General features: G+C 73.0%; 47 protein-coding genes, 1 tRNA gene and 1 other RNA gene (1 of these 49 only partly in view). 14 read left to right on the top strand and 35 right to left on the bottom strand.

Annotated elements, in window-relative coordinates; translation table 11 throughout:
• A partial coding sequence (locus tag AB0B40_RS20745; protein WP_362264874.1) for a DUF2510 domain-containing protein occupies window positions 1–876 on the bottom strand: 876 nt, incomplete at its 3' end.
• 233 nt (window positions 877–1,109) lie between these two features.
• Between AB0B40_RS20745 and AB0B40_RS20740 the strand changes: the two genes are divergently transcribed.
• On the top strand, window positions 1,110–1,523 hold the full coding sequence (locus AB0B40_RS20740) for an SsgA family sporulation/cell division regulator (RefSeq protein WP_345050110.1): 414 nt from the start codon (window positions 1,110–1,112) through the stop codon (window positions 1,521–1,523).
• Window positions 1,524–1,552: 29 nt separating this feature from the next.
• On the opposite strand, the gene AB0B40_RS20735 is transcribed toward AB0B40_RS20740, so the two are convergent.
• Window positions 1,553–2,959 (bottom strand): FAD-linked oxidase C-terminal domain-containing protein, encoded by a 1,407-nt coding sequence (locus AB0B40_RS20735; RefSeq protein WP_345050113.1) that lies wholly within the window; start codon window positions 2,957–2,959, stop codon window positions 1,553–1,555.
• Between the two features lie 92 nt (window positions 2,960–3,051).
• On the opposite strand from AB0B40_RS20735, the gene AB0B40_RS20730 reads away from it, so the two are divergent.
• A complete protein-coding gene (locus AB0B40_RS20730) occupies window positions 3,052–4,524 on the top strand; it encodes a tetratricopeptide repeat protein (protein WP_362264873.1) in 1,473 nt (490 codons plus the stop codon).
• Between the two features lie 9 nt (window positions 4,525–4,533).
• Here the strand turns inward: AB0B40_RS20730 and hppD are convergent, their stop codons facing one another.
• Window positions 4,534–5,682, bottom strand: a complete 1,149-nt coding sequence (gene hppD / locus AB0B40_RS20725) for a 4-hydroxyphenylpyruvate dioxygenase (RefSeq protein WP_345050119.1) — start codon at window positions 5,680–5,682, stop codon at window positions 4,534–4,536.
• Window positions 5,683–5,804: 122 nt separating this feature from the next.
• Between hppD and AB0B40_RS20720 the strand changes: the two genes are divergently transcribed.
• From AB0B40_RS20720 to AB0B40_RS20700, 5 genes are read left to right on the top strand one after another with little or no spacing between them, the layout of a single operon-like run.
• Window positions 5,805–6,284 carry an Lrp/AsnC family transcriptional regulator gene (locus AB0B40_RS20720; protein ID WP_345050122.1) on the top strand — a complete coding sequence of 160 codons (480 nt, stop codon included), beginning with the start codon at window positions 5,805–5,807 and terminating at the stop codon, window positions 6,282–6,284.
• Between the two features lie 20 nt (window positions 6,285–6,304).
• Window positions 6,305–6,952, top strand: a complete 648-nt coding sequence (locus AB0B40_RS20715; protein WP_345050125.1) for an ABC transporter permease — start codon at window positions 6,305–6,307, stop codon at window positions 6,950–6,952.
• Window positions 6,945–8,192: a betaine/proline/choline family ABC transporter ATP-binding protein gene (locus tag AB0B40_RS20710; protein ID WP_362264870.1), complete on the top strand. Its 1,248-nt coding sequence runs from the start codon at window positions 6,945–6,947 to the stop codon at window positions 8,190–8,192. The genes AB0B40_RS20715 and AB0B40_RS20710 overlap by 8 nt, the downstream gene beginning before the upstream one ends.
• Window positions 8,189–9,037, top strand: coding sequence for an ABC transporter permease (locus AB0B40_RS20705; protein ID WP_362264867.1), 849 nt, complete (start codon window positions 8,189–8,191; stop codon window positions 9,035–9,037). Before AB0B40_RS20710 ends, AB0B40_RS20705 begins: the two co-directional genes overlap by 4 nt.
• A complete protein-coding gene (locus AB0B40_RS20700) occupies window positions 9,034–9,993 on the top strand; it encodes a glycine betaine ABC transporter substrate-binding protein (protein ID WP_345050134.1) in 960 nt (319 codons plus the stop codon). The genes AB0B40_RS20705 and AB0B40_RS20700 overlap by 4 nt, the downstream gene beginning before the upstream one ends.
• 13 nt (window positions 9,994–10,006) lie before the next feature.
• Here AB0B40_RS20700 and AB0B40_RS20695 read toward each other — a convergent pair whose 3' ends face one another.
• The 6 genes from AB0B40_RS20695 to AB0B40_RS20670 all read right to left on the bottom strand — a co-directional run bounded on the left by AB0B40_RS20695 (window position 10,007) and on the right by AB0B40_RS20670 (window position 16,615).
• Window positions 10,007–10,798 carry a S16 family serine protease gene (locus AB0B40_RS20695; RefSeq protein ID WP_345050139.1) on the bottom strand — a complete coding sequence of 264 codons (792 nt, stop codon included), beginning with the start codon at window positions 10,796–10,798 and terminating at the stop codon, window positions 10,007–10,009.
• A gap of 877 nt (window positions 10,799–11,675) precedes the next feature.
• The gene (locus AB0B40_RS20690) at window positions 11,676–12,317 is read right to left on the bottom strand and encodes a helix-turn-helix domain-containing protein (protein ID WP_345050143.1); all 642 of its coding nucleotides are present in this window, start codon (window positions 12,315–12,317) and stop codon (window positions 11,676–11,678) included.
• A gap of 329 nt (window positions 12,318–12,646) precedes the next feature.
• Window positions 12,647–14,449 carry a DEAD/DEAH box helicase gene (locus AB0B40_RS20685; protein ID WP_345050146.1) on the bottom strand — a complete coding sequence of 601 codons (1,803 nt, stop codon included), beginning with the start codon at window positions 14,447–14,449 and terminating at the stop codon, window positions 12,647–12,649.
• Between the two features lie 113 nt (window positions 14,450–14,562).
• Window positions 14,563–14,937: a type II toxin-antitoxin system death-on-curing family toxin gene (locus AB0B40_RS20680; RefSeq protein ID WP_362264864.1), complete on the bottom strand. Its 375-nt coding sequence runs from the start codon at window positions 14,935–14,937 to the stop codon at window positions 14,563–14,565.
• A complete protein-coding gene (locus tag AB0B40_RS20675; protein WP_345050151.1) occupies window positions 14,934–15,128 on the bottom strand; it encodes a hypothetical protein in 195 nt (64 codons plus the stop codon). The genes AB0B40_RS20680 and AB0B40_RS20675 overlap by 4 nt, the downstream gene beginning before the upstream one ends.
• 50 nt (window positions 15,129–15,178) lie before the next feature.
• Entirely contained in the window at window positions 15,179–16,615 is a 1,437-nt protein-coding gene (locus AB0B40_RS20670; RefSeq protein ID WP_345050153.1) for an MFS transporter, read from the bottom strand.
• 177 nt (window positions 16,616–16,792) lie between these two features.
• Between AB0B40_RS20670 and AB0B40_RS20665 the strand changes: the two genes are divergently transcribed.
• Window positions 16,793–16,867, top strand: a tRNA-Cys gene (locus AB0B40_RS20665).
• Window positions 16,868–17,007: 140 nt separating this feature from the next.
• Here AB0B40_RS20665 and AB0B40_RS20660 read toward each other — a convergent pair.
• The 8 genes from AB0B40_RS20660 to AB0B40_RS20625 form a co-directional block, all read right to left on the bottom strand.
• The gene (locus AB0B40_RS20660) at window positions 17,008–18,165 is read right to left on the bottom strand and encodes an SUKH-4 family immunity protein (RefSeq protein WP_362264862.1); all 1,158 of its coding nucleotides are present in this window, start codon (window positions 18,163–18,165) and stop codon (window positions 17,008–17,010) included.
• A gap of 188 nt (window positions 18,166–18,353) precedes the next feature.
• Window positions 18,354–18,479 carry a hypothetical protein gene (locus AB0B40_RS20655; protein ID WP_345050159.1) on the bottom strand — a complete coding sequence of 42 codons (126 nt, stop codon included), beginning with the start codon at window positions 18,477–18,479 and terminating at the stop codon, window positions 18,354–18,356.
• A complete protein-coding gene (locus tag AB0B40_RS20650) occupies window positions 18,476–20,785 on the bottom strand; it encodes a molybdopterin cofactor-binding domain-containing protein (protein ID WP_345050161.1) in 2,310 nt (769 codons plus the stop codon). Before AB0B40_RS20650 ends, AB0B40_RS20655 begins: the two co-directional genes overlap by 4 nt.
• Window positions 20,782–23,250, bottom strand: a complete 2,469-nt coding sequence (locus tag AB0B40_RS20645) for a 2Fe-2S iron-sulfur cluster-binding protein (RefSeq protein WP_362264860.1) — start codon at window positions 23,248–23,250, stop codon at window positions 20,782–20,784. Before AB0B40_RS20645 ends, AB0B40_RS20650 begins: the two co-directional genes overlap by 4 nt.
• Window positions 23,247–24,140 carry an FAD binding domain-containing protein gene (locus AB0B40_RS20640; protein WP_345060856.1) on the bottom strand — a complete coding sequence of 298 codons (894 nt, stop codon included), beginning with the start codon at window positions 24,138–24,140 and terminating at the stop codon, window positions 23,247–23,249. The genes AB0B40_RS20645 and AB0B40_RS20640 overlap by 4 nt, the downstream gene beginning before the upstream one ends.
• 250 nt (window positions 24,141–24,390) lie before the next feature.
• A complete protein-coding gene (locus tag AB0B40_RS20635; RefSeq protein ID WP_345060854.1) occupies window positions 24,391–26,028 on the bottom strand; it encodes a beta-N-acetylhexosaminidase in 1,638 nt (545 codons plus the stop codon).
• Between the two features lie 210 nt (window positions 26,029–26,238).
• Window positions 26,239–26,520: a DUF3039 domain-containing protein gene (locus tag AB0B40_RS20630; RefSeq protein ID WP_018549697.1), complete on the bottom strand. Its 282-nt coding sequence runs from the start codon at window positions 26,518–26,520 to the stop codon at window positions 26,239–26,241.
• Window positions 26,521–26,549: 29 nt separating this feature from the next.
• On the bottom strand, window positions 26,550–27,122 hold the full coding sequence (locus tag AB0B40_RS20625; protein WP_345060850.1) for a YqgE/AlgH family protein: 573 nt from the start codon (window positions 27,120–27,122) through the stop codon (window positions 26,550–26,552).
• Between the two features lie 279 nt (window positions 27,123–27,401).
• Here AB0B40_RS20625 and murA point away from each other — a divergent pair, with 279 nt between their 5' ends.
• Entirely contained in the window at window positions 27,402–28,742 is a 1,341-nt protein-coding gene (murA, locus tag AB0B40_RS20620; RefSeq protein WP_345060848.1) for a UDP-N-acetylglucosamine 1-carboxyvinyltransferase, read from the top strand.
• Between the two features lie 172 nt (window positions 28,743–28,914).
• Here murA and AB0B40_RS20615 read toward each other — a convergent pair whose 3' ends face one another.
• The 9 genes from AB0B40_RS20615 to AB0B40_RS20575 all read right to left on the bottom strand — a co-directional run bounded on the left by AB0B40_RS20615 (window position 28,915) and on the right by AB0B40_RS20575 (window position 40,253).
• Complete coding sequence (locus tag AB0B40_RS20615) at window positions 28,915–29,196, bottom strand: HU family DNA-binding protein (RefSeq protein WP_014673024.1); 282 nt, start codon at window positions 29,194–29,196, stop codon at window positions 28,915–28,917.
• A 322-nt stretch (window positions 29,197–29,518) separates the two neighbouring features.
• A complete protein-coding gene (locus AB0B40_RS20610) occupies window positions 29,519–30,934 on the bottom strand; it encodes an NAD-dependent malic enzyme (RefSeq protein WP_345060846.1) in 1,416 nt (471 codons plus the stop codon).
• A gap of 338 nt (window positions 30,935–31,272) precedes the next feature.
• A complete protein-coding gene (locus AB0B40_RS20605; protein WP_362264857.1) occupies window positions 31,273–33,723 on the bottom strand; it encodes a UvrD-helicase domain-containing protein in 2,451 nt (816 codons plus the stop codon).
• Between the two features lie 163 nt (window positions 33,724–33,886).
• Window positions 33,887–34,654: a zf-HC2 domain-containing protein gene (locus AB0B40_RS20600; RefSeq protein ID WP_345060842.1), complete on the bottom strand. Its 768-nt coding sequence runs from the start codon at window positions 34,652–34,654 to the stop codon at window positions 33,887–33,889.
• Window positions 34,655–34,716: 62 nt separating this feature from the next.
• Entirely contained in the window at window positions 34,717–35,301 is a 585-nt protein-coding gene (locus AB0B40_RS20595; RefSeq protein ID WP_184958216.1) for a sigma-70 family RNA polymerase sigma factor, read from the bottom strand.
• Window positions 35,302–35,546: 245 nt separating this feature from the next.
• A complete protein-coding gene (locus AB0B40_RS20590) occupies window positions 35,547–36,140 on the bottom strand; it encodes an ABATE domain-containing protein (RefSeq protein WP_345060838.1) in 594 nt (197 codons plus the stop codon).
• 169 nt (window positions 36,141–36,309) lie between these two features.
• On the bottom strand, window positions 36,310–37,461 hold the full coding sequence (locus tag AB0B40_RS20585) for a uroporphyrinogen-III synthase (protein ID WP_362264855.1): 1,152 nt from the start codon (window positions 37,459–37,461) through the stop codon (window positions 36,310–36,312).
• A gap of 167 nt (window positions 37,462–37,628) precedes the next feature.
• A complete protein-coding gene (locus tag AB0B40_RS20580; RefSeq protein ID WP_345060858.1) occupies window positions 37,629–39,002 on the bottom strand; it encodes a nitrate/nitrite transporter in 1,374 nt (457 codons plus the stop codon).
• A gap of 273 nt (window positions 39,003–39,275) precedes the next feature.
• The gene (locus AB0B40_RS20575; protein ID WP_362264853.1) at window positions 39,276–40,253 is read right to left on the bottom strand and encodes a LysR family transcriptional regulator; all 978 of its coding nucleotides are present in this window, start codon (window positions 40,251–40,253) and stop codon (window positions 39,276–39,278) included.
• An 84-nt stretch (window positions 40,254–40,337) separates the two neighbouring features.
• On the opposite strand from AB0B40_RS20575, the gene AB0B40_RS20570 reads away from it, so the two are divergent.
• The 3 genes from AB0B40_RS20570 to AB0B40_RS20560 all read left to right on the top strand — a co-directional run bounded on the left by AB0B40_RS20570 (window position 40,338) and on the right by AB0B40_RS20560 (window position 43,827).
• Window positions 40,338–41,666 carry an MFS transporter gene (locus AB0B40_RS20570; protein ID WP_362264851.1) on the top strand — a complete coding sequence of 443 codons (1,329 nt, stop codon included), beginning with the start codon at window positions 40,338–40,340 and terminating at the stop codon, window positions 41,664–41,666.
• Window positions 41,667–42,061: 395 nt separating this feature from the next.
• Complete coding sequence (locus tag AB0B40_RS20565) at window positions 42,062–42,184, top strand: hypothetical protein (protein ID WP_345055279.1); 123 nt, start codon at window positions 42,062–42,064, stop codon at window positions 42,182–42,184.
• Between the two features lie 314 nt (window positions 42,185–42,498).
• On the top strand, window positions 42,499–43,827 hold the full coding sequence (locus tag AB0B40_RS20560) for a helix-turn-helix transcriptional regulator (RefSeq protein ID WP_345055281.1): 1,329 nt from the start codon (window positions 42,499–42,501) through the stop codon (window positions 43,825–43,827).
• A gap of 61 nt (window positions 43,828–43,888) precedes the next feature.
• On the opposite strand, the gene ssrA is transcribed toward AB0B40_RS20560, so the two are convergent.
• The 5 genes from ssrA to ftsE form a co-directional block, all read right to left on the bottom strand.
• Window positions 43,889–44,257, bottom strand: a transfer-messenger RNA (tmRNA) gene (ssrA, locus tag AB0B40_RS20555).
• Between the two features lie 111 nt (window positions 44,258–44,368).
• Complete coding sequence (gene smpB / locus AB0B40_RS20550; RefSeq protein ID WP_345055306.1) at window positions 44,369–44,902, bottom strand: SsrA-binding protein SmpB; 534 nt, start codon at window positions 44,900–44,902, stop codon at window positions 44,369–44,371.
• Window positions 44,903–44,970: 68 nt separating this feature from the next.
• Window positions 44,971–46,140, bottom strand: coding sequence for a S41 family peptidase (locus tag AB0B40_RS20545; protein ID WP_345055283.1), 1,170 nt, complete (start codon window positions 46,138–46,140; stop codon window positions 44,971–44,973).
• A 67-nt stretch (window positions 46,141–46,207) separates the two neighbouring features.
• Window positions 46,208–47,125 carry a permease-like cell division protein FtsX gene (gene ftsX / locus AB0B40_RS20540; protein ID WP_345055286.1) on the bottom strand — a complete coding sequence of 306 codons (918 nt, stop codon included), beginning with the start codon at window positions 47,123–47,125 and terminating at the stop codon, window positions 46,208–46,210.
• Window positions 47,126–47,161: 36 nt separating this feature from the next.
• Window positions 47,162–47,851 carry a cell division ATP-binding protein FtsE gene (ftsE, locus tag AB0B40_RS20535; protein ID WP_020940379.1) on the bottom strand — a complete coding sequence of 230 codons (690 nt, stop codon included), beginning with the start codon at window positions 47,849–47,851 and terminating at the stop codon, window positions 47,162–47,164.
• 245 nt (window positions 47,852–48,096) lie between these two features.
• Between ftsE and AB0B40_RS20530 the strand changes: the two genes are divergently transcribed.
• Window positions 48,097–48,297 (top strand): hypothetical protein, encoded by a 201-nt coding sequence (locus AB0B40_RS20530; protein ID WP_345055290.1) that lies wholly within the window; start codon window positions 48,097–48,099, stop codon window positions 48,295–48,297.
• A 94-nt stretch (window positions 48,298–48,391) separates the two neighbouring features.
• Here AB0B40_RS20530 and AB0B40_RS20525 read toward each other — a convergent pair whose 3' ends face one another.
• The 4 genes from AB0B40_RS20525 to AB0B40_RS20510 form a co-directional block, all read right to left on the bottom strand.
• A complete protein-coding gene (locus tag AB0B40_RS20525; RefSeq protein ID WP_345055293.1) occupies window positions 48,392–49,324 on the bottom strand; it encodes a hypothetical protein in 933 nt (310 codons plus the stop codon).
• A gap of 293 nt (window positions 49,325–49,617) precedes the next feature.
• The gene (gene prfB / locus AB0B40_RS20520) at window positions 49,618–50,724 is read right to left on the bottom strand and encodes a peptide chain release factor 2 (protein ID WP_345055295.1); all 1,107 of its coding nucleotides are present in this window, start codon (window positions 50,722–50,724) and stop codon (window positions 49,618–49,620) included.
• A gap of 51 nt (window positions 50,725–50,775) precedes the next feature.
• A complete protein-coding gene (locus AB0B40_RS20515) occupies window positions 50,776–52,002 on the bottom strand; it encodes a serine/threonine-protein kinase (RefSeq protein ID WP_345055298.1) in 1,227 nt (408 codons plus the stop codon).
• A 111-nt stretch (window positions 52,003–52,113) separates the two neighbouring features.
• Window positions 52,114–53,820, bottom strand: a complete 1,707-nt coding sequence (locus tag AB0B40_RS20510) for a serine/threonine-protein kinase (RefSeq protein WP_345055301.1) — start codon at window positions 53,818–53,820, stop codon at window positions 52,114–52,116.
• A gap of 396 nt (window positions 53,821–54,216) precedes the next feature.
• On the opposite strand from AB0B40_RS20510, the gene AB0B40_RS20505 reads away from it, so the two are divergent.
• A protein-coding gene (locus AB0B40_RS20505; protein ID WP_362264847.1) for an FtsK/SpoIIIE domain-containing protein crosses the window boundary here: on the top strand, window positions 54,217–57,278 show its 5' portion. The gene runs 1,006 nt beyond the window's last position; 3,062 of the gene's 4,068 nt are visible here — the first part of the coding sequence; it begins with the start codon at window positions 54,217–54,219; the stop codon falls past the right edge of the window.

The raw sequence follows: 57,278 nt of genomic DNA, 5'->3' as shown, positions 1-57,278 counted from the left end.
CCCTCCCCGAGGCTGTTCCGAGCTCGGGGCGGCGCCGGCCCGGGCCGCCGCGGCCTTACCGGCACCGAAGCCGGAGTTCGCGGGCGCGCCGGCCGGCCCCTGCGCACCGAAACCGGCCGGACCGGCCGGACCGCCGGTGCCGGACGCGCCTGCTGTCCCTGGTGTCCCTGCTGCGCCTGCTACCCCTGATGCCCCTGACGCGGCGCCTTCGGAGCCGGCCGGGCCGGAGGGCACCGGACGGAACGTCATCGTCCCGTCGTCGGTGCGGGCCGCCGCCGGGCCGGGGATCGGGCGGCGGAAGATGAAGGTGCCGGGGTCCGGGGCGCCGCCGTCCTCCGCCGGGGGGACCGTGGCCGAGCCGTCGGCCCGGCTGGTTCCCCGGCCGGCCGCGGGGTCCGGGGAGTCCGCCGGCACCCGCGGGTCGACGCCCCAGGCGCCGCCCCGGCCGGTGTCCCCGCCGGACCCGGCCTCCCGCGCCCGCTGCCCGGCCCCGTCGGGCAGGCCCCACCGCGCGCCCTGCCCGGCCTGCCCGGGCCCGCCCGCCTGAGCCCACTGGCCGGCCTGGGCCGCCTGACCGGCCTGGTGGCCCACAGGGCCCTGAAGTCCCATGTGGCCCTGCTGGTCGGCGCCGTCCCGCGGGCCGGTGTCCGCCGGGTCCTCGTCGAAGAAGTGGGGGCCCGTCTCCTCCACGGACGGGGCGGCCGGCCGGACGCCGGGCGGCGGGGTGAGCGGTTCGCCGTCCTTCGGCGCCGGGCGGCTGGTGCCGGGCACCCAGGAGGCGCCGTTCCAGTACCGGACGTAGCCGGGGATGGACGGGTCCGGGTAGTAGCCCTCGCGGGGCCTGTCGTCACCGGGTGCCGGGGTTGGGGCGCTCATGTCCGTCGTCCCGTATCTGCTCGGGGGTGGTATGGGGGCCTCCACATCTATCAGACCCGGGCACCCCCCACCGCCAGTCCCGCAGGACCGACCCCTTTCCGGGCAACGGTGCACCAGGCTCACCCGGGCCCGCGGAAAAACTTCCCCGGACCCGCGTAATGGCTCCGCCCCTCCCCCCTCTCCATCCGTACGGGCCCGGTCCGAGCGGCCCCGACCAGAGAGGAACGCAGGTCATGCAGCACACCGTGGTGGAACGGGAGCTGGAGCTTGAGCTGATCCTGGCGCCGGAGCGCAGCGTCCCGGTCCCGGCCCGGCTCAGCTACCGCTCCGACGACCCCTATGCCGTCCACATCGCCTTCCACATCAACTCCGAACAGCCCGTCACCTGGACGTTCGCCCGCGATCTGCTGGTGGAGGGGGTCTTCCGGCCGTGCGGGCACGGGGATGTGCGGGTGTGGCCGACGAAGGTGAACGGGCACGGCGTCATCCTGATGGCGCTGAGTTCACCGGACGGCGACGCGCTGCTCCAGGCGCCGGTGCCGCAGGTGTCGGCCTGGCTGGAGCGGGCGCTGCGGGCGGTGCCCCCGGGGGCGGAGGGCGGGCAGCTGGGCATCGACGACGCGCTCGACCAGCTGCTCGCCCGGTGAGCCCGGTGAGCCCGGGTCCCGTCACGGGCTCAGAGGACCTTGCCCGGGTTGAGGATGCCCAGCGGGTCGAAGACCTGCTTCACCGCCCGCTGCATCTCCACGCCGACCGGGCCGATCTCCCGGGCCAGCCACTCCTTCTTCAGCACACCGACCCCGTGTTCGCCGGTGATGGTGCCGCCCAGCTCCAGGCCGAGGGCCATGATCTCGTCGAAGGACTCGCGGGCCCGGCGGGACTCCTCGGGGTCCTGCGCGTCGAAGCAGACGGTGGGGTGCGTGTTGCCGTCGCCGGCGTGCGCGCAGACGCCGATCGTGAGGCCGTACTTGACGGCGATCCGGTCCACGCCGTCCAGCATGGCGCCGAGCCGCGAGCGGGGCACGCACACGTCGTCGATCATCGTCGTGCCCTTGACCGCCTCCAGAGCGGTCAGCGACAGCCGCCGGGCCTGCAGCAGGAGTTCCGACTCGGCGGCGTCCTCCGCCGGGACGACCTGCGTGGCACCGGCGGCCTCGCACAGGGCGCCGACGGCGGCGAGGTCGACGGCCGGGTCGGGGGTGTCGAACGCGGCCAGCAGCAGCGCCTCGGTGGTCTCGGGCAGCCCCATGTGGGCGAGGGCGTTGACCGCCTTGACGGTCGTACGGTCCATCAGTTCGAGGAGGGACGGCACGTGGCCGCCCGCCATGATGCGGCAGACGGCGTCGCAGGCGGCGGTCGCGGAGGGGAACTCGGCGGCCAGGACCAGCTGCTGGGGCGGCTTGGGCTTCAGCGCCAGGACCGCCCGGACGACGATGCCGAGGGAGCCCTCGGAGCCGACGAAGAGGCGGGTGAGGTCGTAGCCCGCGACGCCCTTCGCGGTACGGCGGCCGGTGGACAGCAGCCGGCCGTCGGCGAGCACGACGTCCAGGCCGAGGACGTACTCGGCGGTCACCCCGTACTTGACGCAGCACAGGCCGCCGGAGGCGGTGCCGATGTTGCCGCCGATGGTGCACATCTCCCAGCTGGAGGGGTCCGGCGGGTAGTACAGGCCGTGTTCCTCGACGGCGCGGGAGAGGGCCGCGTTGATCACACCGGGTTCGACCACGGCGATCCGGTCGACGGGGCTGATCTCGAGGATGCGGTCCATCTTGGTGAGGGACAGCGCGATGCAGCCGTCGGTGGTGTTGGCGCCGCCGGACAGGCCGGTGCGGGCGCCCTGCGGAACGACCGGGACCCGTAGTTCGGCCGCCGTGCGCATGACGTGCTGGACCTGTTCGACGGTGCGCGGGAGGACGACGACGGCGGGGCTGCCCGCCGGGCAGAAGCTCGCCATGTCGTTGGCGTAGGAGGCCGTGATGTCGGGGTCCGTCAGGACGGCCTCGGGCGGCAGGCCGGCCAGGAGCCGGTCGGTCAGGTTCCCCGTGTGTTCGTCGCGCGGTGCTTCGATACGGCTCATGATCACAGCGTGACACTCGCGGCCATCGGTGTGAACCCCAACCGTGCCTCCCTTGGGCCACCCGGATGTGCTCGTCGTACTGGCGCACAGTGAGCGCCATGGACAACCGACCGAGCATGCCGGGTACGTCCCTGCTCACCGACCCTCCGCCGCGCCGTTCCCGGCGGGTGCTGCGGCGGGTGCTGGTGGCCTCGCTGGCGGGCGGGGCCGTCGCGGGCGCGGTGCTGACGCTGCTGCCCGGGGAACGGCAGCAGCGGGTGCCCGGACCGCCCGCCGCGGGTCCGCAGGCGCGGGCCGGGACGCGGGCGCAGACGCTGACCACGGTGACCTACGGCGTGCCGGCCGCGCTGCCCGGACTGACCGCGCTCATCGGGCGGCAGGAGGCGCGGGTGCGGGCGCAGCCGCAGGACGCCCGGGCCTGGGCGGTGCTGGGGTCGGCGTACGTGGAGCGGGGGCGCCAGGCGGCCGACGCCACCGACTACCCGCGGGCCGAACGGGCGCTGCGCACCTCGCTGGAGGTGCGCGGCACGAAGAACCCGCAGGCGCTGGACGGCCTGGCCGCGCTGGCCCTCGCGCGCCGGGACTTCCCGGCGGCGAAGCAGTACGGCGAGCAGGCGCTGAAGGCGGCGCCCAGGCAGTGGACGGCGTATCCGCCGCTGATCGACGCGTACACCGGGCTCGGTGACTACAAGAAGGCCCGGTCCACCCTGGACAAGCTGCTGGCGCTGCGCCCGGACGCGACGGCGCGGCCGGCCGTGATGGCGCGGACCGCGGCGGTGTACCGGGACCGGGGCTGGCGCGAGGACGCGGTGGCGCAGCTGACCGACGCGGCGGCCGGCGCCCGCACGCCCGCCGAGCAGGCGGCCTGGCTGGCCGGCGTGGGACAGCTGGCCTGGGAGCGCGGGGACCTGCCGGACGCGCTGCGGCACTTCGAGGCCGCGCTGCGGCTCGATCCCGACCAGCACGCGGCACTGACCGGGCGGGCGCGGACGCTGGCCGGGCAGGGGCGCACGGCCGAGGCGCTCGCCGGGTACCGGGCCGCCGTCGCGAAGCGGCCGGACCCCGGGGACCTGCTGGAGCTGGGTGAGCTGTACGAGTCGCTGGGGCAGTCCCGGCTCGCCGAGGAGCAGTACGCCCGGCTGCGGACGGCGGTACGGCAGTCGGTGGCGGGCGGGGTCGACGAGGAGCTGCTCATCGGGCGGTTCGAGGCGGACCACGGGGACCCGTGGGAGGCCGTGGACCGGTTGCGGGAGGAGTGGGAGCGCCAGCCGGGGACCGAGGTGGCCGACGCGCTGGGCTGGGCGCTGCACCGGTCCGGTGAGGACGAGGAGGCGCTGACCTACGCGTCCGTCGCGACGGACAAGACGAAGGGCGGCGGGGTGCGCAGCGCGCTGTACGCGTTCCACCTGGGCATGATCGAGGGCGAGCTGGAGCGGTACGGCCCCGCGCGGCGGCACCTTCAGGAGGCGCTGCGGATCAACCCGTACTTCTCCGTGCTGCGGGTGCCGGAGGCGCGGGAGGCGCTGCAGGAGCTGGGCGACGTCCCCGACGAGCCGCCGCCCGGGGAATAGGGGCCGCCGTTACAGGTTGCCCCGCTTGGCCTGCTCGCGTTCGATAGCCTCGAACAGGGCCTTGAAGTTGCCCTTGCCGAAGCCCATGGACCCGTGCCGCTCGATGAGCTCGAAGAACACGGTCGGCCGGTCCTGGACCGGCTTGGTGAAGATCTGCAGCAGGTAGCCGTCCTCGTCGCGGTCGGCGAGGATCCTCAGCTCACGCAGCGTCTCGACCGGCACGCGGGTGTCGCCGACCCACTCCCCGAGGGTGTCGTAGTAGGAGTCGGGGGTGTTGAGGAACTCGACGCCGGCCGCGCGCATCGTGCGGACGGTCTCCACGATGTCGTTGGTGTTGAGCGCGATGTGCTGGACGCCGGGGCCGCCGTAGAACTCCAGGTACTCGTCGATCTGGGACTTCTTCTTGGCGATGGCGGGCTCGTTGAGCGGGAACTTGACCTTGAGGGTGCCGTCCGCGACGACCTTCGACATCAGCGCGCTGTACTCGGTGGCGATGTCGTCGCCCACGAACTCCTTCATGTTCGTGAAGCCCATGACGTTGTTGTAGAACTCGACCCACTCGTTCATCTTGCCGAGCTCGACGTTGCCGACGCAGTGGTCGACGGCCTGGAAGGTGCGCCGGGCGGGCTGCTCGACGAGCGGTTCGGCGGTGACGTAGCCGGGCAGGTAGGGGCCGTCGTAGGCGGAGCGGTCGACCAGGGTGTGGCGGGTCTCGCCGTAGGTGGCGATCGCGGCGAGGACGACGGTGCCGTGCTCGTCCTTCACCTCGTACGGCTCGGCGAGCGAGCGGGCACCGTGCTCGACGGCGTACGTGTACGCGGCACGGGCGTCCGGGACCTCGATGGCCAGGTCGATGACGCCGTCGCCGTGCTCGGCGACGTGCCGGGCGAGGAAGTGGCCCCAGGTGCTGCTCGGCTTGATCACCGAGGTGAACACGAAGCGGGCGGAGCCGTTCTCCAGGACGTAGCTCGCGGTCTCGCGGCTGCCGTTCTCCGGTCCGCAGTAGGCGACCAGCCGCATGCCGAAGGCGGTGGAGTAGTAGTGCGCCGCCTGCTTGGCGTTGCCCACGGCGAAGACGACCGCGTCCATTCCCTTGACCGGGAAGGGGTCGGCCTGCCGGGCGGTCGTCTCGGGAGTGTGCTGTGTGGTCTGCGTCATGGCGGAAGAGTGGCGCCGCTCTGCAAGGTGCGCAATAGTTCGCGGATTAACTGGGCAATGTGTTCAGTGGTACGACCGTACATGCGGTCTTTCTGTACAGGATGACCATCTCAGGGGGTCGCGTGGCGATCGATCATCTGGACGGGCGGATCATCGTGCTGCTGGCCGAGGAGCCGCGCATCGGGGTGCTGGAGATGTCCCGGCGGCTGGGCGTGGCGCGGGGCACCGTGCAGGCGCGGCTCGACCGGCTTCAGTCGAACGGAGTCATCCGCGGGTTCGGCCCCCAGGTGGATCCGGCGGCCCTGGGCTACCCGGTCACCGCGTTCGCCACGCTGCAGATCCGGCAGGGCCAAGGTCCCGACGTCCGGGCGCACTTGGCGACCGTGCCGGAGGTGCTGGAGCTGCTGACCACCACCGGCACCGGGGACATGCTGTGCCGGCTGGTGGCCCGCTCGAACGCCGATCTCCAGCGGGTGATCGACCGGGTTGTCGGATTTGATGGCATCGTCCGGGCCTCCACGGCGATCGTGATGGAGAACCCCGTTCCGCTGCGGATCATCCCGCTGGTGGAGCAGGCGGCCCGGGACCGGGAAGAGACCTGACCGACCTGGGGTGAGCACGGGTGAACTTCTGGGAGTACCTGGGCAGTCGCCACCAGCAGCTGCTCACGGACGCCTTTCAGCATGCCAGCGCGGTCTTCCAGTGCATGGTCCTGGCCACCCTCATCGGGGTGCTCGTCGGCGTCGTCACCTACCGCACCGAGTGGGCCGGCGACCTCGCCACCACGGCCACCTCCACCATCCTCACCATCCCCTCGCTCGCCATGATCGGTCTGCTGGTCCCGGTCGTGGGCCTGGGCGTGCCGCCCACGGTGATCTCGCTGACCCTGTACGGGCTGCTGCCCGTCGTGCGGAACGCGATCGTGGGACTGCGCGGGGTGGACCCGGCGCTGGTGGACGCGGCCCGCGGCATCGGGATGTCCGGGCCGATGCGGCTGGCGCGGGTGGAGCTGCCACTGGCCTGGCCGCCGATCCTCACCGGCATCCGGGTCTCCACCCAGATGCTGATGGGCATCGCCGCGATCGCCGCGTACGCCTCCGGCCCCGGCCTCGGAAACGAGATCTTCCGCGGGCTCGCCTCCCTGGGCAGCAGGAACGCCCTGAACCAGGTGCTCGCGGGGACCCTCGGCATCATCGTCCTCGCCCTGCTGTTCGACGCCGCCTACGTCCTGATCGGGCGGCTGACCATTCCCCGGGGGATCCGTGTCTGAACCGGCCTCCGCCACCGCGCACGGCGCCACCATCGAGCTGGAGAACCTGACCAAGCGCTACCCGGGCAGCCCGCGGCCGGCCGTGGACAACGTGAGCATGGAGATCAAGGCGGGCGAGACGGTCGTCTTCGTCGGCCCGTCCGGCTGCGGGAAGTCCACGACCCTCAAGATGATCAACCGGCTGATCGAGCCGACCGGCGGGCGCATCCGCATCGACGGTGAGGACGTCACCGACATCGACCCGGTGCGGCTGCGCCGCAAGGTCGGCTACGCGATCCAGTCCTCCGGGCTGTTCCCGCACATGACCGTGGCCCAGAACATCGCGCTGGTCCCGAGGATGACCGGCTGGCCGAAGAAGCGGATCCGGGAGCGGGTCGAGGAGATGCTGGACCTCGTCGGCCTGGAGCCGGGCGAGTTCCACGGCCGCTACCCGCGGCAGCTCTCCGGCGGCCAGCAGCAGCGCGTCGGCGTGGCCCGGGCGCTCGCCGCCGACCCGCCGGTGCTGCTGATGGACGAGCCGTTCGGCGCGGTCGACCCGATCACCCGCGACCACCTCCAGGACGAGCTGATCCGGCTCCAGCACGAGCTGCACAAGACGATCGTGTTCGTCACCCACGACTTCGACGAGGCGATCAAGCTGGGCGACCGGATCGCGGTGCTGCGCGAACGCTCGCACATCGCCCAGTTCGACACCCCGGAGGCGATCCTCACCAACCCCGCCGACGACTTCGTCTCCGGTTTCGTCGGCGCCGGGGCGGCCCTGAAGCGGCTCAACCTGACCCGGGTCCGGGACGTGGAGATCCGGGACTACCCGACGGTGACCGTGGACACCCCGCTCCAGCAGATCTTCGGGATCCTGCGGGGCAGCGGCACCAACGAGCTCCTGCTCCTGGACAGGCGCCGCCGGCCCTACAAGTGGCTGCGGCGCGGGGACCTGATGCGGGCCCGCGGCTCGCTCGCCCGCGCGGGCACCCTGGTGCACGACACGGTGACCCGGGACGGCACCCTGCGGGACGCGCTGGAGGCCGTGCTGACCGACAACGCGGGCCGGGTGGCGGTGACCGGGCGGCGCGGCGAGTACATCGGCGTGGTCGACATGGAGACCCTCATGAACTCCGTGCACGAGCTGCTGGAGGCCGACCGGCTCGACGCCATGGAGCACCAGCACGAACTGGAGGAGGCCCGGTCCCAGCAGACCCATTCCGAGCAGGAGGGCGACGCCGCGGAGAAGAAGGCGTGAGCGCCGCCGGGCGCCCCGAGGGCGAGCACGAGGTGAAGGGCCTCGCCTTCCGCGACGAGGGCGAGGCGGAGCAGGAGGCGCCGCCTCCGCCCCAGCGTCCGCCCGCCCGCCGGCTGACCTGGCCGCGGCTGACCGTGCTGCCCGCGTTCCTGGTCGCCTTGCTGCTGGCGACCTGGCTGTGGTTCCGGCAGGCCGACCTGGACACGATCTCCCGCAACGCGCTGGCGGGCGGCCAGGTCTCCAAGGCGCTGTGGCAGCACGTGGAACTGACGGTGATCTCCACCTTCTTCGTGCTGGTCATCGCCATCCCGCTGGGCATCCTGCTGACCCGGCGCGCGTTCCGCAAGGCCACCCCGCCGGCCATGGCACTGGCCAACATGGGCCAGGCGACCCCGGCGATCGGCCTGCTGGCCCTGCTCGTCATCTGGCTCGGCACCGGCACGGAGGCGGCCCTGATCGGCATCATCGTCTACGCCGTCCTGCCCGTGCTCTCCAACACGATCGCCGGTCTGCAGGCCAACGACCCGACCCTGCTGGAGGCCGCCCGCGGCATCGGCATGTCCCCGCTCGGTGTGCTCGGCCGGGTCGAACTCCCCCTCGCCGTGCCGCTGATCCTCGCCGGCGTACGCACCGCGCTGGTCCTCAACGTCGGTACGGCGACCCTGGCGACCTTCGGCGGGGGCGGCGGCCTCGGCACACTGATCACCACCGGCATCACCACCCAGCGGATGCCGGTGCTGGTGCTGGGCTCGGTGCTGACCGTGGCACTGGCCCTGCTGGTGGACTGGCTGGCCTCGCTCGCGGAAGTGCTGCTGCGCCCACGGGGGCTGGAGGCGGGCACATGAGACGCCGTACCCGCCTGGCGCTGGCCGCGCTGCTCGTCGTACCGTCCGGCTGCGGGCTGACCAGCGGCTCCCCCATGACGGACGACGTCGGGCCCGGCACGATCGGACGGGGCCGGCCGCTGGCGGGCGCCCGTCTCACCGTCACCTCCAAGGAGTTCACCGAGCAGCTGATCCTCGGCGCGGTCATGGGGATCGCCTTCCAGGCCGCCGGCGCGGACGTCCTCGACCGGACCGGGATCCAGGGGTCCATCGGGTCCCGGGAGGCGGTCCGGAACGGGGACGCGGACGCCCAGTTCGAGTACACGGGCACCGGCTGGATCACCTACCTGGGCAACAGCAGGCCGATCCCCGATCCGGACAAGCAGTGGCAGGCCGTTCGGGACGCCGACCTCAGGAACGGGCTGACCTGGCTGCCGCCCTCGAAGCTGGACAACACCTACGCGCTCGCCATGAACCGGGCCGGCTTCGAGAAGTACCGCACGAAGACGCTGTCCGAGGTGGCCGCGCTGTCGAGGAAGGACCCGCGCGCGGTCACCCTGTGCGTGGAGGGCGAGTTCGCCAACCGGGCCGACGGGCTGCCCGGCATGGAGAAGGCGTACGGCATGAGCGTGCCGGCGAGGAACGTCACGCAGATGGACACCGGGATCATCTACACCCAGGTCGCCAAGGGGGCGTGCACCTACGGCGAGGTGTTCACCACCGACGGCCGCATCAAGTCGATGAACCTGGTGGTGATGGCCGACGACAAGAAGTTCTTCCCCGACTACAACGCCACCCCCGTGGTCAACACGAAGGTCCTGAAGAAGTGGCCCGCCATCGCGAGCGTCATCGAACCCGTCACCCGGCGGCTGGACAACACGGTCGCCCGGACCCTGAACGCCAAGGTGGACGTCGACGGCGAGGACCCGCACCAGGTGGCGCTGGACTGGATGAGGCAGGAGGGCTTCGTGACGTAGGCCCCGCCGTGCTCTAGCAGCTCGGGACCGGGCCCTTGCCCTTCTCCAGGGACACCAGGGAGTCGACCGCGCCCTTCAGTGTGGTCACCGGAACCAGCCGCAGCCCCTTGGGCAGCTCGGCCCTCGCGTCGGCGCACTCCGCCTTCGGGACCAGGAAGACCGTGGCCCCGTCCCGGCGCGCCGCCTTCGTCTTCAGGGCCACCCCGCCGACCGCGCCGACCTCGCCGGCGGCGTCGATCGTGCCCGTACCGGCGATGGTGCGGCCCCCCGTGAGATCGCCGCCGCTGCCGTCGCCGTCCAGCTTGTCGATGATGCCCAGGGTGAACAGCAGGCCTGCGCTGGGCCCGCCCACGTCGGCGAGCCTCAGCGTGACCTTGACCTTGCCGGCGCTCAGCCCCAGGTACTTCAGCGCCGCCTGGGTCGCCGCGTCCTGGGACTGCTGCATCTGCGCCGCGTTGTGCTTCTCGATCTCCTTGACGGTGTTCCCGCTCGGGTAGACCGAGTCGCGCGGCATGACCGCCCGGTCGGTGCGGAACCAGTTGCCGAGCACGTCGCCGAGGGAGATGCGGGCGTCCGGACCGGTCGCCTCGATCGTGGTCATGCGCAGCTGCCCGCTGGTCTTCCGGGCCGCCGCGCCGGTGACCGTGATCACCGGGGTGCCCTGGTTCTCGCCCAGCACGTTCGCCGTCATGCCGGGCTGCGCCACCGAGAACGGCAGCGGCGCGAACACCGCCGTGGCGAGCAGGCCCACCACGGGCAGCGCGCAGACGGCGAGGGCCTGGGGACGTGTGAGACGCGAGAGCACGAAGTCAATCTAACGTGCCACCCCTCACCACTTCCGCCGCGGACGGGTGCCGCACTGCCCCGGGACCGGATCCCGCACTGCGGCGCGGGCAGATGCCGCGTCGCGCCGGGGACGGCTCTTGTGCCGGGGAGGGCCCCGCCTTGTGCCAGGGACGGGGCACGCGTCGCGCCGGGGACGGGGCACGCGTCGCGCCGGGGACGGGGCACGCGTCGCGGCGTGGACGGGGCACGCGTCGTGGCGTGGACGGGGCACGCGTCGTGGCGTGGACGGGGCACGCGTCGTGGCGCGGAGGGATGCCGCCTTGTGCCGGGGACGGGTTGCGCGTCGCGCCGGGGCCGGGTCCCGCGTCGTGGCGCGGGCAGGTGCCGCGTTGTGCGGTAGCCAGGTGCCGCGCTGGGTCGCGCTGTGCGGCGGGAAAGGTCCCGCGCGCCGGGGACGGGTCACGCGTTACGCCATGGACGCGTCCCGGGCTGTGCCGGGGCCAGGTTCCGGGCTGTACCGGGGACGGGTCACGCGTCGCGCCGTGGACGGGTCCCGGGCGGTGCCGGGGCCGGGTTCCGGGCTGTGCCGGGGCCGGGTTCCGGGCTTTGCCGGGGTCGGTCCCGCCTTGTGCCGGGGCCGGATCCCGCGTCGCGGCGCGGGCAGATGCCGCGTTGCGCCGCAGCCAGGTGCCGCGCCGTGTCGCCCTGGGGCGGGAGGGCCCGCGCGCCGGGGCCGGGTCACGCGTCACGCCATGGACGCGTGACCCGGGCTGTGCCGGGGCCGAGTCCCGGGCTGTGCTGGGGACGGGTCGCGCGTCGCGCCGGGGACGGGTCCCGGGCCGTGGCAGGACAGGGCGCGGGCTGTGCCGGGGCCGGGCCGGTGCCCGGCGGGTGGTTCAGCGCAGCGCCTCCGCGACCTCCCGGGCCGCTTCCACCACCCTCGGCCCCACCCGCTCCGGCACGGCGTCCGCCAGCATCACCACGCCCACGCTGCCCTCGACCCCCGTGACCCCGACCAGCGGCGCCGCGGCCCCACTCGCCCCGGCCTCCAGCTCCCCGTGCGTGAGGGTGTACCCGGGCTCCGCGGACGGCGACTGCCGCGCGGTCAGGATCGCCCGGCCCGCGGCCCCCCGGTCCAGGGGATGCCGGAAACCGGCCCGGTAGGCCACGTGGTAGTCGGTCCACGTCGGCTCGACCACGGCGACGGCCAGCGCCTCCGTCCCGTCCACCAGCGTCAGATGCGCCGTCGCGCCGATGTCCTCGGCGAGCGACCGGAGCGCGGGCAGCGCGGCCTCCCGTACCAGCGGATGCACCTGCCGGCCGAGCCGCAGCACACCGAGCCCGACCCGGGCTCGCCCGCCCAGGTCACGACGTACGAGGGCGTGCTGTTCGAGCGTGGCGAGCAACCGGTACACCACGGTCCGGTTCACGCCCAGCTTGCTGGACAGTTCGGTGACGGTCAGCCCGTGGTCCGTGTCGGCCAGCAGTTTGAGGACGCGCAGTCCCCGGTCGAGCGTCTGAGAGGTCTCCGCGGTCACGACGCCCACTCCTTAGGCGGTGAGGTCGGCAACCCCTGAGCGGCGGATGCGTCACCGAGTCCCGTCGGCGACGCGCTCCAGAGGCCGCCGGTCGGCAGGACGGTTCGGCGGCTCCGAGCCATGTCGCTTCACGGCTGCGCTCCGCGGCGGCGCTGCCACGGGGCGTATGCGTAGCGGGACAGTAGCGAAGCCGGTTCGCTGAGCGGAAGTGTTCGTCCAGAATCCGGGCAAGACCAGATCCGGCCTGCCTGCATTCGTCCGGATACGCACACAGTCGGACCACGGGCGGGCGGGTGGGCAAGGATCCGCCCGGCCCAGCGCAGCGCATGTCACCGCATACGCGTGGCCCACTCCTGCACCTTCTCGATCCGCTGCCGCAACTGCCCCGCCGTGGCCTCCGCGCTCGGCGGCCCCCCGCACACCCGCCGCAGCTCGGTGTGGATGACCCCGTGCGGCTTGCCGCTCTGGTGGACGTACGCGCTGACCAGGGTGTTGAGCCGCTTGCGCAGCTCCATCATCTCCTTGTGCGAGACGACCGGCCGCCGCTCGGCCGGCAGCTCCAGCAGGTCCGCCTCCTCGTCCGGCTTCTTCCGGCTGTGCGCGATCTGCCGGGCCTGCCGCTTCTGCAGCAGCAGCTGGACCTGATCGGGCTCCAGCAGCCCCGGGATCCCCAGGTAGTCCTGCTCCTCCTCGCTCCCGGGGTGGGCCTGCATGCCGAACTCGGCGCCGTCGTAGAGCACCCGGTCGAAGACGGCCTCGGACTCCAGCGCCTCGAAGGCGAACTGCTCCTGCTCCCCGGTGTCCTCGTCCTGCTCCTTGTTCGCCTCGTCCATCTCCTTCTCGGACTCGGCGTACGGGTCCTCCTCGCCCTCCTTCTTCGGCTTGTCGAGGGCGTGGTCCCGCTCCTTCTCCATCTCGTTGGCGAAGGTCAGCAGGTCGGGCACGGTCGGCAGGAACACGGACGCGGTCTCGCCGCGCCGCCGGGACCGTACGAAACGCCCTACGGCCTGCGCGAAGAACAGCGGGGTGGAGATGGTCGTGGCGTAGACACCCACCGCGAGCCGGGGCACGTCGACGCCCTCGGACACCATGCGCACGGCGACCATCCACCGGTCGTCGCTGTCGCTGAACTCGTCGATCCGCTTGGAGGCGCCGACGTCGTCGGACAGGACGAGCGTCGCCTTCGTCCCCGTGATCTCCCGGATCAGCTTGGCGTAGGCACGCGCGGACTCCTGGTCGGAGGCGATGACGAGCGCCCCCGCGTCCGGGATGGCCTTCCGCACCTCGGTCAGCCGCTGGTCGGCGGCGCGCAGCACGCTCGGCATCCATTCCCCGCGCGCGTCGAGCGCCGTACGCCAGGCCTGGCTGACCGCGTCCTTGGTCATCGGCTCGCCGAGCCGGGCGGCGATCTCGTCACCGGCCTTCGTACGCCAGCGCATGTTGCCGCTGTAGGAGAGGAAGATGACCGGCCGGACCACGTGGTCGGCGAGCGCGTTGCCGTAGCCGTAGGTGTAGTCGGCGGCGGACCGCCGGATTCCGTCCGTTCCCTCCTCGTACGTCACGAAGGGGATGGGGTTGGTGTCGGACCGGAACGGCGTACCGGTCAGCGCGAGCCGCCGCGTGGCCGGTTCGAACGCCTCCAGACACGCCTCGCCCCAGGACTTGGAGTCACCGGCGTGGTGGATCTCGTCCAGGATCACCAGGGTCTTGCGCTGCTCCACCCGGTTGCGGTGCAGCATGGGCCGTACACCGACACCGGCGTACGTCACGGCGACCCCGTCGTACTCCCTGCCGAGCGGCCCCGCGCTGTACTCGGGGTCGAGCTTGATCCCTATCCGGGCGGCGGCCTCGGCCCACTGCTTCTTCAGGTGCTCGGTGGGTGCGACCACGGTCACCTGCTGCACGACATGGTGGTGCAGCAGCCAGGAGGCCAGGGTCAGTGCGAAGGTCGTCTTGCCGGCGCCGGGCGTGGCGACCGCGAGAAAGTCACGCGGCTGCTCCTGGAGGTACTTCTCCATCGCCCCCTGCTGCCAGGCGCGCAGCTTGCTGGCGGTACCCCAGGGGGCCCGGCCCGGGAAGGCGGGCGAGAGGTGGTGGGAGTGAGCGGAGGAGGAGGCGGCGGTAGTAGTCACGGTCTCCGTGCATCAGGGTCGGGCGGCTGCGTATGACAACCGGGCCACCCTACCGGCGCCGCCCCGTGGTCGACGCGCGAACAAGCCCGGGGCGGCCGTGGGTGGGAGCCACGTCACAACTGCCGCAGCCGTTCCGCGATCACCGGCACCTCGCTCTCCTTCCCGGAGGCCACATCGACGACCAGGTCGTACGCCGTGTCCTGGTCGACGCCGGCGAGATCGACCCCGCCGAGGGCGAGGAAGGTGGCCGTGGCCAGCCACGCGGTGCGCTTGTTGCCGTCCACGAGGGGGTGGTTCGTGGCGAGGCCGTGCAGCAGGGCCGCCGCCTGTTCGTACCGGTCCTCGTAGGCGGCCGTGCCGAACATACGGGCGCGGGGCCGGAGCACGGCGGAGGCGAGCAGCCCGGGCTCGCGCACCTCGGGCGGCCGGCCGCCGAAGGCGATCGCGGCCAGGGCGGTGACCTCGGCGACCGTGAGATGGCGGCTCATTCGCCCAGCCTCCGCAGCAGGTCGGCGTGGGCGTGGGCGAGCCGCTCGGCCGCCTCGCACACGCTCCGCTCCTCCTGCCGGAGATACCGGCGTACGGCGTCGGCGACCACGTCGTCCACCGGCCTGCCCTGGGCGTCGGCCAGGTCGGACAGCGCGTGGCGGGTCGCGGGATCGAGCGGGAGATCGTTCACGCGGACCACGGTAGGGCGCCGGGACCGCTCGTGAACAGGTCCGCCGGCTATCACCGCGACCGCAGGCGGCGGGTCACCCAGGCTCCCGCCAGCGCCACGCCCGCCATCGGCAGGAAGACGGCGGCGAAGGCGGCGGGATGGCCGGGGCCGGCGGCCGTGGCGTTGGTGGCCGCCGTGCTGCCGCCGCCGAGGGCCGCGAACGCCGCGCCGGCCGCCGCCAGGAGGACGACGTTGGACAGGGCGTCGGAGATCTGCAGGGCGGCGGAGTTGGTGCCGGCCTCCTCCGGGGCGGAGAGCTGGAGGAGCAGCACGCTGGTGGAGGAGATCACCAGGCCCATGCCGAAGCAGCCGACGCCCCAGGCGACGGCGACGGACCACACGGGCACGGAGTGCGCGAGCACGCTCGGCGCGGTCACGATCGCGGCGGCGACCAGCACCATGCCCACGGTCATCAGCCGGTCGCGGTAGGGCGCCACGCGGGGCCGGGACTGGACGAACGAGCCGAGTGCCCAGGTCCCGCCGCCGGCCGCCAGCGAGAACCCGGCGAGCGTCGGCGACAGTCCGCGCTGCGTGACCAGCATCAGCGGCACGAAGGACTCGGCGGCGATGAAGGACCCCGCGGCCAGCCCGCGCAGCAGCACGACGGAGGGCAGGCCGCGGGCCGCCCGGTAGGTGCCGCGCGGGAGCAGCCCGAGGACGGCGGGCACCAGCAGCGCGGCACCGGCCAGCCCCGGGAGCAGGGAGAGGGGGCGCAGGTCCTGGGCGGCGTACTGGAGGAGCCCGGCGCCGAGGGAGATGCCGAGCGCGAGCCGGATCCGCCGCCGGTCGAAGGAGCCGGCGCCGGTCTCCTCGTCCACCGGGCCGGACGCCCTGCGCCGTATCTGCGGCAGGGCGAGGGCGAGGGGGAACACGACGAGGACCGGGATGCCGAGGAAGACCCAGCGCCAGCCGAGGTGCTCGGTGACGGCACCGGAGGCGAGGGGGCCGACTATGGACGGTACGACCCAGCCGGCCGCGAAGGACGCCATGATCGCGGGCCGCAGCCGCTCGGGGTACGCACGCCCGACGACGACGTACAGGGCCACGATGACGAGGCCGCCCCCGAGCCCCTGCACGGCCCGCCCGAGGATGAACACCCACATGACCTGCGCGGTCCCGGCGACGACGAGCCCCGCGGCGAAGGCGCCGATCCCCGTGGTCAGCGCGCCGAGCGGGCCCCGCCGGTCGGACCACTGCCCCGCGAGCACCATCCCGAACAGACTGGTCGTGAAGTACCCGGAGAAGGCGAACGCGTAGAGCGCCACCCCGTCCAGCTCCCGCGCGGCGACCGGCATGGCGGTCCCGACGGCGGTCGCCTCGAACGCGATGAGCACCACGACGGACACGATCCCGACGCTGAGCGCCCGGTACGACCGTCCCAGCACACCGTCCTCCCGGTCTGCGGGCGGACGGACGACGGCGGGGTCACGGGATTCGAGGGCGCTCATGCTCGCCAGAGTAAGGCCCGCAACCGAGTTTGACCCCTGTCAGAAGACCGGCCTCCCCTCGGCCCTTGGTCGTACGCCCCGCACCCCTTCGTGAACGGCGTATGGCAGTCCCGTTGCAACCCGCGGTTCCCCCTTGAGCCCCGTTCCCCCGCCCCCGTACGTTCCTCTCACGAACACGGCCGTGTGCCCGAGTGGTTCAGGGACTCGCCTGCAAAGCGAGTTACGCGGGTTCGATTCCCGCCACGGCCTCCAGTCCTGTCTCCGACCTCACCTCTGGCTGAAGCGCCGGCGGCCTTGCGTCCGCAGGGCTCCACGCACCCGTGCGCGTACGCGGCGGTCCCTGGCCGCCCAGCAGGAGGAGAAGCCCGCCAGCTGGCCCGGCGGGGAGGCGGTCAGAAGGCTCCGCCCGGGTCGTCCTGGAAGAGGGTCGTCCAGTAGTGCCACGTCTTGGTCGGCAGGGTGGCGGTGGGGTCCAGGGTGTTCAGGGTGTGGGACATCGCCGTGACCAGGTGGTCGTAGGCGAGTGTCGTCAGCTCGTGGCGCAGGTGGGCGTCGATCGTGCGCTCGTGGTGGATGAGCCACAGGGTGAAGGCCAGGGTGGAGACGTCGGTGTTGAGGGAGTGGAGCGTGGCGTCCGACTCACTGAAGGTGAGGACTGAGCCCGTTCTCCCGTCGATCACCAGGCTGGTCTCGCCCGGCAGGCAGCCGAGGCGGATCAAGTGGTCGCAGTGGGCCGGGAGTTCCGGGACGGCGCCGTCGGGGCACTCCTCGGTGAAGTACTCCCGCAGCGTCGGCAGGGGGACGTCCGTGTCGGCGTGGAAGAGCACCGCCTCCTCCGGCAGGCCCGTCTCGCGCAGGAAGCGGCGGGTCGGCTCGTGGGTGAGCGTGGGCGGGAAGTCCACCTCCTCGAAGCGGGCCACCCTGCCGTGCCCGAACTCCTGGTCCAGGAGGCGCGCGGGGACGTCCAGCGTCAGGCCGGACGCCGTACCGGGGCCGGCGATGAGGGAGAGCGGGCGGATCAGGGCCGCCGCCTTCCAGTACGGCGGGATCCGGCCGTCCGTGCCCTCCTCGAAGAGGGTGAGCAGGCGGCGGGACGCCTCGGTCACCGTCCTCGGACCGTACTGGCCCGCCAGGGAGGCGAACCGGCCGCGCAGGCCCGCCAGTTCCTCGGTGACCGCGGCGAAGCGCAGCAGCGTGTGCAGGGAGGGCACGAAGGGGCGGGGGACGCAGGGGTCGCGGAGGTAGGCCGTCGTCAGCTCGCCCGTGGCACCGTCGAGCAGGATCGACTCGCGCTCCGCCCCGGCCGGGTTGAGGAGTTCGCCTATGACCAGCCGGCCGCGCAGGTCCTCCGCCAGGCGGAAGGGGCCGTCGGCGGCGTCGGCGAGCGTGCGCAGGCCGTGGGTGCGCAGCGGGGAGAACGTCAGCAGGTCGGTTTCCGCGGGCAGACCGGCGCCCGTGAGCAGGCCGCGCGTCGGCGCGTGCGTGACGTAGCGGTCCAGCTCCGCCTCGGTCAGCGTGATCGCCGCAACTTCGGCGTCGGTCGTGCCCATCGCTCCCCCGCGGTCTTCCCCGTGCGTGACAGGCCTTCGCACACCGTCGTACGCGGCCCTCGGGCAGATGCCCCCACTGCTCGGCACACTACGCCGCCCCACTGACAACGGCCCTCGGAGGAAGGGACGCCGGGCGGCCCGGGCCCGTTGCGTGTCCGCCGAGGCCCTAGGAGAGGTGGATCCCGGCCCTAGGTGAGATAGATCCCGCCCAGTACCACCGCCAGGGCCGCCAGGGCGAACAGCCCGGCCCACAGGAGCAGCCTGCCCACGGCGGGCGCGGGCTCGTAGCGCGGTTCGCCGGGCGGTGGGCTCATCGGTCCGTGACCACGGCCGCCTGCGGGCGGATCGGGAGGCGGTTGACCGGACGTCCCGTGGCGGCGCGGACGGCGGAGGCGATCGCCGCCGGGGCCGTCACCACCGGGACCGCGCTGACGGACTTGGCGCCGAAGGGCGCGACCACGTCCCGTTCCTCGACCAGTTTCACGATCCGGATGTCGGGGGCGTCCAGAGCGGTCGGGAGGGCGTAGCCCGTCAGGTCGGGGTGGCGGATCAGGCCGCGGGGCGTGCGGAGGTTCTCGGTGAGGGCGATGCCCAGTCCCTGGGTGACGCCCGCTTCGATCCGGGCGGCCAGCTGGACCGGGTTGAGGACCCGGCCGACGTCCTGGGCGACCGCCAGCTCCACCACCCGGACGGAGCCCAGCTCGACGTCGACGTCCACCACCGCGCGGATCGCGCAGAACGCGAGGCCCACGTAGGCGTCGCCCTGGCCGGAGGCGTTCAGCGGCTCGGTGGGGTGCGGGCGGCACTGTGCCGTGGCCCACAGTTCCTTGCCCTCCAGCGCCTCCGTCACGGTGGTCGACAGCACGCCGTCGTAGGACGTGATCTTGCCGTCCGTGATCTGGAGCAGCTCCGTCGACATGCCGAACTTGTGGGCGAGCGGCTGCAGCAGCTGGGTGCGGACCATCTTCGCCGCCCGTTCCACCGCGCCGCCCGACACCCATGTGTGGCGGCCACGGCAGCCGGCGCCGGCCGGCGGCTGGTCGGTGTCGACGGGCGCGACGTGGACCTCCTCGATACCGAGGGTCTCCTGGACGATCTGCCGGGCCAGCGTGGTGAAGCCCTGGCCCGTCTCCACGGCCGCGCACAGCACGGTGGCGACGCCGTCGTGGACCTTGACCGTCGCCGTCGACACCTCGTCGGCGCCCTCCGCGCCGAGCATGTGGACCATGCCCAGGCCGTAGCCGACGCCCCGGCGCACCGCGCCCGGTTCGCCCGCGCCCTCGGGGCCGCCGGGCAGCAGCCACTCCTCTTCGGGCGTGTCCTTCGGCAGAGCGGGCAGCGGGAAGTCCCGGACCGTCTGGAGGAGTTCGGCCACCGGTGCCGGGCAGGTCACCGTCTGGCCGATCGGCAGGACGTCTCCGGTCGCCAGGGCGTTGCGCAGACGCGCCTCGGCGGGGTCCAGGCCCAGCTTCTTCGCCAGCTTGTCCATCTGCGCCTCGTAGGCGGCGCACACCTGCATCGCGCCCTCGCCGCGCACATGCCCGGAGGGCGGGTTGTTGGTGCGCACGGCCCAGCCCTCGATGAACGCGTTCGGGACGACGTACGGGCCGCAGGCGAAGGAGACGGCGGCGGCCAGGGCCTCGGCGGAGGTGTCGGCGTACGCGCCCGCGTCCAGCAGGATCTGCGCCTCCACCTTCACCAGCCGGCCCTCGGCGTCGGCGTGGTGGCGGTAGCGCAGCAGCGTCGGATGCCGGTGGGCGTGGCCGAGGAAGGACTCCTCGCGCGTGGCGGTGAGTTTCACCGGGCAGCCGGTCCTGAGGGCGAGCAGGCCGAGCGGGAGCTGGAAGCCCTGGTCCTCCCGGTCCGCCGTGGCGCCGGGCACCCCGGTGACGACGATCTTCACTCGATCGGGGGGCAGGCCGTAGCAGGCGGCGGCCGTGTTGCGGTCGCTGTGCGGGTCGGTGGAGGCCAGGTACAGCTCCACCCCGCCGTCGGGGCGCGGCACGGCGAGGCCGGCCTCGGCGCCGATCGGGGCGGGGTCCTGGCGGCCGATGCGGTACAGGCCCTCGACGACGACCTCGCCGGTCGCCTCCGGGTCACCGTGGTGCAGCGGGATGTGCCGGATCAGGTTGCCGTCGGGGTGCAACGGCTCGGCCTCGAAGGCGTGCTCCGGGTCGGTGACGGGGTCGAGCACCTCGTACTCGACGATGACGGCCGCGGCGGCCATCCGCGCGGTGTCCGGGTGGTCGGCGGCGACGGCGGCGATGGGCTCGCCGTGGTGCCGGACGACCTCGGAGGCGAACACCGGCCGGTCGGGCGTGCCCCGGCCGTGGCGGGGCGTGCCGGGCACGTCCTCGTGGGTGATGACGGCGCGGACACCGGGCATCTCGCGCGCGTGGGTGGTGTCGATGGACACGATGCGCGCGTGCGCGTGCGGGGAGCGCAGTACGGCCGCCCACAGCAGGCCCTCGGCCCACAGGTCGGCCGCGTACGGGAAGGTGCCCTCGGTCTTGGCGCGGGCGTCGGCGTGCGGCAGGGAGGCGCCGAGGCCGTGCGGCGACGGCTCGGCCGCGGGGGCGGTTTCCGCGGCGGTGGTCGCGATGCCGGCTTCGTTGCTCACGCCTGGCCTCCGTCCTGGCCGTAGTGCTGGTCGTGCTGCCCCGGCGGGGTGCCGTAGGGGTCGGGTGCGTCGGCGCCGTACGGGTCCGGGGTGTCGCCGTAGGCGGCGCCCTGGGCGTCCGGGTGGCCGTCGGGCGTGGCGTGCGGGGTGTCGAACACGCCCGGCACGTCGAAGGCCGAGGTGTGGACGCCGCCGGAGCCGGGGCCCGCCTGGTGCGGAATACGTGCCTCGTTCGCGTCCGTCTCCGGGCCCGCGTGGGTGCCCTCGCGCTCGGCGACGACTTCCTTGACGGCCTCCAGGACGCCACGGTAGCCCGAGCAGCGGCACAGGTTGCCGCACAGGGCCTGCCGGGACTCCAGTTCCGTCGGCGCCGGGTTGCCCTCCAGGAGGTCGTGCACGGTCATCGCCATGCCGGGCACGCAGAATCCGCACTGCACGGCGCCGCACCGGGCGAGCGCGCGCTGTACGTCGGAGGGCTGCCCGTCCTGGGCCAGCCCCTCGACCGTACGCACCTCGCTGCCGGCCGCGGTGACCGCCGGGACCAGGCAGGAGGCGACCAGGCGGCCGTCGACCTGCACGTTGCAGGCCCCGCACTCGCCCTGCGAGCAGCCGTCCTTGGCGCCCGCGAGGCCGAGCCGCTCGCGCAGCACGTACAGCAGGGACTCGCCGATCCATGCGTCGGTGACCGGGCGGTCGGTGCCGTTGACCCGCAGCACGTAGGAGGCGAGGGGGTGGTCGTCGTGCGGCGGCAGCGGTACGGCGGCCGGATCCTCGGCACCCTCGGAGGCACCCTCGGAGACGGCCTCCCGGCCCGGCTCGGGTGCCTCGGACTCCTCGGGGTCACGGTCGCCCTCGCCGGAGGCCGCCTCGGGGGACTCGGGTACGGCGGTTCCGTCCTCGGTCGCTGCTTCCGCCGGGTCGGCGGCCGGTGCGGGACCGGGCGTGCCGGCGGAGGCCGCGGCGCGGTCGGTGGCCTCCGGGCCGGCCGGGGTCTGCGGGTGAGCCGTCGTCACCGGCGCCTCGGGGGCTGCGGGATCGGCCGTGACGGCCGCTGTGGCGGCCGCGGGGGCGTCGGCCGGGCTCACGTGCTGTTCGTGGCCCGCGGGGGCGTCTGCGGGGCGCTCAGGGGCTTCGGCGAGGCCGTGGGCATCCGCTTGCGGCACCGCACGGGGTTCGGCCTGCGGCCGGGTGGCCGGGGCGGCGTCCGCGGGCGCGCTCGTACCGCCGGGGCCGACCGCGTCGCCGGGCGTGGCCGTACCGCCGGGCGTCCCGCCGTCACCGGCATCGGCGTGACCGGGCTGGGCCTGACGGGCGTCCACGTGGCCCGTCCCGGCGGGACCGGCGTCCACGTGGCCACTGTCGGCAGGACCGGCGTCCCGGTAACCGCCCTCGGCGGTACGGGTGTCCGGGTGCCCCGTCCCTGCATGACCGGCGTCCGGGTGGCCGCTGTCGGCAGGACCGGCGTCCGGATAACCGCCCTCGGCAATACGGGTGTCCGGGTGCCCCGTCCCTGCATGACCGGCGTCCACGTGGCCACTGTCGGCAGGACCGGCGTCCCGGTAACCGCCCTCGGCGGTACGGGTGTCCGGGTGCCCCGTCCCTGCATGACCGGCGTCCGGGTGGCCGCTGTCGGCAGGACCGGCGTCCCGGTGACCGCCCTCGGCGCTGCCGGTGTCCGGGTAACCGCCCTCGGCGAGGTCGGCGTCCGGAAAGCCCTTCTGCGCGCCGGCGTCCGCGTGTCCGCCCTCGGCGGGGCCGGCGTCCGCGTATCCGGTCCCGTGGCCGTAACCGGGCCCGTGGCCGTACCCGGTCTCCGGGGCGTACGCCTGCGGGGCCGCGGTGCTGCCCGCCGGGTGCGCGCCGGTGTGGTCGGGCAGGGCGGTGCGGTCGGCCTCCGGCGCGGCCGGCTGGGCCGGGGGGCGGCCCCACGGGCGGCCTGCGGCGTCCGTCGCCCAGGGTGCGGCCGCGCCACCGGGCAGCGTGGCCGGCGGCGTGCCGCCGCCCCACTGCTCGACCAGCGAGGACGCGGTGAACTCGCCGGACTCGTCCGGAAGGTCGCCTCCGGCGACGGGGATGGACCACTGTCCGGTGACGTCGTGTCCCGGCGCGGCCGGTGCCGCGGGCTCGTCGAAGACCCACTGCTGGGTGGCGGCGGGCTGGTAGGTGAACCGGTCGTCCGTGCCCTGCGGCTGGGCGGGCGCGGTGTTCGCGTCGGGCCACCGGCCGCCGCTGCCGGGCGCGGGCCAGGTCCCCGTGGCGCCGTCGGTCTGCGTGGCCGTTATCCGCGGCGGGACGTAGCCGTGTCCGGGCGCGGCCAGCGGACTGTCGCCGGACAGCAGGGCGTCGATGCCGCCCTCGGGGAGTTCGACGAAGGCGGTGGCTCCGTCGTCGTAGTCGCCCTGGGGCAGCGGGTTCCAGCGTCCGCCGCCCTGGGGCGTGCCCTCTCCGTGCTGGTCGTCGGTCACGACAGCGCCCTCCCCAGTGCTCGTCGGGCCAGCGCGGCGACAGTGCGCCGCAGGTGCAGTACGGCGGGCGGAAGCGGGGTCACCGAGCCGTCGGGCTCGGGGACCGGGTCGGGGATGCAGGCCGCGGCGACGTACTCGCCGAAGGCGTGCAGGGCCTCCGGGACGAGGGCGCGGTCGTTGTCCCAGTCGATGAGTCCCGCGACCCACTGCTCGGCCTCCAGGGGCCTGAGCGGCATCGGCGCTATGGCACCGACGGCGCAGCGCACGCCGCGCCGGGCGGGGTCGAGGACGAGGGCCACGGAACCCAGCGCGCGACCGGGGCCGGTGCGTCCGGTGGCCTTGAGGAAGACCTGCGGGGCGTGCAGCAGCGGTACGCGCACGTAGCCGATGAGTTCGCCGCCGCGCAGCATCTCCACGCCGGCCAGCAGGTGCGACACCGGGATCTCCCGGCGGGCTCCGCCCGGGCCCGCGATGATCAGCGTCGCCTCCAGGGCGGCCAGCACCGGCAGCGCGTCCCCGGTGGGGGCGGCCGTGGCGATGTTGCCGCCCAGGGTGCCCGCGTTGCGGATGTGCGGCGGGCCCGCGGCGCGCGCCGCGGCGGCGAGCGCCGGGATCAGGGCCGCGAAGTCGGGGCGGCCCATGCGCGCGTGCGTGAGTCCGGCGCCGAGCAGCGCGTGGCCGTCCTGGTACTGCCAGCCGCGGATCTCGCTGATCCGGCCGAGTCCCACCAGCGCGGCGGGCCTGAGCTGACCGGAGTTGACGGCGGCCATCAGATCGGTGCCGCCCGCGACGGGGACGGCGGCGGGCGTGGCGGCGAGGGCTGCCACGGCCTCGTCCAGCGTCGTGGGCAGCGTGACGGCCTGCGCCGCCTGCGGTGCGTGCGTGGTCAAACCGGCTGCCCCTTCCCGCTGCCCCACCTGGTCCCGCCTGTGCTGCCGTACGGTACGTGCTGACAGGGCGGACGACGCAACTCTGGCACATCTTCGCAAGGCCCGAACGCGGGGGTCCGCTAGGAGACATTCGCCCACCTCAGCGGGGAGATGGTCCGTTTTCGTACGGCATCACCGGGACACGCGGATTGCCACTCTTCGGTGATCCTGCCGGGGTTTTTCCGTTACCTGTTCGGGGCCGCCGGGCCGGCTACCGGTTCGGGGGGAGCCCCTCGATCGGGCGGCCGAGCACGCCGGGGCGCCGCTGCCAGGGGCGCGGACCGGTGGGCGGACGGTAGGCGACACCGAGGGCGTCAAGACGCCGGTAGTGGGCGGTCATCCGGCGTTCGAAGTCGGCGAAGTCCCGTTCCGCCGGGGCGGGCAGCGGGCTCCAGGCCACCTCGGCGAAGGCGGCGAGGCGGGGGAAGGTCTGGTAGTCCACGCGCGCGGCGTCCTCCATCACCTCGGTCCACACGTTGGCCTGGGTGCCCAGCACCCGCCGCGCCTCCTCCCCGGTGAGCCCGTCCGGCACCGGCTCGAACCGGTAGACGTCCTCCAGGGTGCGGACGAAGCCGATCGGCACGGGCTCGTCCTCGCCGGGGGCCTGACGGTGGTCCAGGTACACGTACTGCTCCGGGCACATGACCACGTCGTGACCGGCCCGCGCGGCGGCGATGCCGCCCCCGTAGCCGCGCCAGGAGGAGACGGCGGCACCCGGGGCGAGGCCGCCCTCCAGGATCTCGTCCCAGCCGATGAGGCGGCGCCCGCGCGCGGAGAGCCAGGCGTCGAAGTGCCCGATGAACCAGGACTGCAGCCCGTTCTCGTCGGTGAGGCCGAGGTCCGCGATCCGCGTCTTGGCGGTCACGGACTCCGTCCACTGCTCCTTGCGGCACTCGTCGCCGCCGACGTGCACGAACCGCGAGAACTCGGCGGCGTCCGCGGGGAACAGCTCCAGGACCTCCTCGAACACCCCCTCGTAGAACCGCAGGGTGGTGTCGGTGGGGGCGAGTACGTTGGCCGAGACGCCCCAGGTGTCCCAGACGGAGAGGGCGGTGGTGTCGACGACGTCGGTGTTGCCGAGTTCCGGGTACGCGGCGATGGCGGCCTGCGAATGGCCCGGTACGTCGATCTCGGGGACGACGCTGATGTGCCGCTCGGCGGCGTAGGCGACGATCTCCCGGATGTCGTCCTGGGTGTAGTAGCCGCCGTGCGGTTTCTCGTCCCACAGCGGTGAGGCCCGGTGGCCGAACTTGGTGCGCGCGCGCCAGGAGGCGGTCTCGGTCAGTTTCGGGAACCGCTCGATCTCGATCCGCCAGCCCTGGTCGTCCGTCAGATGGAAGTGCAGGACGTTGAGTTTGTGCGCGGCCATCAGGTCGAGATAGCGCAGCACGCCCTCCTTGGGCATGAAGTGCCGGGCGACGTCGAGGAGGAGTCCGCGCCAGCGGAACCGCGGGGCGTCCTCGATGACCTGGTGCGGGACGCCGAGGCCGACGTCCGGCCGTACGGGGGCGCGCCGGAAGGCGTCGGGGCCGAGCAGCTGGCGCAGGGTCTGCGCGCCCCAGAACACGCCGGCCGGGCCGCCGCCGCGGATCTCCACGCCCCGGCCGGCGACGGCGTGCAGGCGGTACGCCTCCGGCCCCAGGGTGTCGTCCAGGAGCAGCCGCACGGCGTTGCCGGCGTCCCGCGGCCCGGGCGGCAGCGGCAGGCCCAGGGCCGCGCCGAGCGTGGCGCGCAGCCAGCGTTCGGTGCGCTCCGTCCCCGGGGCGGCCCACAGTGTGGTGTCGCGGTCGAGCGGCACACCGCCCCGCGTCGGCCCCTCGACGGCGCGCGGCGCCGGAATCAGTTCCACGACATCAGCCCCTCACCCCGCGCGACGCGTTGCGTGTCGCGCAACGACCTTTGCCTCCTGCACAACGCAGGGAGGACGCCTCGAAGGCTAGGGACTGCGCCGGACGCCCACAAGAGGTCTGGACCAGTTGGCCGGCGGAGAACGCAAAGATCCCCGGGCCGCGCCTGACGCGCGCCCCAGGGATCTCACCGCCGCCGGGCAGCCGGGGACCTACTTCTTGTCGCCGCCCTTGTCGTCGCCGCCGCTGCTCATGGACTCGTAGATCTCCTTGCACATGGGGCACACGGGGTACTTCTTCGGGTCACGGCCCGGCACCCAGACCTTGCCGCACAGCGCCACGACGGGAGTGCCGTCGAGGGCGCTCGCCATGATCTTGTCCTTCTGGACGTAGTGGGCGAAGCGCTCGTGGTCGCCGTCGCCGTGGGACACCTGCGGCGTCGGCTCTACGAGGGTCCCCGTACCAGTCCCGCGCTCGGGCTCGAGAGTGCTCATAAAAGCCAGGGTACTGAAGCGCCCAGGCATCAGTTGAGCGAAGGGTCGTCCGGATACGTGGCGACCATCGCCAGTTCGTTGCGCTGGCGGCGCAGCACCTCGCGCCAGAGTCTCTCCGGGGCCGGCGAGGACACGTCACCCGGCTCGGACTCGACCACGTACCAGGCCCCTTCGACCAGCTCGTCCTCCAGCTGGCCGGGCCCCCAGCCGGCGTAACCGGCGAAGATGCGCAGGCTGCCCACGGCCGCGGCCAGCAGTTCCGGCGGCGCCTCCAGGTCCACCAGGCCGATCGCGCCGTACACCCGCCGCCAGCCGAGCGGGGCGTGCTCGCCGTTCGTACCGCCCGGGATGACCGCCACGCCGAGCGCCGAGTCCAGCGACACCGGGCCGCCCTGGAAGACCACACCGGGCTCGCCCGCGAGGTCGGCCCAGCCCTCCAGGATGTCGCCGACGACCACCGGGGTGGGACGGTTGAGCACGACACCGAGGGAGCCCTCCTCGTCGTGGTCGAGGAGGAGCACCACCGCGCGGTCGAAGTTCGGGTCCGCCAGGGCGGGGGTGGCCACGAGCAGCCGCCCTGTGAGCGAGGACACCTCGGTCATGCCAGACATGATCCCGCATCTTCCCCCGGCGTGGGGACCCAATCGGGGGTGCGGGAGTGAACGCAGCTCAGAGCGGGCCGGAGCGGGCCGGGCGCACTCCCGCGCACCCGGTGACCCCAGGTGCCCGAAAGGGAACGGTTCGTGTTGTGACACAGCTATGACGCGGCTGGGCCGCCCTTGGGCTTACGGGCGGGGGGTAATAGGCGATTACCCTGTCTTCCCGGCCCCCGCGCACAGTGATCGGCCGGCCCCTGCCCAACTCATCGGAACGCGAGATTCATGACCGTCAACGACGATGTCCTGCTTGTCCACGGCGGAACCCCGCTGGAGGGCGAGATCCGTGTCCGCGGTGCGAAGAACCTCGTGCCGAAGGCCATGGTCGCCGCCCTGCTGGGCAGCGCGCCGAGCCGACTGCGCAATGTTCCCGACATCCGTGACGTGCGGGTCGTACGCGGCCTGCTCCAGCTGCACGGGGTGACGGTCCGTCCGGGTGAGGAGCCCGGCGAGCTGGTGCTCGACCCGACGCACGTCGAGAGCGCCAACGTGGCTGACATCGATGCCCACGCGGGATCCAGCCGTATCCCGATCCTCTTCTGCGGTCCGCTGCTGCACCGTCTCGGCCACGCGTTCATCCCCGGCCTCGGCGGCTGCGACATCGGCGGCCGGCCCATCGACTTCCACTTCGACGTGCTGCGGCAGTTCGGCGCCACCATCGAGAAGCGCGCCGACGGGCAGTACCTGGAGGCTCCGCAGCGGCTGCGCGGAACGAAGATCCGGCTGCCGTACCCGTCCGTCGGCGCGACCGAGCAGGTGCTGCTGACGGCCGTACTGGCCGAGGGCGTCACGGTGCTGTCCAACGCGGCCGTCGAGCCGGAGATCGAGGACCTCATCTGCGTACTGCAGAAGATGGGCGCGATCATCGCGATGGACACCGACCGCACGATCCGCGTCACCGGTGTGGACCAGCTGGGCGGCTACACCCACGCGGCCCTGCCGGACCGCCTGGAGGCCGCGTCCTGGGCCTCCGCCGCGCTGGCGACCAGCGGCAACATCTACGTCCGCGGCGCCCAGCAGCGCTCGATGATGACGTTCCTGAACACCTACCGGAAGGTGGGCGGTGCCTTCGAGATCGACGACGAGGGCATCCGCTTCTGGCACCCCGGCGGCCAGCTGAAGTCCATCGCGCTGGAGACGGACGTGCACCCCGGCTTCCAGACGGACTGGCAGCAGCCGCTGGTGGTGGCCCTCACCCAGGCCACGGGTCTGTCCATCATCCACGAGACGGTGTACGAGTCCCGGCTGGGCTTCACCTCCGCGCTCAACCAGATGGGCGCGCACATCCAGCTCTACCGCGAGTGCCTGGGCGGCTCGGACTGCCGTTTCGGCCAGCGCAACTTCCTGCACTCCGCGGTCGTCTCCGGCCCCACCAAGCTCCAGGGCGCCGACCTGGTCATCCCCGACCTGCGCGGCGGCTTCTCGTACCTCATCGCGGCGCTGGCGGCCGAGGGCACGTCCCGCGTCCACGGCATCGACCTCATCAACCGCGGCTACGAGAACTTCATGGAGAAGCTCGTGGAGCTGGGCGCCAAGGTCGAACTGCCGGGCAAGGCACTCGGCTAGGCGCCGGCTGACGCCGAATGGGCGGCCCCCCTGGTCAGGGGGGCCGCCCATTCGGCGTCTCAGCGCCCCACAAGGGGCGCGGGGAACTGCGCGACCAGCCACGACGGGCCGGCAGTCACCCACGGTGCCCAGTCGAACGACGCTCCGGTGGACCGGCGCTCGAACGGAGCGGTTACTTGCCCTTGGCCGCTTCCTTGAGCTTGCTGCCCGCGGTGACCTTCACGCTGAAGCCGGCCGGGATGTTGATGGGCTCGCCGGTCTGCGGGTTGCGCGCGGTGCGGGCGGCACGGTGGGTGCGCTCGAAGGTCAGGAAGCCGGGGATGGTGACCTTCTCGTCGCCCTTGGCGACGATCTCGCCGACGGTCTCGGCGAACGCGGCCAGCACGGCGTCGGCGTCCTTGCGGGTCACCTCGGCGCGGTCGGCCAGCGCGGCCACCAGCTCACTGCGGTTCATGTTGTTACTCCCGTGTTTTTCTTGCCGTTGGGGTGTGCCACGCGGCGGAGCCGCCCGAGGCACTGCGATGCCGATGCGCTCGCGCCCTTGGGGGTGCCCCCGGGGACGTAGTCCCTGGGGGAGCATCCTGCCCCTACCTGCGGCGGGAAAGCCAATCCGGCACCCGTAGGAGTCGTGAGAACACCCTGGGGAGTCACACGAAAAGCGCCTGCTCGGCCGTCACCCTAGAGCGCGGCCGGCGTCTTGGGGTTCCACGACGCGCCGGTGCGGGGGGCCGCCGTGGTGATGCTCACAGCCCCCTGCACAGTACGACACGCCTCCGTCAGGCCGTCGCCCCGGCGGCCTTGGCGGCCTCACGGACCGCCCCGGCCACCGCGCCCGCGACCTTGTCGTTGAAGACGCTCGGGATGATGTAGTTGGGGTTCAGCTCGTCCTCGGTCACCACGTCGGCCAGGGCCTTCGCAGCGGCAAGCATCATCTCGGTGTTGACCGTGCGGGACTGCGCGTCCAGCAGACCGCGGAAGACACCCGGGAAGACCAGCACGTTGTTGATCTGGTTCGGGAAGTCGGAGCGGCCGGTGGCCACGACGGCCGCCGTCTGCCGAGCGACCGCCGGGTCGACCTCGGGGTCCGGGTTCGCGAGCGCGAACACGATGGCGCCGTCGGCCATGGCGGCCACGTCGTCGCCGTCCAGGACGTTCGGGGCCGAGACGCCGATGAAGACGTCGGCGCCGCGCACGGCCTCCTTCAGGGTGCCGGTGAGGTTCTCGGGGTTGGTGTTGTCGGCGATCCAGCGCAGCGGCGAGTCGGCCGGCGCGTTGACCAGGTCTTCGCGGCCCGCGTGGACGACGCCGTGGATGTCGGCGACGACGGCGTTCTTCAGACCGGCCGCGAGCAGCAGCTTGAGGATGGCCGTACCGGCCGCGCCGGCGCCGGACATGACGACCCGGATGTTCTCGATCGCCTTGTTCGTGACGCGCAGGGCGTTGGTCAGGGAGGCGAGTACGACGATGGCGGTGCCGTGCTGGTCGTCGTGGAAGACCGGGATGTCGAGCGCCTCGCGCAGGCGGGCCTCGATCTCGAAGCAGCGCGGCGCGGAGATGTCCTCGAGGTTGATGCCGGCGAAGCCGGGGGCGATCGCCTTGACGATCTCCACGATCGCGTCGGTGTCCTGGGTGTCCAGGCACAGCGGCCAGGCGTCGATGCCGGCGAAGCGCTTGAAGAGGGCCGCCTTGCCCTCCATGACGGGCAGCGCGGCCTTGGGCCCGATGTTGCCGAGGCCGAGCACGGCGGAGCCGTCCGTCACGACCGCGACGGAGTTGCGCTTGATGGTGAGGCGGCGGGCGTCCTCGGGGTTCTGGGCGATGGCCATGCAGACGCGCGCCACACCCGGCGTGTAGACCATGGAGAGGTCGTCACGGTTGCGGATGGGGTGCTTGGACTGCATCTCGATCTTGCCGCCGAGGTGCATCAGGAACGTACGGTCGGAGACCTTGCCCAGGGTGACGCCCTCGATGCCGCGCAGCTTCTCGACGATCTCGTCGGCGTGCGCGGTGGAGGAGGCCGCGATGGTGACGTCGATGCGGAGCTTCTCGTGGCCGGACGCGGTGACGTCGAGGCCGGTCACCGAGCCTCCGGAGGACTCCACGGCGGTGGTGAGCTGCGAGACGGCGGTTCCGCTCGCGGGCACCTCCAGCCGGATGGTCATCGAGTAGGAGACGCTGGGCGCCGTTGCCATGGCCGACTTCCTCTGCTTTCACCGTGTCGCGAGTTGTGCCGTCCGATCGTCGCACCTACCGCCGAGTACGTGGTAGCCGGCCTGGGTTGCGGACGTTTTGTTCACGCGAGGTTCTCTGCCGGATTACTGGTTTCGGAAAACCACTTCCACCATACGAGAAACGATCGTGCAGAGAAAGAGGGCGGCGGGGCAAAGAAGGAGGCCCACGTCACATCCGTGACGTGGGCCTCCCACACGTTCATGACACCGACCCGCCATGCTCGCCTCGCGGCAAGTGGTCGCTCGTAGCGACGAAGGTTGGGCCCGGGGGCTTGGATCGGGCCGGTGCCACGTCAAGGCTAACAAACGGATCCCGTAGACCCATTCCCCCGGCCGGAGTTCATGAGGATCTCATCCCTCAGCAGGTCCGGAACCCCCGCCGCGTCCGGCTCGTCCCGCTCCCCCGACACCACCGTCAGCTGCTGGGTGGCCCGGGTCAGCGCCACGTACAGCACGCGCAGCCCGGCCGGGGACTCGTCGGCGATCTCCGCGGGCGAGACGACGACCGTCGCGTCGTACTCCAGGCCCTTGGCCTCCAGGCTGCCGAGCGCGACGACCCGGTCGCCGAGCCCGGCCAGCCAGCGCCGGGCCTCCTCGCGCCGGTTCATCGCGACGACCACGCCGACCGTGCCGTCCACCAGGTCCAGCAGCCGCTCGGCCTCCGCCCGCACGGTCTGCGCCGTCGAGCCCTCGACGACCGCGAAGCGCGGTTCCACCCCGGTGGACCGAACGGCGGAGGGGGACTCGGAGCCGGGCATCGCGAGCGCCAGCACCTTCGCGGCCAGCTCGGCGATCTCAGCCGGGTTGCGGTAGTTCACGGTGAGCCGGAAGCGGCGCCGCGGCCGGCTGCCGAGGGCCTCGTCGCGCGCCTCGGCCGCCTCGTCCGGGTCGGACCAGGAGGACTGCGCGGGGTCGCCGACGACCGTCCAGGTGGCGTGCCGGCCGCGGCGGCCGACCATGCGCCACTGCATCGGCGTGAGGTCCTGCGCCTCGTCCACGATGACGTGCGCGTACTCGGTGCGCTCCTGCGCGAGCCGCTCGGCACGCTCCCGCTGCGACTCCTCGCGCACCGGCATCAGCTCCTCCAGGCCGGTGAGCTGGTCCAGCGGGTCGAACTCGCGCCTTCTGCGCGGCCGGGCCGGGGCACCGAGGAGCGCCTGGAGCTCGTCGAGCATGGCGATGTCGTGCACCGAGTGGCCGTCCCGCTTCAGCGAGCGGGCGACCTTGCGGACCTCGCCGGGGTTGAGGATCCGCCGGGCCCAGCGGCCGAGCCGCTTCTCGTCGGCCATGGCCGCGAGCACGGCCGCCGGGGTCAGCTCGGGCCACCAGGCGTCCAGGAAGCCGATGAACGCGTCCTCGCCGCTGACGTCCTCGTCGAAGGACGAGCGCAGTTCGGCGGCCAGCTCCGGGTCGTTGTGCCGGCCGGCGGCGCCGGATCTCGCCCACAGGGCGTCCAGCAGCAGCCTGCGGGCGCGCGGGCGCAGCAGGTTGACCGGCGCGGTGCCGCCGAGGGCGGTACGGCGGATACGTTCCAGCTCGGCCGCCTCCAGCTCCAGGCGGCGCCCGAAGGCGACCACGCGGAGGCGGTTCGGCGGCGCGTCGAAGACCCGCGGCCCGGCGCCGGCGCCGGTGTCCGTGTCGGTGTCCGTGTCGGTGTCGTCGTCCAGGGCGAGCTGTCCCGCCGGAGCGGCCGGGCCCAGCTCCAGGGCGCCCCGGGCGGCCTTGCGCAGCACCTTCAGCATCCGGTACGAGCCCTTGGCGCGGGCCACGGCCGGGGAGTCGTACAGGGTGGCCTCCGCGCCGTCGACCAGGGAGCCGATCGCGCGGATCGCGACCTGACCCTCCTCGCCGAGCGAGGGCAGCACGCCCTCGGTGTAGGCGACCAGCAGCGGGGTCGGCGAGACGATCAGGATGCCGCCCGCGTAGCGTCTGCGGTCCTGGTAGAGCAGGTAGGCGGCGCGGTGCAGGGCGACGGCGGTCTTGCCGGTGCCCGGGCCGCCCTCCACGTAGGTGATCGAGGCGGCGGGGGCCCTGATGACCAGGTCCTGCTCGGCCTGGATCGAGGAGACGATGTCCCGCATGGTGTGGCCGCGGGCCTGGCCGAGGGCGGCCATCAGGGCGCCGTCCCCGATGACGGGCAGCTCACGGCCGTCGAGGAAGGCCGTCAGCTCGGGCCGCATCAGGTCGTCCTCGACGCCGAGCACCCGGCGCCCCTTGGACCGGATCACCCGGCGCCGTACCACCCGGCCCGGCTCCACGGGCGTGGCCCGGTAGAAGGGCGCGGCGGCGGGCGCGCGCCAGTCGATGACGAGCGGGGAGTAGTCCTGGTCGAGGACACCGATGCGCCCGATGTGCAGCGTCTCGGCGATCTCGGCGGTGCCGTCCTCCCGCACGGCGCCCTCGGCGGGCTCGACCGCCGTGTACGCCCCGTCGGGCCCCTTCTTCCCGTCCTTGCCGGGCAGCAGGTCGATCCGGCCGAAGAGGAAGTCCTCGAACTCGTTGTTCAACCGGTTGAGGTGGACACCGGCCCGGAAGACCTGCGCGTCCCGCTCGGCCAGCGCGCCAGGGGTGCCGACCTGGCCGCGCTGGGCGGCGTCGTGCATCAGGAACTCGGCTTCGTGGATCTTCTCCTCCAGCCGCCGGTACACCCGGTCCAGGTGTTCCTGTTCGACGCCGATCTCCCGGTCACGGACGGAGTCGTTTCCGTCGCTGACCGAGCCGACCGCGGACTGCTGAACCTGAGCGGCCACCTGGCCCCCTTCTGACGTGCTGGGCAGCCGTCAACCGTACGCGAAGGGGGGCCCGGGAGGCTACGGAAGGCCGTCAGGCGCGCTGAGTGCGCACCGAAGGGGCGCGGGCAACCGCGTGACCGACCACGAAGCACCCGCGCCCGGTGACGGACGGCGCGTGCCGCTACGCGTCGACCTGGACGAGCTTCTTGCCCTCGAACGTCACCACCTCGAAGTGGTCGATCTCGTTCGGCTGGAAGGCCGCGGCCCCGCCGATGTACAGCGGTTTCTTCGCGGCCTCGGTCTTGGCGTCCGGCATGCCGTACCCCCAGTCCGGCACCGACCACGACGACATGGTCACACGCTGCCCGTTCTTGGCGACGAGCACCAGGGAGCACTTCAGCGGGCCCTTGACGTTCTTCAGCTCCAGGACCGCCTGGGTGCCCCAGTCCTTGCGCGCCATGGCGACGGTGGCGCTGACATGGGTCGACGCGTCCGTGGCGGACTTCTTGTCGGACATGGTCCGGAAGGTCGACTGGGCCGGGCTCGCGGCGACCTGGCCGCCCCCGTCCGAACCGCCGCCGACCGCCACCGCGGCCAGCGGGCCGGCGATGATCAGCGCGGCCGCGGCCGCGATCATGTAGAAGCCGCGTCGGCGCTTCTGGGCGCGCTTCTCGGCGACCTCGTCGACCAGCTTCTCCACCAGCCGCGGACTGGGCTTCGCGGACAGCGATTCACCGATCGCGGGCGTGCTGCCGGAGCCCGGCAGGTCCGCGAGCGCGGCCAGCATCGGTTCCATCCCGGCCAGCTCGTCCAGCTGCTGGGCGCACCATTCGCAGCCGGCGAGATGCGCCTCGAAAGCGGTTGCCTCGGCGTCGTCGAGGATCCCGAGGGCGTAGGCGCCGACGGTCTCGTGTTCGCTCGGCACCGAAGATCCCTGACTGGGGTTCATGGGCCCAGACATACCCGGACCACCCGGTCCGAAGCCCTGCATTCCCCCGTACCCATTGCTCATCACGCCGTCACCCCCCGCTCCTCCAGTGCCAGCTTCATCGACCGCAGGGCGTAGAACACCCGGGAACGGACAGTGCCGCTCGGTATGCCCAGCGTCTCGGCCGCCTCATTGACGGTACGCCCTTTGAAGTACGTCTCGACGAGTACCTCCCGGTGTGCCGGGGTCAGGTCGTCGAGCGCGTCCGACAGCGTCATCAGCCACAGCGCCTTGTCGATCTCGTCCTCCGCGGGGATGACCTCCAGCGGCGACGGATCGACCTCCTGCGGCCGGGCCTGCCGGCTGCGGTGGCCGTCGATGACGATGCGGCGTGCGACCGTCACCAGCCAGGGGCGTACCGAACCGGTCGCCCGATTGAGCTGACCGGCGTTCTTCCAGGCACGGATGAGTGTTTCCTGTACGACGTCCTCGGCGCGCTGCCGATCACCGGCGACCAGCCGCAGGACATACGCGAGCAGAGGTCCGGCGTGCTCTCGATACAGCGCACGCATCAGCTCCTCATCCGGCTCCGAGGGCTGTGAGGACATGCGATGTCGGGCCCTCATTCCACGTTCATTGGCCACGGCCGCATCCTTGCGCACGCCCACCTCCGGTGTCCGGGGGTTCCCCCAGTCGGTCGCTCGCCCACCCGTACGCAGTGGGGCGGCCCGGTGTTCAAAGCGGAGGGGCAGATTTCCCGGGGACGACGTGACGAGCGGGACATGCGAGCACATTCCCACCGGCCGATCTTTACTTTTCCGGCACATCACCGGGAGCGCCGGCCAACTCCCGTGTAGGCGGCAACGAAACGCGGTGTAGCGAAGATCACGTCCGCTTCGGGGCTCCGGCGCCCTCAGGCCCGGGTGAGCGCGGCCCGCCGCCGGTGCCGGGCGACCCGCTCCCGGTTCCCGCACACCTCGCTGGAACACCAGCGCCGGCGCCGCCCACGGGACGTGTCGACGTACACGAGGGGACAGTTGTCCCCCTCGCACTCCCGCACGGCGGCCCACGCCACGGGGTCGGTGAGCAGTTCGACGGCGTCGCGGGCGACCACGGCGAGCAGGGCGGCGCAGCCGGGCGGTCCCGCCAACTCCCGCACGAGAGCCCCGTCCTCGCCGCGCACGGCCAGCGGCGCCGGGGGCGCGGCCCGGGCCACCTCGTTGACCCGGCCGAGGGCGGCCCCGTACGCCGGTGTCCGCGCGCCCCGCACGCACCGCACCAACAGCCCGACGTCCCGCCGCAGTTCCCGGAAGCGGGCCGGCCAGGAGCCGTCGGCGTGCTCCAGCGGCGTACCGGCCGGCACGAGGCCGGCAGCCCCGATCCACGCGGACAACGCCGCCACCCCGTCCAGCCGTTCGCCCGGGTGCGTGGTGGCGAGCAGGTCCAGGCACACCCGCCCGGCATCGAACCGCAGCTCGTACGGGGGCGTGGCGCTGTCGAATGCCATGTGCGAGTCACCGCCTGGGCAGGAACCGTGCGGAAGCGTGCGGGGAACGGTTGCGTCCCCCTCCTCACAGTGCCCGTCCCGAGGGTGCGCCGGAACCCCCCGTAGCGGGGTTCCGTTCACCCCTGCCGGGCTCGCGGGGTCCGGTCCGGCCCGATCCGCACGGAAGACCTCAGTCGTCCGCGTACTTCGCGTCCGTCGCCGGGTCCAGGGCCAGGCGGTAGCCCCGCTTCACCACCGTCTGGATCAGTTTCGGCGCCCCGAGGGCCGTGCGGAGTCGGGCCATCGCCGTTTCCACGGCGTGTTCGTCGCGGCCCGCGCCCGGCAGGGCGCGGAGCAGGTCGGCGCGGGCCACCACCCAGCCGGGGCGGCGGGACAGGACGCGCAGGAGGGACATGCCGGCCGGGGGGACGGGCCGGAGGTCGCCGTCGACCAGGACCGCGTGGCCGCGGATCTCCACCTGACGGCCGGCGACGGGCAACGACCGTGCCCGGGCCGGGAGTTCCCGGCACAGGAGCTGGACCAGGGGCCCGAGGCGGAAGCGTTCCGGCTGGACCGTCCGCACCCCGCGGGCCTGGAGGGGGAGCGCGGTGACCGGGCCCACGCAGGCCGGGAGGACCTCGTGGGCCAGGGCCGAGAGCAGCTCGTCCAGCAGGCCGCGGTCCTCCGCGCGGGAGAGGAGGGAGGCCGCGGCGGGGGCGCTGGTGAAGGTGAGGGCGTCCAGGCCGCGGCTGACGGCCGCGTCCAGGAGGCGGTCCAGGGGGCCGAGGTCCGCCGGGGGCATCCAGCGGTAGACCGGGACCGGCAGGACCTGCGCCCCGGCGGCGCGCAGCGACTCGACGAAGCCGGGCAGGGGTTCGCCGTGGAGCTGTACGGCGATCCGGGTGCCGTCGACGCCCTCCCCCAGGAGGCGGTCGAGCACCTCGGCCAGGGACTCCGACGACGGTGACCACTCCTCCGTGAGTCCGGCCGCCCGTATGGCGCCCTTGACCTTCGGGCCGCGGGCCAGCAGCCGTGCCCCGCCCAGCCGGCCGAGCAGCCGCTCACCGAGACCCCAGCCGTCGGCGGCCTCGACCCAGCCCCGGAAGCCGATCGCCGTGGTGGCCACGACGACGTCCGGTACCTGGTCGATGATCTCCTTGGTGGCGGCGAGCAGTTCGGCGTCGTCGGCGAGCGGCACGATCCGCAGGGCGGGGGCGTGCAGCACGCCGGCGCCGCGCCGCTGGAGCAGGGCGCCCAGTTCGTCGGCGCGGCGCGCGGCGGTGACGCCCACGGTGAAGCCGGCGAGGGGACCGTGCTCGGGTTGCTGCTCTTCGTCGTACATGGGCTCTCCCAGGGTCTTTCGTCTGGCTCAGGCCGGATCAGGGAGCGGTCTCAGGGCCCGCGAGCCCGGCGTGATCCAGACGGAAGGCCCCGACTGACCGGCACGCCGACCGAGCCTGTCAACGGGCCGTGACGGGCTCGGTTCGGTGCGGTGTCGCCGGTGTTACGTCACACCTCGGCGTGGCTGAGCCGGGACCCGGCCTCCGAAGCCGCCGCCGTGGCCGGAACCCGTCCGGCGGGGCGGCGGAGGTATACGGTCCAGGTGACCGCGAAACAGACGGCGTAGAAGGCGAGGAAGGCGACGAACGCGCCGGTGCCGGAGCCGTGGGCGAGGAAGGACTGGCGGAAGGCGAGGTTGATGCCGACGCCGCCGAGCGCGCCGACCGCTCCGACGAGGCCCATGGCGGCGCCGGACAGCCGCCGGCCGTGGGCGACGGCCGCCTCGCCCGCCAGCCCGGCGGCCAGGGCCTTGGCCTGGAAGATGCCGGGAACCATCTTGAACGCCGAGCCGTTGCCGAGCCCGCTGAGCATGAACAGGACGACGAAGGCGCCCACGAACAGGGGCAGCGAGTCCTCCAGGCCCGCGACGATGAGCACGGCGGTGGCGGCGGCCATGCCGGCGTAGTTCCACAGCGTGATGCGGGCGCCGCCGTAGCGGTCGGCGAGCCGCCCGCCGACGGGCCGGAGGAGGGAGCCGAGCAGCGGGCCGATGAAGGTGAGGTACGCCGCCTGCAGCGGGGTCCGGCCGAACTGGTTCGTCAGCACCTGGCCGAAGGCGAAGCTGTAGCCGATGAAGGAGCCGAAGGTGCCGATGTAGAGGAAGGACATGATCCAGGTGTGGGCGTCCCGCGCCGCGTCCTTGGCCGCACCGGTGTCGTTCGTCACCGTGGCCAGGTTGTCCATGAACAGCGCGGCGAGTACGGCGGCCACGACGATCAGCGGGATGTAGATCCCGAGCAGCAGGCGCGGGCCGCCGCCGGCGCCGATGACGGCGAGTGCGGCGAGCTGGACCACGGGTACGCCGATGTTGCCGCCGCCGGCGTTGAGACCGAGCGCCCACCCTTTCCTGCGCAGCGGGAAGAAGGCGTTGATGTTGGTCATCGAGGAGGCGAAGTTGCCCCCGCCGATGCCGGTCAGCAGGCCCACCAGGAGGAAGGTGGAGAAGGACGTCCCCGGCTCCGTCACCACGAACGCGGCGACGGCCGGGAGGAGCAGCAGGCCCGCCGAGACGACCGTCCAGTTACGGCCGCCGAAGACGGCCACGGCGAAGGTGTACGGCACCCGGACGACCGCGCCGACCAGCGTGACCATCGAGGTCAGCAGGAACTTGTCGGCGGGGGTGAGCCCGTACTCCGGGCCCATGAACAGCACCAGCACGGACCACAGGGTCCAGACGGAGAACCCGATGTGCTCGCAGAGCACGGAGAACCAGAGGTTCCGGCGCGCGATCCGCTCCCCCGCCGCGCGCCAGAAGCCCTCGTCCTCCGGGTCCCAGTGCTCGATCCAGCGGCCACTGCGACGGGTTGGGGCCGGGGCTGTCATCACGCCTCCACGGTGCTCGGGCTGCTCGGTCTGCCGACCGCTGACTGGGCCCGAAGGTAGGGACGGCGCGTTTCCGTGCCCGTGGCCGTGCGTGACCGCACGGGAACGTTGCTCTCACCGGGCGCGCGGAACGACGGTGAGGCGGCGGCGCCGGGCCGTCGTCCGGCGGCGGCTGCCGGGCCGTCGTCCGGCGGCGGCTGCCGGGCCGTCGTCCGGCGGCCCCGGCCCGGCGCCGGCCGGGGCGCGGGAACCCCCGGGCCGGGCCGCGGCGCCTCAGCGTTCGGCGTGCATCACGTCCGCGTCGGCGGCCGGGAGCCACCCGCCGGCCGGCCGCGTCAGCCACCCCCGCGCCCGCGCGATCCCGGCCACCGCCCGGCGCAGCGCGTCGAGTCCGGGATGGGCCAGGCCCCTGCGCCAGACCAGGGAGACGGGGGACAGCGGAACGGGGTCGACGAGGGGGCGCCGTACGGTGCCCGGCATGGGCGGGAAGTCCACGACGGCCAGCACCGGGGTCCGGGTCTTCGCCATGACACGGCCGAACTCCTCGTTGCCGACGGCCACGGGCTGGGGCGGGGCGAGCCGGATGGACCGGCCCTTGAAGAGGCGCACGGCCAGGTCGGTCCACTCCCGGGTACGCGGGTTGCCCGCGCCGGCGTACACGGTCTCCCCGGCCAGCGCGGACAGCGGCACCTCGGGCAGGCGGGCCAGCGGGTGGTCCGCGGGCAGTACCACGGCCATCGGCTCGTACCGCACCGGCTGTTGCTCCAGGCCGGAGCGGAGCGCGGGGTCGAGCCCGGCGAAGCGGCCGAAGGAGGCGTCCAGACGGCCGGCGAGCAGCTCGGCGGCGGCTCCGGTGAGGCCGCTCTCGTAGCGGGCCATCAGCTCGCAGCCGGGGGCGAGTTCCCGGGCCCGGAGCAGTACGAGGCGTCCGGTGACCAGGCCCGTGGTGTTGAGGTCGACCAGCAGCGGGCGGGACTGGCCGGCCGCGAACGCGGCGAGCAGGTCGTCCTGGGCGGCGAGGACCCGGCGTGCGTGCGGCAGCAGGCGTTCGCCGTCCGGGGTCGGTGTGACCTGCCGGGTGGTCCGCAGGAACAGCTCGGTGCCCAACTCGCGCTCCAGCCGCCGCACATCCCTGCTGAGCGCCTGCTGGGCGACGTACAGGCGGGCCGCGGCCCGGGTGAAGTGCAGTTCCTCGGCGACGGCGACGAAGGCGCGCAGCAGGCGGGGGTCCAGGTGGGCGGGGGCGGGCATGACGGCGAACTTACAACGCATGCGCGTGAATCGGCACGCGGAAGGTGTTGGACCCGGTGATCCGCCGCGGGTGAACGTAGCCGTATGCCGCAGCAGACCACCAAGGACAGTCCGACACCCGGTCCGATACGCAGCAGGGGCCGGGGGTCCGCGGGATACCGGCGCCTCTTCGCCCTCCCCGGCGCCCGCGCCTTCACCGCCGGTAACCTCCTGGCCCGTCTCCCCATGGGCATGTTCAGCGTGAGCGCGGTCGTGATGATCGCCGGCGCCCGGGGCTCGTACGCCCTCGCCGGTGCGGTCACCGCGACGGGGCTCGCGGCGACCGCGGTCGCCGGGCCCTGGCTCGCCCGGCTGGTCGACCGGCACGGACAGGCCCGGGTCGCGCTGCCGGCCACCGTCGTCTCCGTGCTCGGCAGCCTGGCGCTGCTGCTGTGCGTCCGCTACGACGCCCCCGGCTGGACCCTGTTCGCCGCCTACGCCGGCACCGCGGGCACCCCCAACATCGGCGGTCTGTCCCGCGCCCGCTGGGCCCATCTGCTGCGTGACGAGCCCGGCACGCTGCACACGGCGAACGCCTTCGAGCAGGCCGCGGACGAGCTGTGCTTCATGCTCGGCCCGGTGCTCGCGTCCTTCCTGACCGGGACGTTCTTCCCGGAGGCGGGCACCCTCGTGGGGGCGGTGCTGCTGCTGGCCGGGATGGCGCTGTTCACCGCCCAGCGGGCCACCGAGCCGCCGCCCCGGGCCCGTTCGAAGGCGCCGTCGCCGCTGCGCGGTCCCGGCATCCCGCCGCTGCTGCTCTGTTTCACGGCCACCGGCGCGGTGTTCGGCTCGATGGAGGTCGTCACGATCGCGTACGCCGACACGCTGGGGCAGCGTGCGGCGGCGGGTGCCGTGCTCGCCCTCCAGGCGGCCGGCTCGTGCGCGGCGGGACTGGCGTACGGGACGCTGAAGCCGGCCGGTCCCCGGCTGCACCGGTGCCTGGCCGCCATGGCGGCACTCATGGCGCTGCCCTGGGCGGCGGCCGGCTCGGGCTCGCTCGTGGTGCTCGCCGGTGCGCTGCTGGTCGCGGGCATGGCGACGGCGCCCACCATGGTGACGGCGATGACCCTGGTGCAGCGGCTCACCCCGGCCGACCGGCTGAACGAGGGCATGAGCCTGATGGTGACCGGACTGCTCACCGGCATCGCCTGCGGCTCGGCGACGGGCGGCTGGGCGACGGAGCACCTCTCCCCCGCCGCCGCCTTCGCGGTACCGGCCGCGGCGGCCGCACTGGCCCTGTGCGTCGGCCTGGTACCGGAGGCCGCGAGGCGCGTCGGTGCGCGTCGGTTCCCGCAGGACGCGGGACCACAACGGTCAACCTGCGCACGCAACTCGATCGAGGCACGACCCCTTACGGACGGCGACCGGAAGTAAGCGGATCGTTATCAACGTGACCGATCCCACACGATCGGATTTCGTCTACGACCGGGAACGGTGACACCCCCCGGCCGACGTAGCCACACCCCCCACGCACCCCGCCGCGCCGACGCACCCGTAACGGCCGTGAACTGCGACAACCGTCAACGACCCCGTTCGTGATCCGGCGGGCCCACGGGCACCCCCGGGACCCTACCGAGAAGTACAGCAATCAACTGATCGTCAAATAGACAATTGGCAAGGGAGTTGGACCCCGACGCGCCCCCAACTCGGCCGGTGTGACGCGTGTGACCCGGTAGGCTCATCCCAACATCGTCTCTCGTGACGCACTTCGCGATCGGCTCATCCCGATCGGGGCCGTTCGTGCTCTGCGACCGAGAGGAGGTGTGCGCGTGGAGAACCCGCCCCAAGGCGGCGGGCGGGACAACCGGAAGACCGTCAGGAGGATCTTCGGTTGGCTGGCGCTCCAGGCACTGGGTGCCTGGCTGCGACACCAGCTGGAAAGTCTCTTCTGACGGCGTAAGGCCCCCTGCTGGAACAGGGGGCCCTCGGGGTCTCGCTCCCACACGCCGGCCCTGCGCCCCCGCCAACGGACTCAACAACCGTGGGGGCCAGGGCCACTTTCACAACCGATCTACGTGGACCGCAGTCACCAACCTGGGCCCGACGTCGTCCAACCTCGCGCATTTCAGCGGAAGCATCCACCGGTTCAGCCGCCTAAAAGCAAAGCGAACCAGGTCAGTTGCTCCCACCGTCCGACGATGTGACACGGTCGTGGCCTGGGAATGGTACCCCTAAAGTGGTCCTTCCGAGGAGGGTGAACACGCGCATGGCACGGGGACTGGCCGATTTCAGCCCGTCGGAGCTGCGCGCGCTCCGCATGAACCTCTACGCGCGTCCCGGTGCGGTGGCCATGACGGCGGAGGAGCTGGCGCGGGCCGTCGGGACCACCAAGGCCCAGATACTGGCCTACGAGAACGGGCACCGAGTGCCAGACCCGCCCCGGGTCCGTGCCCTCGCCCGCGCCCTGGGCACCCACCCCTCCGCCCTGATGAACCCCGAGGGCCGGGCGTCCTGGGACATCGCCGACGTACGCCGCGCCTGCGGCCTGCGGGCACGGGATGTCGTGGACGAGGTCGGGGTGTCACCCAAGAACTACCGGCGGTTCGAGATCGAGGGCATCGTGCCCAGCCGGCGCCCGCGCTTCCTCGACGAGGTGGCGGCACTGTTCGCCATACCCCGCTCCACCCTGGAGCGCGCCGTGAACCGCACCCCGGCCGTCCGCAGACGCCAGGAGCGGGCCGCGGAGCTGATCGGGGCCCTGGCCGAGCGCTATGTGCCCGCGCCGGGGCCGTGGAAGGGTCCGGCACCCGACGACCCGTACCTCGTCGAGCTGGCCGCCGCCTACGGCCGGCCCGTGCAGCGCACCAGACGGGTCCTGACCTACGAACTGGGCGAACTGCGGCAGACGCACGTGCGCGCGGAACGGGAGCGGGTGATCGCCGACTTCGACACCGACCGGGACCGGCAGGCCAACGCCCGGCTGGCGCTGATGCGCTGGAGCCAGGTCTACGCCCGGGAGCTCGGCCGTATCGGCCCGCGGATGGAGCAGTTCCACCGCAACGCCCAGCCGTCCACCTCCTGGCAGTTGCTCGTGGACCTGTTCAACGTGGACGCGCACGCCTCCCGGGCCGAGGGGGGCCTGTGGGCGGTGGCGAAACTGCTCTCCGCCGACGTCGAGCCGCTGCCGCCGCACCTGGTCGAGCGGCGGCTTGTCGAGGACGTCCGCGTCTGCCGTCTGACGGCGGCCGGGCTCGCGCACCTCAACACCTTCGCCGGGCTGTACGCGGCGCTGTATCCGGGCGTGCGCCGGCCGCTGCGCTCCGCGCACCGGGCCGGCGGGTCACGCGGCCGGCCGTCGCCCGGGACGGAGACCTTCTCCGTCCCCCATCACGCCGAGCGGCTGGTCGTGCCCCAGACCGCGCTGGACGCGTTCCGCGGTGTGGTGGCGGGCACCAAGTCGTTCGTGACGGTGGAGCTCAGCCCGCATCTGCGCCTCACGGTCGGACCGAACTTCGTGACGGCCGCCCCCTTCGAGGGGGATCTTCCCGATCCGGGGCTGCTGGACGAGGGCTGGAGGGATCCGGCGCAGGCATGACGAAGGCCCCGCCGCTCGAAGCGGCGGGGCCTTCGCCCACATGGGGTACCCCCGAGGGGGTCAGTGGAGATGGCGGGAATCGAACCCGCGTCCAACGGTGCAGAATCAGGGCTTCTCCGTGTGCAGTCCGCTGTGATTTTCTCGGCCCCGGCGATCACGCGAACAAGTCGCCGACGGGCCCAGTCACTGTTAGATTTCCCTCTTCACCCCGTGACCGGGATCAAGGTTTAGTTCCCTAGCTGATGCCAGGATCCGGGTCGGGAACAGCCCCGGGCTGACACTTCGCAAGTCGCTACTTAGGCAGCGAGGGCGAAGGAATCGCGCTTGGTGTTGGCGATTATTTTTTGCGACATATGGTTTACGAGATCATTGCCGCTTCCTCGACACGCTTCCCCTGCTTCGACAGCCGCTGTCGAAACCGATCATCCCCATGTTGTTTTTTCAATCCCCTCCGTGGAGGGGGCGCGCACCCGCTGTGGGGTGCAGTGCCATCGTACGTGACCAACGCACGCCCGTGCCAGCTTATTCCCGGGCGGCCCGGTCAGAGGCCGCGCTCCCTGCGCTTCACCGCCGCGATCGCGCGGTCCGACTCCCGCCGGTCCTGCTTCTCCCGCAGCGTCTGCCGCTTGTCGTACTCCTTCTTGCCCCGCGCGAGGGCGATCTCCGCCTTGGCCCGGCCGTCCTTGAAGTACAGGGCCAGGGGCACGATGGTGTGACCCGTCTCCTGGGACTTCGACTCCAGCTTGTCGATCTCCTCGCGGTGCAGCAGCAGCTTGCGCTTGCGGCGCACCGTGTGGTTGGTCCACGTGCCCTGGCTGTACTCCGGGATGTGGGCGTTGTGCAGCCACGCCTCGTTCCCGTCGATCTGGACGAAGCCGTCCGTCAGCGAGGCGCGTCCCTGCCGCAGCGACTTCACCTCCGTACCGGTGAGCACCAGCCCGGCCTCGTAGGTGTCGATGATCGCGTAGTCGTGCCGTGCCTTCTTGTTCTGCGCGACGATCTTGCGCTTGCCGTCCTTGGCCGCCTTCGCGGCCCCTCCGCCCTGCTTGGGCTGGGACTCCTTCGGTACGTACATTCCCTTGCTCATAGTGCCGCCCATTTTCGCACCATGGAGGGGGTGCGAGGGAAGTCCATTAACGGGACCTACGACGGGTCGCCGAGGCCCGTCAGGACCGTCTGCGCCCGCTCCAGGGCGCTGGACCCCGCCTCCAGGTCGGGCGTGATGCCCCGGCCGTCGACCGTGCGCCCGGCGGGGGTGCGGTAGTGGCCGACGGTCACCTCGGCCACCGAGCCGTCGGGCAGCTTCGTCGGCATCTGGACGGAGCCCTTGCCGAAGGTGCGCGAGCCGATCACCACCGCGCGGCCCCGGTCCTGCAGGGCGCCGGTGAGCAGCTCGGCCGCGCTCATGGTGCCGCCGTCGACGAGGACGACCAGGGGCCGGGTGATGTCGCCGTCCGGGGCGGCGTGCAGGGCGCGCTGGGCGCCGTCGACGTCGTAGGTGGCGACCAGGCCGCCGTCCAGGAAGGCGGAGGCGGTGTCCACCGCCTCGGTGACCAGGCCGCCGGAGTTGCCTCGCAGGTCGAGGACGGTGCGGCCGTCGGCCGGGGCCGCGCTCAGGGCCTCGCGGACCGCGGCGGCGGAGCCCTTGGTGAACGCGGAGATCTTCAGAACGGTGACCCCGCCGGGCAGCCGGCGCACGGTCACGGAGTCGGTGGACAGCTTGGCCCGGTGCAGCGTCTCGCTCCACGCGCGCGTGCCGCGCTGCAGACCGAGGGTGACCGTCGTACCGGCCGGGGCGTCCTCGGCGTCCCCGCGGAGCAGGGCGATCACCTCGGTGACCGGCCGCCCGTCGACGTCGCCGCCGTCGACGCTGCGCAGCCGGTCGCCGGTGCGGATCCCGGCGTCGGCGGCGGGCGAGCCGGGCCGCACCTTCGTGACCTCGATCCGGCCGTCCGGCTCCCGCCGCGCCCACAGGCCGACGCCGGTGTACCGGCCGTCGAGCGCGTCCTGGAACTCCTCGTACTCGCCCTCGGAGTAGACCGCCCCCCAGCGGTCCCCGCTGCGGCTGACGGCCCGCTCCGCCGCTTCCATGGGGGACTTCCCGTCGGCCATCGCCTCGGCGGCGGCCTTCTCGACGGCCTCCTGCCCGCCGACGGGACCCACCGGTCCGACGGCCGCCCCGCGCGCGGGGTCGCCGGGCTCCGGGAGGGAGCCGGTGGCGGCGCCGGTGATCAGCACGCCGGCGAAGACCAATGTCAGGGCGGCCCCGCGGCGGACGCGGCGGGGCTGACAGAACGGGTCACGGCCTGACATGGCGGTGAGTCTAGGACAACGCGAAGGGCCGTACGGGCGGATGCCCGTACGGCCCTCTTGGCATGCGTCACACCTTCAGGTACTTGCGCAGCGCGAAGAACGCCGCAAGTGACGGCATCAGGACACTGGTTGCGAGGATCAGCGGCAGCTTGGTCAACACCGCGTCCCAGCCGACGAAGTTGATGAGCGTGAGCTTGTGGGAGAGGTCCATGCCGTGGTCGATGGTGAAGTACCGGCCGAACACGAGGGCCACACAGGCGAGGCCGCCGCCGATGAGTCCGGCGACCGCGGCCTCCGCGATGAACGGCGCCTGGATGTAGAAGCCCGAGGCACCGACCAGGCGCATGATGCCGGTCTCGCGCCGGCGGCTGAACGCCGAGACACGCACGGTGTTGACGATCAGCAGCAGGGCGACGATCAGCATCATCGCCATCACGGCGAGCGCGCCCCGGTTCATCAGGTTCAGCAGCTGGAAGAGGTTGTCCAGGATGCCCTTCTGGTCCTGCACCGACTGCACGCCGTCGCGCCCGTTGAACGCGCTGGCGATCACCTGGTACTTCTGCGGGTCCTTGAGCTTGATCCGGTACGACTCCTGCATCTGGTCCGGCGTCAGCGAGCCGGCCAGCGGCGAGTTGCCGAACTGCTCCTTGTAGTGCTTGTACGCGTCGTCCTGTGACTCGTAGGTCACCTTCTCGACGACCGTCATGTCATGCAGGTCCGCGAGGATCTGCTTCTTCTGGTCCTCGGTGACCGCGCCCTTGGCGCAGTGGACGTCGTTCTCCGCGTCGTGCTTGTTGCACAGGAAGATCGAGACGTTGACCTTGTCGTACCAGTAGCCCTTCATGGTGCTCACCTGGTCGCTCATCAGCAGCGAGCCGCCGAAGAGGGCCAGGGAGAGGGCGACGGAGACGATGACGGCGAAGGTCATCGTCAGATTGCGGCGGAGACCGACACCGATCTCCGACAGGACGAACTGGGCGCGCATGGCGGGTTCTTCAGGCCTTTCGGGAACTGGGGGCGGTCAGTGCTGGTAGCCGTAGACGCCGCGGGCCTGGTCGCGGACGAGGCGGCCCTTCTCCAGCTCGATGACGCGCTTGCGCATCTGGTCCACGATGTTCTGGTCGTGCGTCGCCATGATGACGGTGGTGCCCGTCCGGTTGATCCGGTCGAGCAGTTTCATGATGCCGACGGAGGTCTGCGGGTCGAGGTTGCCGGTGGGCTCGTCGGCGATCAGCAGCTTGGGCCGGTTGACGAACGCGCGCGCGATGGCCACGCGCTGCTGTTCACCACCGGAGAGCTCGCCGGGCCTGCGGTCCTCCTTGCCGCCGAGCCCGACGAGGTCGAGCACCTGCGGCACGGACTTGCGGATCTCGCCGCGGGACTTGCCGATGACCTCCTGCGCGAAGGCCACGTTCTCCGCGACCGTCTTGTTCGGCAGCAGCCGGAAGTCCTGGAAGACGGTCCCCAGCTGGCGGCGCATCTGCGGCACCTTCCAGTTGGAGAGCCGCGCGAGGTCCTTGCCCAGCACGTGCACCTGACCGTGGCTGCACCGCTCCTCGCGGAGGACGAGCCGCAGGAAGGTGGACTTTCCGGAGCCGGAGGACCCCACGAGGAAGACGAACTCGCCCTTCTCCACCTCGAGGGAGACATCCCTGAGTGCGGGGCGGGTCTGCTTGGGGTAGACCTTGGAGACGTTGTCGAATCGGATCACGGATGCACCACGGGTCGCCGGGGGTAGATGAGCGTGACCATACGCGAACCGGGTGTGCAAGTGCAGTCGCAGGTTGAGGTTGGGCAAGACTTGTACGTATTTGTACCGCACCCTGTCCGCGTCCCGCCCGCGAAGGCCCCGCGCAGGCTCCTGCGGAACCTGGCACAGTGGAAGGGGAACGAGGGGAACGTTCTCGTTCCCGCGAGCGTTGTACATGTGATGGCCGGTGCAAGGAGGGCGAGCGCATGACGTACGACCGGTTGGTGTGCGCGAACTGCGCGTCGCCCGTGAGCGAGGGCCGGTGCCCGGTGTGCCGTGCCAACCGCGAGCGACTGCAGCAGGAGGGCTTCTTCGGGGGCCTGAACGGGCTGAACCCGATGGCTCTGCTGGCGGTCCTGGCGGTCCTGATCGCCACCGTGGCGCTGCTGGCACACCAGACCGCGTGAGACGGTCCGCGAAGACGCCGTAAGGGCCCGGAGCGCGAAGCTCCGGGCCCTTGCGTATGTGCGGTGCGAGCGGTGCGTGAGCGTACGGCTACGCTCAGGCGACGGCGCCGCCCCGGCCGCTCACCAGACGCGGCAGGATACGGAAGCCGATGCCGCCGGCGATCATCGTCGCGGCGCCGACGAGCAGGAACGCGGTCTGCCCGGCACCGGTCTCGGCGAGCTGCTTGTCGCCGCCCTGGGCCACGGTGTCGGAGCCGGTGTCGGTCAGCGCCGAGGAGCCCTCGTCCTGCGGGACGTTGTTGTTGCCGCCGTCGGGGACGGTGTGGTTGCCACCGGTGGTGCTGCTGCCGCTGTCACCGGAGGTGCCGGTGCTGCCGGAGGTGCCGGTCGAGCCAGTGGTGCCGCTGTCACCGGAGGTGCCGGTCGAGCCGCTGTCGCCGGTGGTACCGGTGGTACCGGTGGTACCGGTGGTACCGGTAGTCCCGGTGGTGCCCGTGGTACCGGTGGTTCCAGTGGTACCGGTAGTCCCGGTGGTACCGGTAGTCCCGGTGGTGCCCGTGGTCCCAGTGGTCCCGGTGGTGCCCGTGGTCCCGGTGGTGCCCGTGGTGCCGGTGGTCCCAGTGGTGCCCGTGGTACCGGTGGTCCCAGTAGTGTCCGTTCCAGTGGTGCCGGTGGTCCCAGTAGTGCCCGTGGTACCAGTGGTCCCAGTAGTGTCCGTCCCAGTGGTACCGGTGGTCCCAGTAGTGTCCGTTCCAGTGGTGCCCGTGGTGCCCGTGGTGCCCTCGGTCACACCCACGATCGCGCCCTCGGTCACACCCACGACCGCGCCCTCGGTGGTGCCCTCCGTGGTGCCCTCGGTCGAGCCGGGGCTGTCAGCGCCGTTCGTGGTCACACCCAGGCTGATCGGACCCGCCTGGACGCCGAGGTCCAGGGCGGAAGCCGCGCCGGCCGCGGTGAGCGAGGCGCCGGCCGCGATCACGGCGCCGGCGGCTATCCGCGCGACCCGGATCCGCGTCTTCTTCGTCATATGGTTGCTACCCCCAGTAGCTGTTCGTCGATGGGGCGGTGCGGGGGGCGTGCCGTGATCGACGGAGGCAGCCGGTGACGAAGCGCGTCAACTCGATCCCCCGGTTCACATGCGCCCCTCAGTACGCATGCCGCGCCTCACCCTTCCCATTTTTCAAAGCAACGTCAAGGGCGTTGCGCGCGCAATGTCCAGCAGAGGGATGTTTGCGGGTAATTGAAGCCTGTGAGTGTGATGTAAAACCCAGACAAATGACAACTGCCGCCACAGGGGCGGCAGTTGTCATGTCGACAAAGTTACTTCTCCTGCTGCTTGCGCCAGCGAATTCCGGCCTCCAGGAAGCCGTCGATCTCGCCGTTGAAGACGGCCTCGGGGTTACCGACCTCGAACTCCGTGCGCAGGTCCTTGACCATCTGGTACGGGTGCAGCACGTACGAACGCATCTGGTTGCCCCAGGAGTTGCCGCCGTCGCCCTTGAGGGCGTCCATCTTGGCCTGCTCCTCCTGCCGGCGCCGCTCCAGCAGCTTGGCCTGGAGGACGTTCATGGCGGTGGCCTTGTTCTGGATCTGCGACCGCTCGTTCTGGCAGGAGACCACGATGCCGGTGGGCAGGTGCGTGATGCGGACCGCTGAGTCGGTGGTGTTGACGCCCTGGCCGCCGGGCCCGGAGGACCGGTAGACGTCGATGCGCAGCTCGCTCTCGTCGATCTCGACGTGGTCGGACTGCTCGACGACGGGAAGCACCTCGACACCCGCGAAGGAGGTCTGGCGGCGCCCCTGGTTGTCGTAGGGCGAGATGCGCACGAGACGGTGCGTGCCCTGCTCGACGGAGAGGGTGCCGTAGGCGTACGGCACCTGGACGGCGAAGGTGGTCGACTTGATGCCGGCCTCTTCGGCGTACGACGTCTCGATGAGCTCGGTCTTGTAGCCGCGCTGCTCGGCCCAGCGCAGGTACATGCGCTGCAGCTTCTCCGCGAAGTCCGCGGCGTCGACGCCACCGGCCTCGGCGCGGATGTTGACGAGGGCCTCACGGGAGTCGTACTCGCCGGACAGGAGGGTACGGACCTCCATCTCGTCCAGCGACTTCTTCACCGCGACCAACTCGGACTCGGCCTCGGCGCGGGTGTCCGGGTCGTTCTCCTCCTCGGCCATCTCGAAGAGGACCGCGAGATCGTCGATCCGGCCGCGCAGCGCCTCCGCCTTCCTGACCTCGGCCTGGAGGTGGGAGAGCTTGCTGGTGATCTTCTGCGCCTCGTCCGGGTTGTCCCACAGGGACGGCGCGGCCGCCTGCTCCTCGAGCACGGCGATGTCTGCCCTCAGCTTGTCGAGGTCCAGGACGGCCTCGATCGACTCCATGGTCGAGGAGAGGGACTTCAGCTCTTCGGATACATCGACGACTGCCACGCCTCCAGCGTAACGGCTACGGCAAGCGTCCCCGCCCTCCGCTCGGCCGGATCAGGGTGCCGACGTGCTGTGGGTGTCCTGGGCGGGCTGGTCGTCGCCCCCGGAGGACGCCCAGTAGGCGCCGACGCCCACCGCCGCCGCCAGGACCACCCCGGCCACGCCCAGCGTGATCCGGCGCCGGCGTACGGCGGCGCGGTGCCGGGCCGAGCCCGGCCGGGGCGCGCCGGGGGCCCGGGGAGCGCGCGCGGTGCCGTGTGCGCCTCCGGCCAGCTCGTCCGGCGCCGGAACCCGCATCGACGTGTGCGTGTCCCGGTTGGAGTCCGGTCTGGCCCCCGGCACCAGCGACACGGCCCCCCGCCGCCGCACCGGTGCGCCGTCCGGCTCGGCCGCCGGCGCCGGCTCCTGCGTCTCCTCCTCGGCGAGCCCCGGCTCGTCCACGTCCAGCGGCGGCATCCCGGCCAGCGTGGGCAGCTGCTCGCGCAGCCGTGCCGCCAGCTCCGAGGCGCGCAGCCGGGAGGCGGGGGCCTTGGCCAGGCACTGCACCAGCAGCTGCCACAGCTCCTCGGGGATGCCGGGCAGCGGTACGACGCTCTCGGTGACGTGCCTGCGCAGGACCGCGCCGGGGTGCCCGCCGCCGAAGGGCGTGAAGCCGGCCAGCAGCTCGTACAGGACCGTCGCCAGCGCGTAGATGTCCACGGCGGCCCGCGGCGGCAGGCCCTCCACGATCTCCGGGGCCAGGTAGTCCGGCGTGCCGATGATCTTCGTGGCGCGGGTCCGCTTCGGCGAGTCGATCAGCTTGGCGACGCCGAAGTCGGTGAGCAGAGCGGGGTGGGAACCGCCCGGCCCGAGCGGTCCCTGCATGTCGAGCAGGACGTTCTCGGGCTTGACGTCCCGGTGGACGACCCCGGCCGCGTGGGCCGCCGCCAGCGCGTCGGCGACGTCGGCGACGATCGCCACGGCCGCCTCGGGCGCGAGCCGCCGTTCCCGCTCCAGCCGGGTGCGCAGGTCGGTGCCGCGCACCAGGTCCATGACCAGGGCCAGGTCGTTGCCGTCGACCACCAGGTCGCGCACGGTGACGATGTGCGGGTGCTCCAGGCCGAGCAGCGCGGTGCGCTCCTGCACGAAGCGTCCGACCAGCTCCTGGTCGGACGCGAGGTCCTCACGCAGCAGCTTGATGGCGACGGGGCCGTCCGGTCCCTCACCCAGCCACACCGTGCCGGCGCTGCCCCGACCCAGGATCTGGTTCGCGGTGTACCGGCTGCCGATCTTCCGTGCCAAGGCTGCTCCTACAGACGCGTGTTGCCGACAAAACTACGCGTCCGACGAGCCAACCTTCACCGCGGAGACGGAAATCACCCGGCAGATGTCGACAAATCTCTGAACTGGCGATCAGTTTCCGGACGAGCCGCCCAGATCCTTGATCCAGTGGCCCACCGTGCCGGCCCAGTCGCTCAGCTGGGTCCAGTAGCCCTTGCCGGTGCCGATCCAGTCCTGCAGCGGGGTCAGGTCCCAGATCAGCCAGCCGGCCACGAACAGGATGACGATCGTGAACAGGCAGCCCTTCAGACAGCCGAGACCGGGGATCTTCATCGGGTTGGCGCTGCGCTGCCGCGGCTCCCGGGGCTCCCGCGCGGGCCGCTGCCGTTCGGGGGGCGCGGGCGGCGCGTACCGCTGGGGCTGCTGCGGCTGCTGCGGCGGATAGCCGTATTGCGGAGCCTGCTGCGGGCGCTGCCTGCCGCGCGGCTGGGGCTGCTGCGGACGGCCCTGCGGGGCCGGGCGCGGCTGCTGCTGCGGACGGGGGGCGACCTGCCGCTGGGGGCGGCGGCGCAGCGGGTCCTCGTCCGGGCCCAGGTACTGGATCTGCGTCTGGTCGTTGCGGTCGCGGGCGGCCCGCAGCTGCGTCTGCCAGGGGTGCGGCTGCTGCTCGGGCTGCTGCCCCGGCCCGCCGTACTGACCCTGTCCCGGCTGGCCCGGCTGTCCCGGCGGGACGGGCGGCAGGACGGCCGTCGGGTCCGCCGCGCCCGTGTTCGGCAGGACGGCAGTGGGGTCGGCGGCGCCGGCCGGGCCGCCGGTGTGCGGCAGGAAGCTGGTGGCGGCGTTCGGGTCGTACGCCCCCTGCGGCGCGTTCGTCGGCAGTACCTGGGTGGGGTCGGCGGCCCCGGGCACGCCCGGGACGGCTGCCGGGGCCGGGTCGGGCGCGAGCAGCGCGCCGACGCCCTCCGCCGCGGCGATCTGCGCGGAGTTCGCGTGCACGCCGACGCCCTCGGCGACGACCCGCAGCCCGCGCGCGAGGTTCTCCGCGCTGGGCCGCTCGTCGGGGTTCTTGCGCAGGCAGCGCTCTATCACGGTCCACAGCGGGTCCGGGACGGTGGAGGGGCGGCGCGGCTCGGCGCTCAGGTGCTGGTGCAGGACTTCCAGGGCGCTGCCGCCGGAGAACGGCGGGCGGCCGGTGACCAGCTCGTACAGCAGGATGCCGGCACCGTAGATGTCGACGGCGGAGGTCTGCGGGCGGCCCTCGGCGGACTCCGGGGCGACGTACGCGGGCGTGCCGACGAACTCGTGGGTGCGGGTCAAACCCGGGGAGTCGGCGAGGCGGGCGATGCCGAAGTCGGTCAGCATCGGGTGCATCTGGCCGTCGTACTGCTGGAGCAGCACGTTGGCGGGCTTCAGGTCACGGTGGACGACGCCGTCGGCGTGGCTCGCGGCGAGGGCGTCGGCGATCTGGGCCGTCAGCAGCGCGGCGGCGACCGGGGTGAAGGGACCGCTCTCGCGCAGGTAGCGGTGCAGGTCGGGGCCGTCGACGAGGTCCATGACCAGGGCCAGCAGGTCGCCCTCGACGACCAGGTCGCGGACCCGGACGATGTTGGGGTGGGTCAGGCGGAGCAGGACGGAGCGCTCCCGCAGGAAGCGCATCACGATGTCCGGGTCGCTCGCCAGCTCCTCCTTCAGGACCTTGATCGCGACCGTCTCTCCGGGCTGCCCGGCCACGGCCGCCTCGGCGCCCGCGGTCTCGCGCTGGCGGGCACGCCAGACGGTGCCTGTGGCGCCGCGTCCGAGCGGCTCCTCAAGCAGGTACTTGCTGCCGACTGGCCGCACGTCACGCGCTCCCTGCTGGTTGCTGTTGCTTGCTTGCCTGCATTCCGGTGTTCCGATCCACTGTAGTGCCGTGCTCCTGGGCACTACGTAAGCGTTCCCGGGCAGGTTCAGGGGGTTCGACGGGAAGACGCGTGTCCCGGTCCGCTGGTTGCCGGGACCGGAAGTGACCGATCTCAACTGATCGCCGGTGGGGTGTTGGTCAGGCATTTTTGGGGGCAGAGCCGACCAATCAAGATCACTTCTGCCCGGGTCCCGGGCGCGTTGTCGGTGGCAGGTGCGAGGATGCCTCCAGCAGCTAGCTGGGAGGGCTCCAGCGGCTGCTGGCCGACGTGTTCGTGTGGGGTGGGGGGAAGTCCGCGCCCGCGCAGACCCGCGCAGAAGGGACCGCTGACGCCGATGCAGATCCGGCTGACCGTCGTAGACCCGCTCGGCCCGAGCCCGCAACGCGGCCGCGCCTCGTGCCGCGACGTGCTGGTCACGGCGCCCACGGGCACGGAGCTGGCCGCGGTCGCGTCGGCGCTGGCCGGGGCGGTCACCGGCGAGGGAGGCGCCGGCCGCGAGACCGGCGCCGCCTCCGTGGTGCTGTACGCGGGCGCCGAGCGGCTCGACCTGCGCCGGTGCACCCTCGGCGAGCCCCCGCTGGTCGACGGCGCGGTGCTGTCCCTGGGCGCCCCGGCGGCCTCCGAGCCGCACCCCGAGCTGGACGACGCACCGACCCGGCTGCACGTGGTCGCGGGCCCGGACGCGGGCGGGGTCCATCTGCTGCACGGCGGCCGGATCACCGTCGGCCGCTCGGCCGACGCCGACGTACCGCTGGACGACCCCGACGTCTCCCGCCTGCACTGCGCGGTCACCGTCGGCGCGGACGGCCGCGTCTCGGTCGCCGACCTCGGCTCCACGAACGGCACCTCCCTCGACGGCACGCGTGTGACCGACCGGCCGGTGCGGTTCCCCGCCGGGGGCCTGCTGAGGATCGGCGAGTCCGCGCTGCGGGTCACACCGTCCGGCGGCCCCGGGACGCGGGTCAGGACGGTGCCCGACGGGGAGGGGTGTGTGCGGATCGCCGTGGGGGGCGGGGACGACGGCTCCCCGGACACGGTGTCCGCCCCGCCACGCTCACCCGCCACCACCGACGGCGACGGCACCCCGCGCGGGGTGCCCGCACAGCACGCCTACGGCGCCTGCGACTCCGGCGGCTGGGGTGCCTCCGGCGGCGGTCCGGGCGCTCAGGAGCACCGGCGCGGACAGTCGCCCGTGGTGCCGGGGCAGGCAGGGGCGCCGAGCGCGGAGGGCAGAGGCGCGGGGTCCAGGGCGTCCGGCCGGGCGTCCGGTGCGGTGCCTGGTACGGCGTCCGGTGCGGCTTCCGGGGCGGTGCCTGGTGCGGCTTCCGGGGCGGACACGCACGCGGGGCGCTTCGGTGTCGCAGGCCCGGGTGGGACACCCGGCGCCGCGTACGCCGGAGCGCAGCGCGGTGCGGGCTCGCGCGCGGACGGGCGCAAGGGCACCCCGGTCAGGGGCACGGACGTCCCGCCGGGCATCCGCTCCGCGGACACCGACACCCCGCACGGCTCCCGGCAGGGCGCCCGGCGGCGCGGGCTCGGGGCCTGGGCGCGCCGGCTGGCCGGCGGGCGCGCCGAGCAGCCGGCCGGCACCACGGCGTACGACGTCGGGGCCGTCCACACCGGCGGCGCCCCGGCGGCCGGTGCCCCGAGGCGGCCGGAGACCTGGCCGGACCCGGCCGCCCTGCTGCTCACCGCGCTCGGTCCCGGGCCCCGGCTGTGGGAGCGCGGGCCGGGCCACCCCGAGGCGCTGACCGTGCGGCTCGGGACGGCCGACCGGAGCGCGCCGGACGGCTCGGGTCCGCTGCCGCTGGTGCCGGTGACCGCGGCGCTGCGCGAGGCGGGCGCGCTGGGCCTGGCCGGTCCGCGCCCCCGGCTGTCCGGGCTGGCCCGCGCGGTGCTGGCCCAGCTCACCGCGCTGCACTCCCCCGATCTGCTGGAGATCGTGCTGATCAGCGCGGACCACACGCGGCCGGTGGCGGACCGTACGGCCGAGTGGGGCTGGCTCGGCTGGCTCCCGCACGTCCGGCCGGGCCATGGCCAGGACTGTCGCCTGCTGCTGGCCTACGACCGCGAGCAGGCGGCAGCCCGCACGGAGGAGCTGCTGCGCCGGGTGGAGGACCACGCGGCGACGGGCCGGACGACGGCCCACCCCGCGGCGGCACGCGGCACCGACCCGTCGGTGACCGGCGGCCAGGGCGGGACCGCACCGTCCGGCACCCCCGGCGCCCCCGGTGCCCCGGGCGGGAACGCGGTACTGAACCCGGCCGGCGTGTCCGCGCCGGGCGTCCCCTCGCCGGTCTCCGGGCTCCTCGGCGGTCCGGCGGCGGGCGCGCACCCGGCGAGTTCCGGCACCCCCGCGGCCGACCCGCGCCTCGCGAGCCCGGGCGCCCCCGCGGCCGGCCCCCAGGGAAGCCCCGGAATCCCCACAGTCGAGCCGCACCCCGGAACCCCGGGCACCCCGGCGCTCCACCCCCACCCGGCGGCCCCGGGCGCCCCTGCGGCGAACCCGTACCAGGAAACCCCGCGCACCTCCGCACCCGGCCCACACCCGGCAGGCCACCGCGCCTCGGGCAGGTCCGCTCCCCCCACCGCCCCCGCCCAGGAGCCACTGCCCCTCCCCGGCAGCCACGGAGCCGCCGCGGGTCACGAAGCCGCCCCCGGGAGTCACCGAGCCGCCTCCGAAGACCGCGGAACCGTCCCCGGGCGCCACGGAACCGGTGCCCCCACCGGCCCCGTCGCCCCCGCCCCCTCGCGTCCCGAGCGCGAAGGCGTCACCCGCCGGCCCTCCTGGGCTACGGAGGACACCGGGCCTGTCGGTGCCGGCGGCTTCGCGGGGCCGTACACCGTCGTCGTCGTGGACGGGGATCCGGGCGGTTCCGCGCTGCGGGACGCCCTCGCGCGGCTGGCCGTCGCCGGGCCGCGCGCCGGGGTCCATGTGCTGTGCCTCGCCGAGACCGAGCCAGCCTCGCCCCCCTCATCCGTGACGCGGACGTACGAGGACGCGTGCGCGGTGACACCGACGTTCCGGCACTGCGGTGCCGTGGCGCTGCTCAGCGGGGACGTCGCCGCCGGGCTGCAGCTGCTGCGGGTCGCCCCGGGCGGCCCCGTCGGCCCCGGTACGCACGCCGCCGTCGACGCCGTCTCCGCCGCCTGGGCGGAGCGGTTCGCGCGGGCGCTGGCACCGCTGCGCCCGGACGGGCCGCCCGGTGAGCCGGACGCGCGCGTGTCCGCGCCACTGCCGCAGTCGACCCGGCTGCTGGACGAGCTGGGGCTGGCCCGGGCCACCCCGGCGTCGCTGATGGCACGCTGGGCGGACGCGGCCGACGACACGGAGTCGCTGGGCGGGCGGGCGCGGGCGGTGCTCGGTGCCGGACCGCGCGGGCCGGTCACCGCCGA

Source organism: Streptomyces sp. NPDC042638, assembly GCF_040647235.1.
Lineage (GTDB): Bacteria > Actinomycetota > Actinomycetes > Streptomycetales > Streptomycetaceae > Streptomyces > Streptomyces rameus.
Note: the sequence above shows the minus strand (reverse complement) of the source record. Positions and strands in the feature narration are given on the sequence as shown.

Excerpts from the sequence above, each read along its gene's own strand:
- AB0B40_RS20740 (WP_345050110.1), top strand. The coding sequence starts at position 1,110 with ATGCAGCACACCGTGGTGGAACGGGAGCTGGAGCTTGAGCTGATCCTG.
- AB0B40_RS20730 (WP_362264873.1), top strand. The coding sequence starts at position 3,052 with ATGGACAACCGACCGAGCATGCCGGGTACGTCCCTGCTCACCGACCCT.
- hppD (WP_345050119.1), bottom strand. The coding sequence starts at position 5,682 with ATGACGCAGACCACACAGCACACTCCCGAGACGACCGCCCGGCAGGCC.
- AB0B40_RS20700 (WP_345050134.1), top strand. The coding sequence starts at position 9,034 with ATGAGACGCCGTACCCGCCTGGCGCTGGCCGCGCTGCTCGTCGTACCG.
- AB0B40_RS20680 (WP_362264864.1), bottom strand. The coding sequence starts at position 14,937 with ATGAGCCGCCATCTCACGGTCGCCGAGGTCACCGCCCTGGCCGCGATC.
- AB0B40_RS20670 (WP_345050153.1), bottom strand. The coding sequence starts at position 16,615 with ATGAGCGCCCTCGAATCCCGTGACCCCGCCGTCGTCCGTCCGCCCGCA.
- AB0B40_RS20660 (WP_362264862.1), bottom strand. The coding sequence starts at position 18,165 with ATGGGCACGACCGACGCCGAAGTTGCGGCGATCACGCTGACCGAGGCG.
- AB0B40_RS20655 (WP_345050159.1), bottom strand. The coding sequence starts at position 18,479 with ATGAGCCCACCGCCCGGCGAACCGCGCTACGAGCCCGCGCCCGCCGTG.
- AB0B40_RS20630 (WP_018549697.1), bottom strand. The coding sequence starts at position 26,520 with ATGAGCACTCTCGAGCCCGAGCGCGGGACTGGTACGGGGACCCTCGTA.
- AB0B40_RS20625 (WP_345060850.1), bottom strand. The coding sequence starts at position 27,122 with ATGACCGAGGTGTCCTCGCTCACAGGGCGGCTGCTCGTGGCCACCCCC.
- murA (WP_345060848.1), top strand. The coding sequence starts at position 27,402 with ATGACCGTCAACGACGATGTCCTGCTTGTCCACGGCGGAACCCCGCTG.
- AB0B40_RS20615 (WP_014673024.1), bottom strand. The coding sequence starts at position 29,196 with ATGAACCGCAGTGAGCTGGTGGCCGCGCTGGCCGACCGCGCCGAGGTG.
- AB0B40_RS20610 (WP_345060846.1), bottom strand. The coding sequence starts at position 30,934 with ATGGCAACGGCGCCCAGCGTCTCCTACTCGATGACCATCCGGCTGGAG.
- AB0B40_RS20600 (WP_345060842.1), bottom strand. The coding sequence starts at position 34,654 with ATGAACCCCAGTCAGGGATCTTCGGTGCCGAGCGAACACGAGACCGTC.
- AB0B40_RS20590 (WP_345060838.1), bottom strand. The coding sequence starts at position 36,140 with ATGGCATTCGACAGCGCCACGCCCCCGTACGAGCTGCGGTTCGATGCC.
- AB0B40_RS20585 (WP_362264855.1), bottom strand. The coding sequence starts at position 37,461 with ATGTACGACGAAGAGCAGCAACCCGAGCACGGTCCCCTCGCCGGCTTC.
- AB0B40_RS20580 (WP_345060858.1), bottom strand. The coding sequence starts at position 39,002 with ATGACAGCCCCGGCCCCAACCCGTCGCAGTGGCCGCTGGATCGAGCAC.
- AB0B40_RS20575 (WP_362264853.1), bottom strand. The coding sequence starts at position 40,253 with ATGCCCGCCCCCGCCCACCTGGACCCCCGCCTGCTGCGCGCCTTCGTC.
- AB0B40_RS20570 (WP_362264851.1), top strand. The coding sequence starts at position 40,338 with ATGCCGCAGCAGACCACCAAGGACAGTCCGACACCCGGTCCGATACGC.
- AB0B40_RS20560 (WP_345055281.1), top strand. The coding sequence starts at position 42,499 with ATGGCACGGGGACTGGCCGATTTCAGCCCGTCGGAGCTGCGCGCGCTC.
- smpB (WP_345055306.1), bottom strand. The coding sequence starts at position 44,902 with ATGTACGTACCGAAGGAGTCCCAGCCCAAGCAGGGCGGAGGGGCCGCG.
- AB0B40_RS20545 (WP_345055283.1), bottom strand. The coding sequence starts at position 46,140 with ATGTCAGGCCGTGACCCGTTCTGTCAGCCCCGCCGCGTCCGCCGCGGG.
- ftsX (WP_345055286.1), bottom strand. The coding sequence starts at position 47,125 with ATGCGCGCCCAGTTCGTCCTGTCGGAGATCGGTGTCGGTCTCCGCCGC.
- AB0B40_RS20530 (WP_345055290.1), top strand. The coding sequence starts at position 48,097 with ATGACGTACGACCGGTTGGTGTGCGCGAACTGCGCGTCGCCCGTGAGC.
- AB0B40_RS20525 (WP_345055293.1), bottom strand. The coding sequence starts at position 49,324 with ATGACGAAGAAGACGCGGATCCGGGTCGCGCGGATAGCCGCCGGCGCC.